Annotated in this window: 58 protein-coding genes, 3 tRNA genes and 1 pseudogene (1 of these 62 only partly in view); 47 read left to right on the forward strand and 15 right to left on the reverse strand. The window is 73.0% G+C overall.

The window, feature by feature from the left end; all coding sequences use genetic code 11:
• The 4 genes and pseudogenes from PAI11_RS27395 to PAI11_RS16615 all read left to right on the forward strand — a co-directional run.
• Nucleotides 1-252, forward strand: a pseudogene (locus PAI11_RS27395) (MFS transporter); the annotation flags it as partial.
• A 9-nt stretch (nt 253-261) separates the two neighbouring features.
• Nucleotides 262-678: an HIT family protein gene (locus PAI11_RS16605; protein ID WP_007576899.1), complete on the forward strand. Its 417-nt coding sequence runs from the start codon at nt 262-264 to the stop codon at nt 676-678.
• 65 nt (nt 679-743) lie between these two features.
• Entirely contained in the window at nt 744-1,628 is an 885-nt protein-coding gene (locus PAI11_RS16610; protein ID WP_007576901.1) for an alpha/beta fold hydrolase, read from the forward strand.
• A 36-nt stretch (nt 1,629-1,664) separates the two neighbouring features.
• Nucleotides 1,665-2,363, forward strand: a complete 699-nt coding sequence (locus PAI11_RS16615) for a hypothetical protein (protein WP_040600695.1) — start codon at nt 1,665-1,667, stop codon at nt 2,361-2,363.
• A gap of 113 nt (nt 2,364-2,476) precedes the next feature.
• On the opposite strand, the gene PAI11_RS16620 is transcribed toward PAI11_RS16615, so the two are convergent.
• The 3 genes from PAI11_RS16620 to PAI11_RS16630 form a co-directional block, all read right to left on the reverse strand.
• A complete protein-coding gene (locus PAI11_RS16620) occupies nt 2,477-2,995 on the reverse strand; it encodes a hypothetical protein (RefSeq protein WP_040600696.1) in 519 nt (172 codons plus the stop codon).
• Between the two features lie 32 nt (nt 2,996-3,027).
• Complete coding sequence (locus PAI11_RS16625) at nt 3,028-3,300, reverse strand: hypothetical protein (protein WP_007576906.1); 273 nt, start codon at nt 3,298-3,300, stop codon at nt 3,028-3,030.
• Between the two features lie 91 nt (nt 3,301-3,391).
• Nucleotides 3,392-3,790 (reverse strand): helix-turn-helix transcriptional regulator, encoded by a 399-nt coding sequence (locus PAI11_RS16630; protein ID WP_007576908.1) that lies wholly within the window; start codon nt 3,788-3,790, stop codon nt 3,392-3,394.
• Nucleotides 3,791-4,023: 233 nt separating this feature from the next.
• On the opposite strand from PAI11_RS16630, the gene PAI11_RS16635 reads away from it, so the two are divergent.
• Entirely contained in the window at nt 4,024-4,455 is a 432-nt protein-coding gene (locus PAI11_RS16635; protein WP_007576910.1) for a CBS domain-containing protein, read from the forward strand.
• A gap of 48 nt (nt 4,456-4,503) precedes the next feature.
• On the opposite strand, the gene trxB is transcribed toward PAI11_RS16635, so the two are convergent.
• Together trxB and PAI11_RS16645 are read right to left on the reverse strand one after the other, a co-directional pair.
• Nucleotides 4,504-5,493 (reverse strand): thioredoxin-disulfide reductase, encoded by a 990-nt coding sequence (trxB, locus tag PAI11_RS16640; RefSeq protein ID WP_007576911.1) that lies wholly within the window; start codon nt 5,491-5,493, stop codon nt 4,504-4,506.
• Nucleotides 5,494-5,618: 125 nt separating this feature from the next.
• The gene (locus PAI11_RS16645; RefSeq protein ID WP_244406560.1) at nt 5,619-6,554 is read right to left on the reverse strand and encodes a phosphatase PAP2 family protein; all 936 of its coding nucleotides are present in this window, start codon (nt 6,552-6,554) and stop codon (nt 5,619-5,621) included.
• A 161-nt stretch (nt 6,555-6,715) separates the two neighbouring features.
• On the opposite strand from PAI11_RS16645, the gene PAI11_RS16650 reads away from it, so the two are divergent.
• The 6 genes from PAI11_RS16650 (at nt 6,716) to PAI11_RS27400 (ending at nt 12,166) form a co-directional block, all read left to right on the forward strand.
• Nucleotides 6,716-7,537 (forward strand): enoyl-CoA hydratase/isomerase family protein, encoded by an 822-nt coding sequence (locus PAI11_RS16650; RefSeq protein WP_007576916.1) that lies wholly within the window; start codon nt 6,716-6,718, stop codon nt 7,535-7,537.
• A 182-nt stretch (nt 7,538-7,719) separates the two neighbouring features.
• Complete coding sequence (gene coxB / locus PAI11_RS16655) at nt 7,720-8,673, forward strand: cytochrome c oxidase subunit II (protein WP_170320743.1); 954 nt, start codon at nt 7,720-7,722, stop codon at nt 8,671-8,673.
• Nucleotides 8,674-8,697: 24 nt separating this feature from the next.
• Nucleotides 8,698-10,395 carry a cytochrome c oxidase subunit I gene (ctaD, locus tag PAI11_RS16660; protein ID WP_007576918.1) on the forward strand — a complete coding sequence of 566 codons (1,698 nt, stop codon included), beginning with the start codon at nt 8,698-8,700 and terminating at the stop codon, nt 10,393-10,395.
• A gap of 37 nt (nt 10,396-10,432) precedes the next feature.
• Nucleotides 10,433-11,341, forward strand: coding sequence for a heme o synthase (locus PAI11_RS16665; protein WP_138974375.1), 909 nt, complete (start codon nt 10,433-10,435; stop codon nt 11,339-11,341).
• 141 nt (nt 11,342-11,482) lie between these two features.
• Nucleotides 11,483-11,713 carry an aa3-type cytochrome oxidase subunit IV gene (gene ctaF, locus PAI11_RS16670; RefSeq protein WP_007576921.1) on the forward strand — a complete coding sequence of 77 codons (231 nt, stop codon included), beginning with the start codon at nt 11,483-11,485 and terminating at the stop codon, nt 11,711-11,713.
• A gap of 291 nt (nt 11,714-12,004) precedes the next feature.
• Nucleotides 12,005-12,166, forward strand: a complete 162-nt coding sequence (locus PAI11_RS27400; protein ID WP_007576923.1) for a hypothetical protein — start codon at nt 12,005-12,007, stop codon at nt 12,164-12,166.
• A gap of 21 nt (nt 12,167-12,187) precedes the next feature.
• On the opposite strand, the gene PAI11_RS16675 is transcribed toward PAI11_RS27400, so the two are convergent.
• On the reverse strand, nt 12,188-13,633 hold the full coding sequence (locus PAI11_RS16675) for a wax ester/triacylglycerol synthase family O-acyltransferase (protein ID WP_007576925.1): 1,446 nt from the start codon (nt 13,631-13,633) through the stop codon (nt 12,188-12,190).
• Between the two features lie 135 nt (nt 13,634-13,768).
• Here PAI11_RS16675 and PAI11_RS16680 point away from each other — a divergent pair, with 135 nt between their 5' ends.
• Together PAI11_RS16680 and PAI11_RS16685 are read left to right on the forward strand one after the other, a co-directional pair.
• Nucleotides 13,769-14,107 (forward strand): CAP domain-containing protein, encoded by a 339-nt coding sequence (locus tag PAI11_RS16680; protein ID WP_007576926.1) that lies wholly within the window; start codon nt 13,769-13,771, stop codon nt 14,105-14,107.
• Nucleotides 14,107-14,607, forward strand: a complete 501-nt coding sequence (locus PAI11_RS16685; RefSeq protein ID WP_007576928.1) for an NAD(P)H-binding protein — start codon at nt 14,107-14,109, stop codon at nt 14,605-14,607. The genes PAI11_RS16680 and PAI11_RS16685 overlap by 1 nt, the downstream gene beginning before the upstream one ends.
• Here PAI11_RS16685 and PAI11_RS16690 read toward each other — a convergent pair.
• Nucleotides 14,604-15,206: an NUDIX hydrolase gene (locus PAI11_RS16690; protein WP_007576930.1), complete on the reverse strand. Its 603-nt coding sequence runs from the start codon at nt 15,204-15,206 to the stop codon at nt 14,604-14,606. The genes PAI11_RS16685 and PAI11_RS16690 overlap by 4 nt on opposite strands.
• Complete coding sequence (locus PAI11_RS16695) at nt 15,178-15,591, reverse strand: OsmC family protein (protein ID WP_007576931.1); 414 nt, start codon at nt 15,589-15,591, stop codon at nt 15,178-15,180. Before PAI11_RS16695 ends, PAI11_RS16690 begins: the two co-directional genes overlap by 29 nt.
• A 137-nt stretch (nt 15,592-15,728) precedes the next feature.
• On the opposite strand from PAI11_RS16695, the gene PAI11_RS16700 reads away from it, so the two are divergent.
• The 6 genes from PAI11_RS16700 (at nt 15,729) to PAI11_RS16725 (ending at nt 18,778) form a co-directional block, all read left to right on the forward strand.
• Nucleotides 15,729-15,802, forward strand: a tRNA-Pro gene (locus tag PAI11_RS16700).
• 212 nt (nt 15,803-16,014) lie between these two features.
• The gene (locus PAI11_RS16705; protein WP_007576932.1) at nt 16,015-16,647 is read left to right on the forward strand and encodes a peroxiredoxin; all 633 of its coding nucleotides are present in this window, start codon (nt 16,015-16,017) and stop codon (nt 16,645-16,647) included.
• 183 nt (nt 16,648-16,830) lie between these two features.
• Nucleotides 16,831-17,511, forward strand: a complete 681-nt coding sequence (locus tag PAI11_RS16710) for a sterol desaturase family protein (RefSeq protein WP_007576933.1) — start codon at nt 16,831-16,833, stop codon at nt 17,509-17,511.
• 43 nt (nt 17,512-17,554) lie between these two features.
• Nucleotides 17,555-17,628 (forward strand) — tRNA-Arg (locus PAI11_RS16715).
• Between the two features lie 105 nt (nt 17,629-17,733).
• A tRNA-His gene (locus tag PAI11_RS16720) sits at nt 17,734-17,806 on the forward strand.
• 222 nt (nt 17,807-18,028) lie between these two features.
• Nucleotides 18,029-18,778, forward strand: coding sequence for a hypothetical protein (locus PAI11_RS16725; protein ID WP_040600699.1), 750 nt, complete (start codon nt 18,029-18,031; stop codon nt 18,776-18,778).
• A 150-nt stretch (nt 18,779-18,928) separates the two neighbouring features.
• Here the strand turns inward: PAI11_RS16725 and PAI11_RS27405 are convergent, their stop codons facing one another.
• Nucleotides 18,929-19,093: a hypothetical protein gene (locus PAI11_RS27405; RefSeq protein WP_170320744.1), complete on the reverse strand. Its 165-nt coding sequence runs from the start codon at nt 19,091-19,093 to the stop codon at nt 18,929-18,931.
• Nucleotides 19,094-19,117: 24 nt separating this feature from the next.
• On the opposite strand from PAI11_RS27405, the gene tig reads away from it, so the two are divergent.
• The 4 genes from tig (at nt 19,118) to PAI11_RS16745 (ending at nt 22,981) form a co-directional block, all read left to right on the forward strand.
• A complete protein-coding gene (tig, locus tag PAI11_RS16730; RefSeq protein WP_007576941.1) occupies nt 19,118-20,560 on the forward strand; it encodes a trigger factor in 1,443 nt (480 codons plus the stop codon).
• A 165-nt stretch (nt 20,561-20,725) separates the two neighbouring features.
• Entirely contained in the window at nt 20,726-21,310 is a 585-nt protein-coding gene (gene clpP, locus PAI11_RS16735; protein WP_081488494.1) for an ATP-dependent Clp endopeptidase proteolytic subunit ClpP, read from the forward strand.
• 61 nt (nt 21,311-21,371) lie between these two features.
• A complete protein-coding gene (gene clpX, locus PAI11_RS16740) occupies nt 21,372-22,655 on the forward strand; it encodes an ATP-dependent Clp protease ATP-binding subunit ClpX (RefSeq protein ID WP_007576945.1) in 1,284 nt (427 codons plus the stop codon).
• Nucleotides 22,656-22,684: 29 nt separating this feature from the next.
• Nucleotides 22,685-22,981, forward strand: a complete 297-nt coding sequence (locus PAI11_RS16745; protein ID WP_007576946.1) for a hypothetical protein — start codon at nt 22,685-22,687, stop codon at nt 22,979-22,981.
• A gap of 83 nt (nt 22,982-23,064) precedes the next feature.
• Here the strand turns inward: PAI11_RS16745 and PAI11_RS16750 are convergent, their stop codons facing one another.
• A complete protein-coding gene (locus PAI11_RS16750; protein WP_050897282.1) occupies nt 23,065-23,889 on the reverse strand; it encodes an alpha/beta fold hydrolase in 825 nt (274 codons plus the stop codon).
• Between the two features lie 160 nt (nt 23,890-24,049).
• Between PAI11_RS16750 and PAI11_RS16755 the strand changes: the two genes are divergently transcribed.
• The 14 genes from PAI11_RS16755 to rpmA all read left to right on the forward strand — a co-directional run bounded on the left by PAI11_RS16755 (nt 24,050) and on the right by rpmA (nt 39,190).
• Nucleotides 24,050-26,680 carry a valine--tRNA ligase gene (locus tag PAI11_RS16755; protein ID WP_040600702.1) on the forward strand — a complete coding sequence of 877 codons (2,631 nt, stop codon included), beginning with the start codon at nt 24,050-24,052 and terminating at the stop codon, nt 26,678-26,680.
• Entirely contained in the window at nt 26,677-28,056 is a 1,380-nt protein-coding gene (locus PAI11_RS16760) for a bifunctional folylpolyglutamate synthase/dihydrofolate synthase (protein ID WP_007576950.1), read from the forward strand. Before PAI11_RS16755 ends, PAI11_RS16760 begins: the two co-directional genes overlap by 4 nt.
• Nucleotides 28,057-28,069: 13 nt before the next feature.
• Complete coding sequence (locus PAI11_RS28330) at nt 28,070-28,204, forward strand: hypothetical protein (RefSeq protein ID WP_007576952.1); 135 nt, start codon at nt 28,070-28,072, stop codon at nt 28,202-28,204.
• 138 nt (nt 28,205-28,342) lie between these two features.
• Nucleotides 28,343-28,876: a zinc ribbon domain-containing protein gene (locus PAI11_RS16765; RefSeq protein ID WP_138974376.1), complete on the forward strand. Its 534-nt coding sequence runs from the start codon at nt 28,343-28,345 to the stop codon at nt 28,874-28,876.
• Between the two features lie 98 nt (nt 28,877-28,974).
• A complete protein-coding gene (ndk, locus tag PAI11_RS16770; RefSeq protein ID WP_007576955.1) occupies nt 28,975-29,382 on the forward strand; it encodes a nucleoside-diphosphate kinase in 408 nt (135 codons plus the stop codon).
• A gap of 27 nt (nt 29,383-29,409) precedes the next feature.
• Nucleotides 29,410-30,033, forward strand: a complete 624-nt coding sequence (locus tag PAI11_RS16775) for a Maf family protein (RefSeq protein WP_211656616.1) — start codon at nt 29,410-29,412, stop codon at nt 30,031-30,033.
• A gap of 183 nt (nt 30,034-30,216) precedes the next feature.
• Nucleotides 30,217-31,269 carry a rod shape-determining protein gene (locus tag PAI11_RS16780; RefSeq protein ID WP_007576961.1) on the forward strand — a complete coding sequence of 351 codons (1,053 nt, stop codon included), beginning with the start codon at nt 30,217-30,219 and terminating at the stop codon, nt 31,267-31,269.
• 48 nt (nt 31,270-31,317) lie between these two features.
• The gene (mreC, locus tag PAI11_RS16785; protein ID WP_007576962.1) at nt 31,318-32,187 is read left to right on the forward strand and encodes a rod shape-determining protein MreC; all 870 of its coding nucleotides are present in this window, start codon (nt 31,318-31,320) and stop codon (nt 32,185-32,187) included.
• Nucleotides 32,184-32,831 carry a rod shape-determining protein MreD gene (gene mreD, locus PAI11_RS24635; protein ID WP_007576964.1) on the forward strand — a complete coding sequence of 216 codons (648 nt, stop codon included), beginning with the start codon at nt 32,184-32,186 and terminating at the stop codon, nt 32,829-32,831. Before mreC ends, mreD begins: the two co-directional genes overlap by 4 nt.
• Entirely contained in the window at nt 32,828-35,074 is a 2,247-nt protein-coding gene (locus tag PAI11_RS16795) for a penicillin-binding transpeptidase domain-containing protein (RefSeq protein WP_081488495.1), read from the forward strand. Before mreD ends, PAI11_RS16795 begins: the two co-directional genes overlap by 4 nt.
• Entirely contained in the window at nt 35,074-36,294 is a 1,221-nt protein-coding gene (locus PAI11_RS16800; protein ID WP_007576968.1) for an FtsW/RodA/SpoVE family cell cycle protein, read from the forward strand. Before PAI11_RS16795 ends, PAI11_RS16800 begins: the two co-directional genes overlap by 1 nt.
• A gap of 28 nt (nt 36,295-36,322) precedes the next feature.
• Nucleotides 36,323-38,572, forward strand: a complete 2,250-nt coding sequence (locus tag PAI11_RS16805; protein ID WP_244406561.1) for an Rne/Rng family ribonuclease — start codon at nt 36,323-36,325, stop codon at nt 38,570-38,572.
• Nucleotides 38,573-38,583: 11 nt separating this feature from the next.
• Entirely contained in the window at nt 38,584-38,889 is a 306-nt protein-coding gene (rplU, locus tag PAI11_RS16810) for a 50S ribosomal protein L21 (protein ID WP_007576972.1), read from the forward strand.
• Nucleotides 38,890-38,908: 19 nt separating this feature from the next.
• Complete coding sequence (gene rpmA / locus PAI11_RS16815) at nt 38,909-39,190, forward strand: 50S ribosomal protein L27 (protein ID WP_007576975.1); 282 nt, start codon at nt 38,909-38,911, stop codon at nt 39,188-39,190.
• Between the two features lie 83 nt (nt 39,191-39,273).
• On the opposite strand, the gene PAI11_RS16820 is transcribed toward rpmA, so the two are convergent.
• Nucleotides 39,274-40,224, reverse strand: coding sequence for a hypothetical protein (locus tag PAI11_RS16820; RefSeq protein WP_050897283.1), 951 nt, complete (start codon nt 40,222-40,224; stop codon nt 39,274-39,276).
• Between the two features lie 101 nt (nt 40,225-40,325).
• On the opposite strand from PAI11_RS16820, the gene PAI11_RS16825 reads away from it, so the two are divergent.
• Nucleotides 40,326-40,709, forward strand: coding sequence for a hypothetical protein (locus PAI11_RS16825; protein WP_007576980.1), 384 nt, complete (start codon nt 40,326-40,328; stop codon nt 40,707-40,709).
• Here PAI11_RS16825 and PAI11_RS16830 read toward each other — a convergent pair.
• Nucleotides 40,706-41,398, reverse strand: coding sequence for an SDR family oxidoreductase (locus PAI11_RS16830; protein ID WP_007576982.1), 693 nt, complete (start codon nt 41,396-41,398; stop codon nt 40,706-40,708). The two genes, PAI11_RS16825 and PAI11_RS16830, sit on opposite strands and share 4 nt — an antisense overlap.
• 486 nt (nt 41,399-41,884) lie before the next feature.
• Between PAI11_RS16830 and PAI11_RS24640 the strand changes: the two genes are divergently transcribed.
• The 3 genes from PAI11_RS24640 to proB all read left to right on the forward strand — a co-directional run bounded on the left by PAI11_RS24640 (nt 41,885) and on the right by proB (nt 45,874).
• Complete coding sequence (locus tag PAI11_RS24640) at nt 41,885-42,856, forward strand: type IV toxin-antitoxin system AbiEi family antitoxin domain-containing protein (protein WP_007576984.1); 972 nt, start codon at nt 41,885-41,887, stop codon at nt 42,854-42,856.
• A 366-nt stretch (nt 42,857-43,222) separates the two neighbouring features.
• Complete coding sequence (gene obgE / locus PAI11_RS16840; protein WP_007576986.1) at nt 43,223-44,593, forward strand: GTPase ObgE; 1,371 nt, start codon at nt 43,223-43,225, stop codon at nt 44,591-44,593.
• A 186-nt stretch (nt 44,594-44,779) separates the two neighbouring features.
• Nucleotides 44,780-45,874 carry a glutamate 5-kinase gene (gene proB, locus PAI11_RS16845; protein WP_007576988.1) on the forward strand — a complete coding sequence of 365 codons (1,095 nt, stop codon included), beginning with the start codon at nt 44,780-44,782 and terminating at the stop codon, nt 45,872-45,874.
• Between the two features lie 16 nt (nt 45,875-45,890).
• Here proB and PAI11_RS16850 read toward each other — a convergent pair whose 3' ends face one another.
• On the reverse strand, nt 45,891-46,562 hold the full coding sequence (locus PAI11_RS16850) for a response regulator (RefSeq protein ID WP_007576989.1): 672 nt from the start codon (nt 46,560-46,562) through the stop codon (nt 45,891-45,893).
• Nucleotides 46,563-46,615: 53 nt separating this feature from the next.
• Complete coding sequence (locus PAI11_RS16855; RefSeq protein ID WP_138974380.1) at nt 46,616-47,806, reverse strand: sensor histidine kinase; 1,191 nt, start codon at nt 47,804-47,806, stop codon at nt 46,616-46,618.
• Between the two features lie 333 nt (nt 47,807-48,139).
• Between PAI11_RS16855 and PAI11_RS16860 the strand changes: the two genes are divergently transcribed.
• On the forward strand, nt 48,140-49,048 hold the full coding sequence (locus tag PAI11_RS16860) for an ABC transporter ATP-binding protein (RefSeq protein WP_040600730.1): 909 nt from the start codon (nt 48,140-48,142) through the stop codon (nt 49,046-49,048).
• The gene (locus PAI11_RS16865; protein WP_007576995.1) at nt 49,045-49,866 is read left to right on the forward strand and encodes an ABC transporter permease subunit; all 822 of its coding nucleotides are present in this window, start codon (nt 49,045-49,047) and stop codon (nt 49,864-49,866) included. The genes PAI11_RS16860 and PAI11_RS16865 overlap by 4 nt, the downstream gene beginning before the upstream one ends.
• A gap of 70 nt (nt 49,867-49,936) precedes the next feature.
• On the opposite strand, the gene PAI11_RS16870 is transcribed toward PAI11_RS16865, so the two are convergent.
• Nucleotides 49,937-50,482 (reverse strand): CAP domain-containing protein, encoded by a 546-nt coding sequence (locus PAI11_RS16870; RefSeq protein WP_007576997.1) that lies wholly within the window; start codon nt 50,480-50,482, stop codon nt 49,937-49,939.
• 131 nt (nt 50,483-50,613) lie between these two features.
• Here PAI11_RS16870 and PAI11_RS16875 point away from each other — a divergent pair, with 131 nt between their 5' ends.
• The 4 genes from PAI11_RS16875 to PAI11_RS16890 form a co-directional block, all read left to right on the forward strand.
• Nucleotides 50,614-51,891 carry a glutamate-5-semialdehyde dehydrogenase gene (locus PAI11_RS16875; RefSeq protein WP_007576999.1) on the forward strand — a complete coding sequence of 426 codons (1,278 nt, stop codon included), beginning with the start codon at nt 50,614-50,616 and terminating at the stop codon, nt 51,889-51,891.
• A 16-nt stretch (nt 51,892-51,907) separates the two neighbouring features.
• Nucleotides 51,908-52,525, forward strand: a complete 618-nt coding sequence (gene nadD, locus PAI11_RS16880; RefSeq protein WP_007577000.1) for a nicotinate (nicotinamide) nucleotide adenylyltransferase — start codon at nt 51,908-51,910, stop codon at nt 52,523-52,525.
• 25 nt (nt 52,526-52,550) lie between these two features.
• Complete coding sequence (rsfS, locus tag PAI11_RS16885) at nt 52,551-53,009, forward strand: ribosome silencing factor (RefSeq protein ID WP_007577003.1); 459 nt, start codon at nt 52,551-52,553, stop codon at nt 53,007-53,009.
• Between the two features lie 76 nt (nt 53,010-53,085).
• Nucleotides 53,086-54,045: the 5' portion of a hypothetical protein gene (locus PAI11_RS16890; protein ID WP_040600705.1), read on the forward strand. Its footprint extends 153 nt past the window's final position; the window shows 960 of its 1,113 coding nt (coding positions 1-960); it begins with the start codon at nt 53,086-53,088; its stop codon lies beyond the right edge, outside the window.

Consider the following 54,045-nt stretch of genomic DNA (forward strand, 5'->3'; position numbering starts at 1 on the left):
CCGGCCGCCGGCGAGCTGCCGTGGGCGGCGCTGCTGGAGCGCGCGCTGCGCTGGGCCGCCAGGCCGCCGGTGGCCCCGATCCGGGGCGACCTGCTCGCCGATCGCCTGGGGCTGCGTCACGGGCCCGTGCTCGGGGCGCTGCTGCAGGAGCTGACGATCGCCGCCGACGCCGGCCGCGTCGCCTCGCAGGAGGACGCGGTCGCGCTGGCGGGGCGCCTGCTGGCGGCGGGCCCCGGCGCGGGCGACGGATAGTCTGCGGGCATGGCCGATCGGGATCCCGACTGCATCTTCTGCAAGATCGTCGCGGGCGAGCTGCCCTCGCTGGTGGTGGAGGAGGACGAGCGCACCGTCGCGTTCCTCGACGTCAACCCGGCGACGCCGGGCCACACCGTGGTCGTGCCGCGGGTCCACACCAGGGACCTGCTGACGATCGGCGCCGAGGACCTGGCCGCCTGCGCCGCGACGGCCCAGCGGGTCGCCGCGCGCGCCACCGAGCGGCTCGAGGCGAGCGGGATCAACCTGCTCAACAACCGCGGCTCGCACGCCTGGCAGACGGTCTTCCACTTCCACCTGCACGTGATCCCGCGCTTCGCCGACGACCCGCTGCGGCTGCCGTGGACGCCGACCCCGGGCGATCGCGACGAGATCGTCGCCAACCACGCGCGCCTGACCGCCTAGATCGCGGACGCGGTCGCCGCGCCCACGGCCGACCCGACCTCGCCCCGACCGCCGACCTCACGCTCGTGCCCGTCGCCCTCAGCTCCGGCCGCTGGATCCACTACCGCGACCTCGGCGCGGGCGCCCAGGATCCCGTCCCGGTGCTGCTGCTGATGGGCCTGGGGGGCTCCGGGCGGCTGTGGTGGCGGCTGGAGCCGCACCTGACGCCGTCGTGGCGGCTGCTGGTGCCCGACCAGCGGGGGACGGGCCTGTCGGACCGGCTGCTGCGCCCGCTGACGATGCGGACGCTGGTCGACGACGCGCTGGCGGTGCTCGACGACGCCGGGGCCGCGCGGGCCCACGTCGTCGGGATCTCGCTCGGCGGCATGGTGGCGCAGCGGCTGGCGCTGGACCACCGCGACCGGGTCCGGTCGCTGCTGCTGGCCGCGACGGCGTCGCAGGGCCGACGGCTGGCGCCGCGGCTGCCGTGGCGCGAGGCCGGGATCGCCGCCGCCCGGCCGCTGCTGGGGGCGACCGAGACCGTCCGCCGGATGGCGCCGGCGCTCTACGGCCCGCGGACGGTCGCCGAGCGTCCGGAGCGGATCGACGAGGACTTGCTGGAGCGCGGACGCGATCCGACCCCGACGGTCACCGCGGCGGCCCAGCTGGCCGTCGCCGTCGGTCACGACAGCCGCGCCCGGCTGGGCGAGCTGGGAGGGCTGACGGTGACGGTGGTGCACGGCGAGGCCGACCGGCTGATCGGCGTCGAGCACGGGCGCGCGCTTGCAGCGGCGATCCCGGGCTGCGAATCGGTCATGATCCCGAGTGCCGGGCACCTGCTCGTCACCGATGCCGAACAGGCCACCGCCCGCGCCGTCGCCGCGCACCTGCGCCGGGCCAACCGGGGACCCACGGTCCCGTCCGGAGCGGCGATCGCCGACTCGGACGCTGGTCCAGCTGGCCCGCCGTGACGCAACTTCGATCCCCCCGGAGGGTTACCGACCACTATGAGCAGTCGTCGTCTCATCGCATCCCTGGGCCTGGCGGCCACCGCATCCGTGCTGCTGCCGGCGATCGCCGCGGGAGCAACGATCAGCGAGGTGGGCGAGGTCAAGGACGGCAAGGCCCCACGCTGCCCCGAGGCCTGCTCCGTCGTGACCCGCACCACCGGCCTGCCGACCTCGATCGCGGGCGATCGCAACATCTTCAAGATCCCGAGCAACGGTCGGGTCGTGGCGTGGACGGTGACCCTCGGCGCCCCGGCGACGAAGGACCGCGCCGCGCTCCAGAAGCAGCTCGGCCGCGCCAAGGCCCAGCTGGTGATCCTGCGTCGCGGCAAGAGCGTCGCGGCGACCGTCGTCGGCGCCTCGTCGGCCAAGACGCTCGACCCGTACTTCGGCGGCTCGGTGACGTTCGCGCTGCCGAAGTCGCTCGCCGTCCGCAAGGGCGACGTGATCGGCCTCAGCGTCCCGTCGTGGGCGCCGGTCCTGGTCCAGGGCTACGACGCGAACACCTCGTGGCGCGCCAGCCGTCCCCGTGGCCGCTGCGGCGGCACGACCGACGAGCGCAAGCAGGACTACTACGTCGACACCACGCTCGCCGCCGGCAAGTCGGGCACGTTCAACTGCCTCTACAAGTCGGAGCGGATGGCCTACAGCGCCACCTTCATCCCGACGCCCGTGCCGAAGAAGACCACTACCCGCTAGCCGTCGGGACGTTGCGGTCGCCCAGCGACCGCGACGTCACAAGCCCCGGCCAGTACTGCCGAGCGAACACCGGCGCGAGATGCGAAGCGTCCACGGACGCCTCGCGCCGCGGCCTAGCGGCAGACGCCGGGATTCGTCTGGCAGAACTCGTTGAACTCGCCCGGGGCGGCGCCGCCGGAGGAGCCGCTGCCGGACGAGCCACTGCCCGAGGAACCGCTGCCCGACGAGCCGCTGCCCGACGAGCCGCTGCCCGACGAGCCGGTCCCGGTCCCGCTGCCGGTCGACGCGCCGCCGGAGGTGCCGCCGGAGGTCCCCGTGCCGGTGCCCGTGCCGCCGCTGGAGGTCCCGCCGGAGGTGCCGCCCGAGGAGCCGTCGCCCGACGACGTGTCGGAGCTGCCGCTCGAGTCGGTCGACGTGGCGGGGGTGGGGCCGGTGGTCGACTGGGGCAGGTCGCTCAGCGAGCTGACCTGGTCGCCGGCGCCGGGCGAGCTGTCGCCGCTCGGGGGCCGCAGGGCCGGTGCCGACTTGGGCTCGACGTCGGAGACGGCGTCGCCGCCGCAGGCGGCCAGGCCGGTGGTCGCGACCGCGAGGGCCACGAGGGTGAGCAGCTGGGGGAGGCGTCGAGCGAGCATCGATCGGGCCGGACCGCGTCGCGGCCGCGGCGTCAGGCGGTGGTGATCGGCCCCATGCGACGGCCGCAGGTCGGGCAGTCGTTGAGGTCGCGCTGGGCCATCTGGTCGCACCAGGGGCAGTGGCGCAGGTTCTCGATCGCCCACGGGAGGTTTGACGGGCTCGGCGCCAGCGGCGTGAGCTTGGCCACGACCTCGAGCGGCTCACCGCTGTCGCTGTCGCGGTAGGTGTGGCCGGGCTCGGCCTCGATGATCACCTCGCGGCCCGTGGAGGGCGCGCGGAAGCGGTAGCGCTGACGGACGGCCATGACTGAGAATCTACCTGCTCGTGCGGCCACTCGCGCAGCCGCCGCGTCGGTCGGTGGCGAGGCGCCAGCGCCCGGAGGGCCTTCGGGGCGCTCAGGCCGCCTGGGCCTGGCCGATCGCCTCGCGCAGGTCGCGCAGGCGGCCGATCTGACGGCCGACGCGGTACTGCGAGGGCGACATGCCGTGGTGGCGCCGGAACGCCTTGGCGAACTGCGCCGGCTGGCGGTAGCCGACCTGGCGCGCCGCGTCGCGGACCGAGACCGGGCCGCTGGCGAGGATGTCCGCCGCGCGGTCCATCCGGATGCCCGTGAGGGAGGTCCGGAAGCTGGTGTCGCCGACCTCGTGGAAGGCGCGCTGCAGCTGCCGGCAGGAGCACGCGACGCGTCCCGCCAAGTCGGCCACGGTGAGGTCGGAGGCGTACTCCTGTTCGAGGATCGACACCGCCTCCTCGTAGAGCGCGGTGCGGATGCAGATGGTGTCAGGACGCTGCATGTCGTCTGGGGTACGGGCGAGCGGCCGCTGGGGATCACCGCCCGGCGAATATTGGCGCGTTGCCACTCGTGCGTGCGCCGCGCCGCAGGCCGCCGGCGGTGGGCTCCCGGTCGCCGTCGCGGACGCTCGTGCGGGGCCGGTCAGTGCGCTACGATTGTCACGATCTATGAGCTTGTGCCGAACGGCACGAGCAGAATCCGACGCCCCACCGGGGCGGGAAAGGCGCCGAATCGATGCTGGTCCGCGATGCGATGAGCCCGAAGGTCGTCGAGGTGGGGCCGTCCCACACGCTCCGCCAGGCGGCCGAGCAGATGACGGCCGCCAAGGTCGGATCGGCGGTGGTCAGCGATCCCGACGGTGCCGGGCCCGGCATCGTCACCGAGCGCGACGTCCTGATCGCGGTCGCGCGCGGGCTCGACCTCGACCGGGTCGTGGTCGGCGACCACGTCGGCTCCTCGGTCGTCTACGCCGCGCCCGACTGGTCGCTGGACGACGCGGCCGACGCGATGGCCCGCGGGCGCTTCCGCCACCTGGTCGTCCTCGACGGCGCCTCGATCGTCGGCGTCGTCTCGGTCCGCGACATCATCCACGCCTGGGCCAACGAGCGGGCCGAGCGCGGCGCCGTCGAGCACCACGCCGCCGCGGGCGTGATCGGGACCGCCTAGGGCAGCCGCTCGCCTGGCTCCACCCGCGGGCGGAGCCAGGCGCGGGGCCTAGGCCCGGGCCGCGACCGTGCCGGCGTCGGTCGCCAGCGCGGGAACGTCGCGCAGGTAGCGCTCGGCGTCCAGCGCGGCCTTGCAGCCGGAGCCGGCGGCGGTGACCGCCTGGCGGTACGAGGAGTCGATCAGGTCGCCGGCGGCGAAGACGCCGGGGCGGTTGGTCCGGGTGGTGACCCCGTCGACCAGCACGTAGCCCTCGTCGTCGACGTCGATCTGGCCGCGGACCAGCTCGCTCTGCGGGTCGTGGCCGATCGCGATGAAGGCGCCGGCGATCTCGATCGTCTCCAGCTCGCCGGTCTCGACGTGCTTGAGGACCGCGGTCTGCAGCGGCTTGAGCCCCTCGCCCGGCTCGGCCGCGAAGTGGTCGATCACGTACGGGGTCTTGAAGCGGATGTTCTCGACGGCCTTGGCACGGTCGAGCATGATCGCCGACGCGCGGAACTCGTCGCGGCGGTTGACGATCGTCACCGAGCGGCCGAACTTGGCCAGGAAGATCGCCTCCTCCATGGCGCTGTCGCCGCCGCCGACGATCAGCGTGTCGCGGTCCTTGAAGAACGCCGCGTCGCAGGTCGCGCAGTAGGAGACGCCGCGGCCCGACAGCTCGTCCTCGCCGGGCACGCCGAGCTTGCGGTGCTCGGCGCCGGTGGCGACGATCACCGCGCGGGTGCGGTACTCGGTGTCGTCGACCCAGACGCTGTGCAGGCCGCCGGGCTCGCTGGCGAAGTCGACCTTCGTCACCTGCTCGGTCTTCAGTCGCGCGCCGAACCGCTCGGCCTGGTCGCGCAGGTCCTGCATCATGTCCGGCCCCATGATGCCCTTGGGGTAGCCGGGGAAGTTCTCGACGTCGGTCGTCTGCTGCAGCAGGCCGCCCCAGTTCCAGCCCTCGATCACGAGCGGCTCGAGCTCGGCGCGCGCGGTGTAGAGCGCCGCCGTGTAGCCCGCGGGGCCGCTGCCGATGACGATGACGTTCTCGGGGTCGGGCATGGCGTTCATCCTCGTGGATTCTGGCGGACGGTGGGGTCGCGGGCTGAAAGCGCAGCTGCGCTCCTTCACTTTACAAAATGAAGTAGCCGTCGTGCGTGACCGCGGCCACGTTGGCGCGGGCCTGCTCAGCCGCGCTGGGCGCGGGCCTCGAGGCGGCTCACCAGCCGCGCCAGCCGCCCCAGCGGCCGAGCCGCGCGCGGGGCCGACCGGCGGACGCCCTCGGCGAGCGCGCCGCCGGCGATCAGGTCGGTGACGTAGTGCTCGCCCAGGTAGACGAGGGCGAAGCCGAGGGTGCTGGCGTAGGTCCAGCCGATCACGCCCTGGACGGGGCCGATGTCGCGCAGGACCTGGGCCGCGGCGACCGAGGTGCCGAAGTGCAGCGACGGCATCGCCGCCAGCGGGTTGCCGCCGAGGGTGCCGTAGAGCTGGCCCCAGCGCGCGCCGAAGACGCGCTCGCCGTACTCGCGCATCAGCCGGCGCAGCGGCGGCCCGTCGCCGTGGTCGATCCGGCCGGTCTCCGCGGCGTACCACGGGGGCGCGGTCGGGACCGCCCAGTAGACGACGGCGCCGAGGTCGAAGGTCGCGTAGATCCGGGCCGCGGCCTGGGGGAACTGGTCGCGGTGGCGCAGCAGGACGTAGGCGGCGGTCGTGTGCGGAACCGCGAACCAGACCCAGTGGCTCCAGACGAGGACCTTCTCCCAGAGCCCGTAGCGGCCCTCGCGGTGCAGGGCCTGCTGCAGGCGGACGCTCGGGATCCGGCCGAGGCCGAGCACGGTGTCGCTGCGGACGGGGTAGTCGACGCGGACGCGGGCGCGCAGGCGCTCGGGGTCGTCGGCGGGCATCTCGTAGGCGGCGAAGTAGGCCCACATCTGCAGGCAGGCGACCGCCACGTCCCGCGCGCGGGAGCGGGGGACGGCGACGCAGAGGGCGGCCGGCGCGGTCGCGGCGGCGCCGATCACCGTCGAGGGCCGCAGGCGCAGGCGCCGGCGGACGACTGGTGCGGCCGCTCCGAGCGCCACCGCCGCCCATGCGGCCGTGCGGATGGCTTTCCCGGACGACACGACCGCGGGAGCCTATCGCTCACCGGCGAGCGCTACGGCGTGGCGCGACGGCGCTCCCGTCGGCCCGGGGGGAACGGGCTCGCGGAGGCGCCCCGGGAGCCGTCGCGGGGCTCGCGGCGCGCTCGGCTGGCTGTCCAGCCAGTCTCTGGCAGACTCCCGGCATGAGCGAGTTCGAGACGGTCCAGTCCTTCGAGACGGTGAACCTCCTGCGCGACGACGCCGCGGCGATCGTCGAGATGAACCGTCCCGAGGTGCTCAACGCCTGGAACGGCCAGGTCGGGGAGGACCTGGTCGCCGCCCTCCAGGCCTGCGCCGCCGACGACGTGCGCGCGGTGATGGTGACCGGCGCCGGTCGCGCGTTCTCCGCCGGCGCCGACCTGTCCTCGTTCGGCGAGGGCGGGATCCCGCTGCTGCCGAGCGGCCGCCCGAACCTCGAGCAGGTCCTCCAGAGCCGCTACCACCCGATCATCCGCCTGGTCCGCCGGCTCGAGAAGCCGGTGCTCGCCGCCGTCGACGGCGCGGCCGCGGGGATCGGGATGTCGTTCGCGCTCGCGTGCGACCTGGTCACGGTCAGCGAGCGCGCCAGCCTCAACCACGCCTTCACCAAGATCGGGCTCGGTCCCGACGGCGGCGCGTCGGTCTTCCTCGTCAACCGGGTCGGCTGGACCCGCGCGGCCGAGATCATGTTCGAGGGCCGCAAGGTCCCGGCGGCCGAGGCGCAGGCGATCGGGCTGGTCAACCGGGTGCTGCCGGTGGAGGGCTTCCGGGCCGCGGCCGAGGAGCAGCTGCGGGCGCTGGCGGGTGGGCCGACGGCGGCCTACACGGCGATCAAGCGGACGCTCAACGCGCAGGTCGTCCGCCACCTCGAGGAGCTCTTCGCGATCGAGGCCCGCGAGCAGAGCCGGATGGCGGAGACCGAGGACTTCGTGTCCGCCGCGATGGCCTTCATGAGCAAGCAGGAACCGGTCTACAGCGGCCGATGAATCGGCGACGCTCGCCGAAGTGGCGCGTCGGCGTCCTCCGTCGAGCGGCCCGGGAACGCGTTGGCAACGGGGGTTCGGCGGGACCGAGGGGGGCGTGGTTCCCTCCCGTCGAGCCCGTCACTAGAATCGCGGGCGCTTTGCGACGCTCGAACCGGATCCCTCACATCTCCCGGGCTGCTCTCGTGACTCTGGCGCTCGCCTTCGGGCTCGCCATGGCGTTCACGCTGGCCCTGGCCGGACCAGCCCACGCATCGTTCTGGGCGCCCCAGAACGGGGGGTCCCCCAATGCCGATCGCATCCACACGCTCTACGTGATCGTGTTCATCGTCGGCGCGATCATCTTCGTCTTCACGGAGGGCGCGCTGATCTACGCGCTGTGGAAGTTCCGGGCGAGCCGCGGCCACGAGGCCAAGCAGCTGCACGGCAACACGCGCGTCGAGATCGGCTGGACCGCCGGCGCCGCGATCGTCGTCCTGATCCTCGGGATCGTGACCTTCGCCTTCCTGCCGGGCATCCGCAACCCCGACGACTCCGACTCCGACGGCTGGCAGATCCCGGCGTCGTACACGACGGCGAAGGACAAGAAGCTGCTGCCGCCCAACGGCAAGGCGCTGAACATCGACGTCAACGGCCAGCAGTACGCCTGGCGCTTCGTCTACCCGGACGGCGACGCCGACCGGCAGAACAACATCTACACGTACGAGGAGCTCGTGGTCCCGGTCGGCACGACGGTAACCCTCGACGTCCGCTCGTCCGACGTCGGCCACGCCTGGTGGATTCCGCAGCTCGGCGGCAAGGTCGACGCGCTCCCGGGCTACACCAACCACACCTGGTTCAAGGTGCCGGCCAAGGCGCTGCGCAACGACCAGGAGCGGCGCGACGGCCGGGTCTTCACCGGACAGTGCGCCGAGCTCTGCGGTCGCAACCACGCCAACATGACCGCGCGGGTCCGCGCCGTCACCCCCGAGGCGTTCGACGCCTGGCTCAAGCGCCAGAAGGCGGACATCGACGCCGCCGGCCGCGGGGCCCAGCGCTACCGCGACCAGCAGGAGCAGTTCGACCGCCAGCAGGCAGCGACCGCCGCCGCCCAGGCGGCGCCGACCGCCACCACGCCCGTCCCCGCTTCGCAGCGCTAGTCCAGAGATTCCGAGGAAGCTCCGATGGCATCCGCAACCGTCACCCCGATCCCTCAGGTCGTCGCGCACCAGGTCGAGAAGCCGAAGCGCGGCTGGGTCGACTGGGTCACCACGACCGATCACAAGAAGATCGGGATCATGTACCTGGTCCTCACCTTCGCCTTCTTCGGCGTCGGTGGCATCGAGGCGCTCCTGATCCGGCTCCAGCTGGCCGTGCCGGACAACACGCTGCTCGAGTTCCAGACGTACAACGAGCTGATCACGATGCACGGCACCACGATGGTGTTCCTGTTCGTGGTCCCGGTGATGGCCGGCTTCGGCAACTACTTCGTGCCGCTGATGATCGGCGCCAAGGACATGGCGTTCCCGAAGCTGAACGCGCTGTCGTTCTGGATGCTGGCCGCCGGCGGCCTGGTCTTCTACGCCTCGGTCTTCTTCAACCCGCCCGAGTGCGGATGGACCTGCTACGTCCCGCTGGCGTCCAAGGACTACCTGCCCAACGGCGGCGTCGACGCCTGGATCTTCCTGGTCCACCTGACCGGCATCGGCTCGCTGGTCGGCTCGGTCAACTTCTACGTGACGATCGCGAACCTGCGGGCGCCGGGGATGACCTGGAGCCGCCTGCCGCTGTTCTGCTGGTCGATCCTGACCTACTCGGTGCTGCTGATCCTGGCCCTGCCGGCGATCGCCGCCGCGGTCACGATGCTGCTGACCGATCGCCACTTCGGCACCAACTTCTACGACCCGGGCGAGGGCGGATCCCCGCTCCTCTGGCAGCACCTGTTCTGGTTCTTCGGGCACCCCGAGGTCTACATCATGGTGCTGCCCGGGTTCGGGATCATCTCCGAGGTCCTACCGGTCTTCGCCCGCAAGCCGATCTTCGGCTACAAGGCGATCGCGGCCGCGACCCTGGTGATCGCGTTCCTCGGCCTGATGGTGTGGGCGCACCACATGTTCACCACGCCGAGCCCGAGCGTCGTGCTCGTGTTCTTCATGGTCAGCTCGATGCTGATCTCGATCCCGACCGGCATCAAGATCTTCAGCTGGATCGGGACGCTATGGCAGGGCACGATCCACTTCACGACCTCGCTGCTCTACGCGGTCGGCTTCCTCGGCACGTTCCTGATCGGCGGCATCACCGGCGTCTTCCTGGCGATCTACCCGGTCGACTGGCAGCTGCACGACACCTACTTCGTCGTCGCGCACTTCCACTACGTGCTGATGGGCGGCGCGGTCTTCGCGGTCTTCTCGGGCCTCTACTACTGGTTCCCGAAGATGACCGGCCGGATGATGGACGAGAAACTCGGCAAGATCAGCTTCTGGACGATGTTGATCGGCTTCCACACCACGTTCCTGGTCCAGCACTCGATCGGCCTCGACGGCATGCCGCGACGGATCCCCGAGTACGCCGACGTCGGCAACCTGGCGACCTTCAACCTGATCTCCACGATCGGCGCCTTCATCCTCGGCGTCGGCATCCTGGTGACGGCCGTCAACGCCCTCCGCAGCCTCAAGCACGGCGCGATCGCGGGTCCCGACCCGTGGAAGGCGAACACGCTCGAGTGGTTCACCCAGTCGCCGCCGCCGCAGAACAACTTCGACACGGTGCCACGCGTCCGCTCGGTCGAGCCGATGAAGGACATTCGCGCGGAGATCGAGCGGCGGCAGGGCGAGCGCGAGCGCGTTCCGGCCGGCGCCGCCGCGGCCGAGACGCACGCGTGATCGCCGGTGCCCCCGAGCCGAGGGTGAGGTGACCGCGATGCCGATCTCGGTCACCGCCCGCCCCACCGCGGCGCCGCTGGTCGCGTCGGGTGCTCGCCAGCGCGTCTCCGACCTCGTCGCCCTGACGAAGCCGAAGGTCCAGCTGCTGCTGCTGCTGACCACGGTCACGGCGATGTACGCCGCGGGCGACCCGTCGCCGCAGCTCGTCCTCGCGACGCTGCTCGGCGGGTCGCTGTCCGCGGGCGGCGCCAGCGCGATCAACCACTGGTTCGATCGCGACATCGACGCCGACATGCCGCGGACCCAGGACCGCCCGATCCCGTCGGGACGGATGGAGCCGCACGTGGCGCTGTGGGTCGGCCTGTGGCTGACGATCGCGTCGTTCTTCCTGCTGGCGCTCGCGGCCAACATGACGGCGGCGTTGCTGTCGCTGGCCGGGTTCGGCTGGTACGTCGGCGTCTACACGATGTGGCTCAAGCGCCGCACCACCCAGAACATCGTGATCGGCGGCGTCGCCGGCGCGTTCCCGCCGATGGTCGGCTGGGCCGCGGTCACCGGCGGCTTCGCGGTCGACTCGCTCTACCCGTTCGCGATCGTGTTCGCGTGGACGGCGCCGCACTTCTGGGCGCTGTCGCTGCTGATCAAGGACGACTACGCGGCGGCGGGCGTGCCGATGCTGCCGGTCGTCAAGGGCGACCAGGCGACCTACCGGGCGATCCTGGCCTGGTCCGCGATCACGGCGATCGTGTCGATCGTGCCGGTGATCGCGGGCGCCTTCGGGACGATCTACCTGGTCGTCGCCGTGCTGCTGGCCGTCGAGCTGCTGCGCCGCTCCTGGCTGCTGCTGCGCGACGGCACGCGGGCACGGGCCGTGTCCCTCCATCTGTACGCGCTGGCGTACCTCGCGGCGCTGTTCGCCGCGATGGTCGTCGACGCCAAGCTCTGAACCGAGAAGACGAACGAAGGACCCTCCATGGACCGCAACCTCGCCAAGCGCAACCTCCGCGACGCGCTGATCAGCGGCATCGTCATCCTGGTGATGTTCCTGCTGACGTTCGTCGCCGCCGTCATCTACGTCTCCTAGACCATGACCGAGCTCGACAAGCCCGTCCCGCCCGCCGGCGAGGACATCCACCTGCCCGGCAACAGCGCCCAGCCGCTGGTGCTGACCGTCGGCGTCACGATCCTCCTGATCGGCCTGACCACCACCTGGTGGCTGATCCTGGTCGGCGCCATCATCACCATCGGCACCCTGGTCGCCTGGATCCGCGACGCGATCCACGAGATCAACGAGTTCCCGCTCCACTCCGACCACTGAGACCCGGCGCGAGGCGTCCGTGGACGCTTCGCATCTCGGGCCGCACGACGCCCTCGTGCCGCCCGCAGGATCGGGGGCGCGGGCGGTGAAGAGGTGTGGCAGACCTCGAAGCACGCTCGCTGCGCCCGTTTCCGCGGGCGGGTGATCGATCGTCCGTTTGCGCGGCGGGCTGGATCGTTCGTCCGTTCCGCGGGTCGACCGGCGCATGACGTCCGGCTGGAGGTCGATCATCGAACCATCAACAGGAGTCGCGGAACCTCAGGCCGACTCCGGTGTTCCTCGAGATAGACCATGGATCAGCACACGTACAGCTTCCCCAAGGTGACGCCGGTCGACGCGCGCGAGCTGCGCGAGGACCTGCGAGCGGCCCGTCGCTCCTCGGCGGCCGGCGATCAGCGCCAGAGCGAGCGCGACGGCGAGCGCCGCGACACGCCCGTTCGCCGCGACGACTGAGCCGCGGCGGCCCCGCGCCGCTCAGCCCGACGATCGGCTGCGACGCCGGCGCGGGCCGGGACGGCCCTCCGACGCGCACTCCAGCAGTTCCCGCAGCGCCAGCTGGACGCCATCCGCCAGGACGTCGAGGTCGGGCAGCTTGTCGAGGTCGCCCAGCAGGCCGAACTCCGCGCGACCGCCGTACGACATCACGGCGATCGCCAGCGACCGGTCCCCGGAGAGGAACGGGACCGGGACCATCGTCTCCATCTGACGGCCCATCAGGTACATCGGCACCTGCGGCCCCGGGATGTTCGTGACCAGCAGGTTGAAGCGGCTGGGGGCGAAGCTCAGGCGCGATGCCTGGGCCAGCACCGACGGGGGCGAGAACGACTCCGACGAGGCGGTCATCGCCTGGGCGGTCACCGCCCGCTTGCCCGCGAGCGCCTCCGACGTCGCCCGGCGGATCCGTTCCAGCCGGGTCAGCGCGTCCGGCTCGCCGATCGGCAGTGGCGCGTAGGCGAGCGCGATCGGTCGCGGCTCGCCCGGGCCGGCCCCGCGTGAGCGCTCGCCCTCGACCGCCACCGGGACGGCGGCGCGCAGCTCCAGGTCGTCGGTCCGCAGGCCCCGCTCGTGCATCCAGTGACGGATCGCGCCCGCGACGGTGGCCAGCACCACGTCGTTGACCGAGCCGCCGAAGGTGTCCTTGACCCGCTTGAGGTCGCTGATCGCCACCGACGTCCACGAGAGCCGCCGGTGCGGGCCGATCGGGACGTTCAACGGGGACGATGGCGCCGGGGCTCGGACGCCGACCCGCTCGCCGACGGCCTCGGCGATCCCGCGCACCCGCCCGGCGGCGTCGGCAGGTCGAGCGAGCCCCTGCAGCACCCGCAGCGGGGCCGACACGAGCTGCCGCCCGGCGTCGCCGACCGTCGCCATCAGCAGCTGCGCCGAGCTCGGCAGCGGCGGCGCCAGCCAGCCGCCGTGCGCGGCGACCGGCGGCGGATCGGGCTCGGCGTCGAGCAGCGTCGTCATCAGGTCGACCGCGACCACGCCGTCGACCAGCGCGTGGTGGGACTTGGTGACGATCGCGAAGCGGTCGGCGTCGACCCCCTCGACGACCCACAGCTCCCACAGCGGCTTGGTCCGGTCCAGCCGCTGGGAGAAGAGCCGGGCGGCGGCCGTCCGCAGCTCGTCCTCGCCGCCGGGGCAGGGGAGGGCCGTGTGGCGGACGTGGTACTCGAGGTTGAAGCTCGGGTCGACCGCCCAGCGCGGGCGCCCGAGGCCCAGCGGCGGCGTCACCAGCTTCGTGCGATAGCGGGGGACCCGCTGCAGCCGGGCGCGGACGTGCTCGCGGACGGCCTCGATCGGCGGCAGCTCACCGCGGAAGACCGCGATCCCGCCGACGTGCATGTGGGCGCCGCCGTGCTCCTCGCGCAGGAGCGCGACGTCAGCGGCGGTCAGCTCCGCGAGGTGATCGTGGGCCATCGGTCTCGTCCTCCGGCCGCGACGATACCCGACCACCGCGCGGATCGAGCGTCGGTCGGGCGCCGATCCCCGCCGGTCCGCGGGGTCGGCCGACCCTGCCGGGCCGGAGCGTCCCGCGCCGCGTAGACTCGGCCCATGGCGGCCCCCTCGGGCGTCTCGTTCATCCTCGTGAGCACCCTGATCGTGTTCGCGGTGGTGGCCGCGCTGGTGCTGCTGGGCCTGTTCTGGCCCGGCAACGGCTCGGCCCAGCTGGACTGGCGCCCGAGCCGCTCCCCCGAACAGGCCGCGATGGACGAGATCGACGACGTGCAGCAGATGCTCCAAGCCACCAACGAGCGCCGGCGCCTGCGCGGCGCGCCCGAGCTGACCGAGGAGGACCTCGAGGCTCGCGTGCAGGAGGACCGCCAGGCGATGGCCGAGTGGATCGCCCGCCGCGACGCCCTCGAGCGCCCCGACGCCGGCGGCGAGCGCTGATGCGGCTGCTCCTGATCGGCGGCGGCGAGCGCGGCCTGCGCCTGACCCGGACCCTGACCGCCGACGGCCACGCCGTCCGCGTCGTGACTCGCGACCCGGCGCGCCACGCCGCGATCCGCGACGCCGGCGGCGAGCCGTGGGACGGCGACCCGGACCGGATCGGCACGCTGCGCTATGCGCTCGACAACGTCACCGTCCTGGTCTGGGCGCTCGGCACCGCCGACGGCGACGACGCCGACAAGGTCCGCGCGCTCCACGGCACCCGCCTGGAGATGCTGCTCGAGCGGACGATCGACACCACCGTGCGCGGCGTCCTCTACGAGTGCTCGGGGACGTTGCCGGTCGAGGTCCTGAGCCAGGGCGCCCGGATCGTCGAGCGGATGTGCCGCCACAACGAGATCCCCTGGGGCCTGCTCTACCACGAGCCCGAGGACGTCGACGGCTGGGCGGCGTCGACCGCGGACGCGATCGACCGCATCCTCGCCCGCGACCGCGGCTAGGGCGGCGTGAGCATCTCGGGCGGCATCCGCTCGAAGAGGTCGCCGAGCATCCGCGCCGTGGCGCCCCAGACCAGGTGCTCGTCGACGACGTAGGCGTCGGTCTGGAAGGGGATCCCGCGGCGGATCAGGCGCCGGCGCTCGTAGCCGGCCAGCAGCGCCCCGAGGTCCAGCTCGAGGACCGCGTCGACCTCGCGCGGAGACGGCACCCAGGCCGCGGGCCGCTCGATCCAGCCGACGATCGGATAGACGACGTAGCCGGTCACGATCGTGCCGGTCGGGGGGAGCGCGCCGAGGACCTCGACGCTGGCGGCCGGCAGGCCGACCTCCTCGTGGGCCTCGCGCAGCGCGGTCGCCGTCGGCGTCGGGTCCTCGGGGTCGCAGCGGCCGCCCGGGAACGAGATCTCCCCGGCGTGCCGGCGCATGTCGCTGCGACGACGGGTGAGGACGACGTGGACGCGCCCGCCGAGGTCGAGCAGCGGGACGAGGACCGCCGCCCGGGTGGTGCCGTGCGCGGACAGCGTCGCTGCGTGGGCCGGCTCGATCAGCGCCTCGCGGAGGCGCTGACGTGACTCACTTGACGTGGGAGATCCGCTCGACACGCTCGTCGAACATGACCTCGCCGTCGAGCACCCGGTGGACCGGGCACTTGGTGGCGATCACCCGCAGGCGCTCGAGCTGCTCGTCGTCCATCGCGTCGTCGACGTGCATCACCAGCTCGAAGCGGGTCGGACAGCCGCGCTCGGGCGCCGGCTTGTAGTTGCACTCGACCTCGAGGTCGCCGATCTCCCAGCCCTTGCGCTCGGCGTACATCTGGAGCGTGATCGCGGTGCACGCCGCGAGGCTCGCGGCGAGCAGCTCCTGCGGCGTCGGACCACCGTCCTCACCCCCCAGCTCGGTGGGCTCGTCGACGGTGATGCCGTGCTGGCGCATGTGGACGCCATGGCGGAAGTGTTCCTCGCGAACGGCGCGAGCGCTGACCTTCATCGTTCATCCCGGATCGGGGCCGAACGCCCAGTATGGCACTGCGCCGATCGCGGCAGGCGCCACCGGCCGGAACGGTCCGTAGCACGTCGTTTCGCGTCGGGCGGCGTCCACCGACCTATACTCCCGGCCGCCAGTCTCGGGGCGTAGCGCAGCCTGGTAGCGCACCGGCTTTGGGTGCCGGGGGTCGCCGGTTCGAATCCGGCCGCCCCGACTGACGAACGCCGTCCGACGACGAGCGGCCGGGCCCGGTGGAGACGCCGGATCCGGCCGCTCGCGGACCGGATCGGGAAGGGAACGCCTAATCTCCACCCGGTTTTGGCAGAATCAGCATCGGCTCGCGGGGACGTCGATCGCTCGATGCTCCGGCCGGCCGCTCCAGAGGCTCAGATCGGCCCACGCTTCGCACCGAAGGACAGGACACCTATGACGCTGCACCTCGGGGACACCGCTCCCGACTTCACCGCTGAGACCACGCAGGGCGAGGTCTCGTTCCACAGCTGGCTCGGCGACAGCTGGGGCGTGCTGTTCTCGCACCCCGCCGACTTCACGCCGGTCTGCACCACGGAGCTCGGCCGCGTCGCCCAGCTGGCCGACGAGTTCGAGAAGCGCAACACCAAGGTGATCGCGATCTCGGTCGACCCGATCGAGGATCACGAGAAGTGGGCCTCCGACATCGAGGAGACCCAGGGCGCGAAGCCGGAGTACCCGCTGATCGGCGATCCGGAGCGGAAGGTCGCGGACCTCTACGGGATGATCCCGCCGGCCGCGGAGAACACCCAGACCGTGCGCTCGGTGTTCGTGATCGGCCCGGACAAGAAGATCAAGCTGACGCTGACCTACCCGGCCAGCACCGGTCGCAACTTCGACGAGATCCTGCGCGTGATCGACTCGCTGCAGCTGACCGCGAAGCACCGCGTCGCCACGCCGGCCGACTGGAAGCACGGCGAGGACGTGATCATCACCCCCGCCGTCAGCGACGACGAGGCCAAGGACCTGTTCCCCGGCTACACGACGGTCAAGCCGTACCTGCGCACCACCAAGGCGCCGCAGGACTGATCTCGCGACGCCCGTGGGACCGAGGGGCGCGGCCGTCGGCCGCGCCCCTCGTGCTTTGCGGGCGGACGCTCCATCCCCGGCGACGGTCGTCGCGGGGCGCGGGAGCCAGCGCCCCGCCGGGTGCGATCGGGCCCGCGAGGTTCGGGATGCCGAAGCAGCGGGCCGACCTGCAAGGATTGGGGCGTGACGACGACCGAGGAACCACCGTCCCTCGTCGGCGACGGCACCCCGCCCGGCGGTGACGTCCGGCGCAGCGACGTGCTGCGTGCGTCGCCGCCGATGTTCCGGACGCCGCTGATCGACCGCTTCACCCGCGTCCATCCCGCGGTGCCGCTGGTCATCTTCATCCCGGCGATCGTGGTGCTGGCCGTCGTCGCGCACCGCCGCGGCGCCTCGACCGCCACCCTGGTCGGCCTGCTCGCGGCCGGATGGGTCCTCTGGGGCCTGGTCGAGTACTGGGTCCACCGGGTGCTGTTCCACTTCGAGCCCGAGCAGGGCCTCGGCGCGCGGCTGCACTGGATGGTCCACGGCGTCCACCACGACCACCCGAACGATCCCCTGCGGCTGGTGATGCCGCCCGCCGTCTCGGTGCCGGGCACGACGCTCTTCGTGCTGGCCTTCACCGGCGCGCTCGGGGTCACCAACGGGTTGGCGCTGGGAGCCGGGTTCATCCTCGGCTACCTCGTCTACGACACCACGCACCACCACCTGCACCACCACCGGCCGCGGACCGCCGCCGGTCGCTGGCTGCGCGAGCTGCACATGCGCCACCACTTCCAGGACGACACGCGCGGCTACGGCATCAGCGCTCCCTGGTGGGACGTCGTCTTCCAGACCTTCTCGCGTCGCCAGCGGCGCTCGTAGCGCGGCCGCTGCCGGGGGCCCGGCCCGCTACCGTGCCCACCACGCCCCCGTAGCTCAGCTGGATAGAGCAGCGGCCTTCTAATCCGCCGGTCGGTGGTTCGAATCCACCCGGGGGCATCCACCCGCGGACGTTTCGGCGAACGGCACCCGCCCGCCCCCGGCGGGTGGAGCCGCACTTGGAGGGCATCGGTGCGGGTCGGCCTGTACCCTCCACACGACGCGGCGGACGTAGCTCAGTTGGTAGAGCTCCTGGTTGTGATCCAGGCGGTCGCGGGTTCGAGTCCCGTCGTTCGCCCCTCGTCGCCGACGCCGCTGCCCCGCAGCGGCGTTCTGCGTTCAGGGACGCGGCGCGATCGTGAGGATTCCTTGCGCACCGCAACTCTTCCGGCGACGGCCGGTTTCGAGGGAGTGCAGGGTCGCGCTGGCCGCACGACGTCCGCGAGGACGAAGCGTGCCGATCGGCACCGGACGTGCGCCGGCCGCGCCCCGAGATCCCCCCGATCCAGGAGGAACACCCATGTCCCGTCTCCGGGCCATTCTTCGCGACACCCGTGGTCGCGTCCTGACCGTCCTCGCCGCCACGCTTGCGGCCGTCGCCGTCGCATCGCCGTTGGCGATCGGCGCCGGCGAGGGCTCGACCCTCAAGGGCGGCGAGCGCAACCCCTCGGGTGGGCGCGCGCTCAGCAGCGAGACCCAGGTGATCGCGTCCAACTCGAGCTTCGGCACCCGCCAGTCGAACAAGGGCAGCGGCGGCGGCGCGATCTACGGCTGCCGTGCGCCGCTCGGCAACGAGGGCTGCATCGAGGCCTCGAACCTGTCCAGCGGCAACGCGTTCAAGTTCCGCTTCCGCGGCGAGTCGGGCGGCTCGATCACGACCTCGGGCACCAACAAGGCCGAGGCCAAGCCGTTCACCACCAACGCCCTCGGCGTGGCCGACGGCCTCAACGCCGACAAGGTCGACGGCAAGGACGCCAACCAGATCGTCGAGGACACCCTCGCCCGGACCAAGATCGCGGTCGTCTCCGCCGACGGCAAGATCGCCAACCAGCGCGGCCTGACCGCCGCCGTCAAGGAGGACACCGGCAAGTACCTCGTGACCGCCGACGGCGACATCTCGAAGTGCGTGCCGAACGTCACCGCCTACGGCACCGCCCCGGGAGCCAACGCGGCCCTCGAGCCGGTCGGCACCACCCAGCTGCGGGTCTACACCCAGACCAGCGCCGGCACCGCGGCCGACCGCCAGTTCGCGATCACCGTCAACTGCTGATCCAGGGGACAGCGGCGGGCCGGCGCCCTGGGCGCCGGCCCGAGCTCCGCGGCACGGCGCCTGGGACGGGTGCCGCGCCGCACGCCTCGACGGCCCGGCGCTCGCGTCGGGCCGTCGTCGTTCCCGCCCGCGCCGCGGCCGGCGGCGGGCTCAGCGCCCGCCGAGCCGCCGCCCGACGGCCCGCGCGAGCCGTTGGCGGGCGCCGACGGCGGCGTACGCGGAGAGGTCCAGGAGGGTCCCCGCGAGCTGGCCGAGCGGCCCCGACGCGAACGCCAGCAGCGCGCGGTCCAATGGTGAGGGAGCCCGATCGCTCATCGCGAGCTATCGTTGCCGATCCTCATGTCCACCGTCACGACGACCGTCACCGAGCTTCCCGAGTCCCGCGTCAAGGTCGAGGCCGAGGTGACTCCCAAGGCGCTCGAGCAGGCTCTGCTCGAGACGGCCAAGGTCCTCTCCCGCGATCTCCGCGTTCCCGGCTTCCGCAAGGGCAAGGTCCCGCCGCCGGTCGTCCTGCGCCGCTACGGCCGCGAGGCCGTGCTCGACGAGGCGCTGCGCCGCTCGATGGGCGAGTGGCTGGCGGCGGCCGTCGAGGACGCCAAGCTCAGCACCGTCGGCGAGCCGAGCGTCAACATCGGCTCCGCGCCGAAGGCTGGCGAGGGCGTCAAGTTCGACTTCGAGATCGGCGTCCGCCCGGCCGCCAAGCTCGGCGACACGAAGAAGATCGAGGTCGGCCGCCGCGAGGCCGTCGCCTCCGACGAGCGCGTCGACGCCGACCTCGAGCAGCTGCGCGAGCGGCACGCCAAGCTCGAGCCGGTCGATCGCCCGGCGGCCGAGGGCGACACCGTCCTGGTCAGCTTCGTCGGCCGCATCGACGGCGAGGAGTTCGAGGGCGGCGCCGGCCGCGACCAGCTGATCGAGCTGGGCTCCGGCCGCCTGATCCCCGGCTTCGAGGACCAGCTCCAGGGCGCCGTCAAGGACGAGGAGCGCGACGTCCGCGTCAACTTCCCCGACGACTACGGCGCCGAGCACCTGCAGGGCGCCGAGGCCGTCTTCGCCGTCACGGTCCACGAGGTCCAGGAGCGCAAGCTCCCCGAGCTCGACGACAGCTTCGCCGAGGAGGCCGCCGGCGCCGACTCGCTCGCCGAGCTGCGCGACGAGATCGCCGAGCGGCTCAAGGAGCAGGACGAGGCCTCGATCGAGAGCCAGTTCCGCGAGGCGGTCATCGACACGCTGACCCTTGCCGCCGAGGTCGAGGTCCCGGACTCGCTGGCCGAGGCCCGCGCCGGCGAGCTGCTCGAGCGCACGCTGCACCAGCTCTCCCACCAGGGGATCTCGCGCGAGCTCTACTTCCAGATGGCCGGCAAGACCGAGGCCGAGCTGGTCGCCGAGGCGCGCCCGGAGGCCGCTCGCAGCCTTCGCCGCGAGGCCGCCGTCAACGCCTACGTCGAGGCCGAGGGCATCGACCCCGCCGAGGGCGACCTGCTCGACGCGATCACCGGCCCGGCCGCCCAGCAGGGCACCACGCCGGAGAAGCTGCTCAAGCGGCTCACCAACCAGGGCCACCTGGACGAGCTGAAGTCCGACGTCGCCGAGCAGCAGGCGATCGAGCGCCTCGTCGAGGGCGCGACCGCCGTCTCGGTCGAGGACGCCAAGGCCAAGGGCCTGCTCTGGACCCCGATCCCGGGGGACGAGGAGGACACCGGTGGCCGCCCGTGGGTCGCCGAGGAGCGCGCCGCCCGCGCCGCCGCCGAGGCATCCGAGGACGAGGGCTCGAAGGACTGACGCCGCCGCGACCGCCGCCACGGCGTCCGTGGCGGCGGGACCGCGAAGACCGGTTGGTAGGCTCCGACCGGGTCGATCCGAACCCCGGTAGCCGCTGCGTCCACCTGCCAGGCAGGCGGGGCGGGCGGGATCACCATTCAGCACAGCGAAGAGGGAATCTCCCGCATGAGTCCACTGGTCCCCATGGTCGTCGAGCAGACGTCGCGCGGTGAGCGCGCGTTCGACATCTACAGCCGCCTGCTCAACGAGCGGATCATCTTCCTGGGGACCCCGGTCGACGACCAGATCGCCAACCTGATCGTCGCCCAGCTGCTGCACCTGGCCTCGGACGACGAGGACAAGGACATCTCGCTCTACATCAACTCGCCGGGCGGGTCGGTCTACGCCGGGCTGGCGATCTACGACACGATGCAGTTCATCAAGCCGCAGGTGCGGACGATCTGCGTCGGGATCGCGATGTCGATGGGCGCCGTGATCCTCGCCGGCGGCGCGAAGGGCAAGCGGATGTCGCTGCCGAACTCGAAGATCCTGATCCACCAGGTCAGCTCCGGGTTCCAGGGCCAGGCGACCGATGTCGAGATCCACGCGAAGGAGATCATCGATCTCCGTGGAAAGCTCGACGAGATCATCGCCCACCACTCCGGCCAGCCGCTGGAGAAGGTCAAGGGCGACACCGAGCGCGACTACTTCATGGACCCGGAAGAGGCCGTGGCCTACGGGATCATCGACCGGGTGATCGACAAGGCCTGACGCCGGCGCTCGGCCGTCGTCGTCCCGACCACCAGCACCACGACCGGAGAAGGAGACTGAGATGGCACGAGCCACCGAGGGCGGCGAGCAGCTCCTCTGCTCCTTCTGCGGGAAGTCGCAGCGCCAGGTCAAGAAGCTGATCGCCGGGCCTGGCGTCTACATCTGCGACGAGTGCATCGAGCTCTGCAACGAGATCATCGACGAGGAGCTCTCGGCGCAGCCCGGCTTCGACGTCGAGCACCTGCCCAAGCCGCAGGAGATCTTCGGGGTCCTCGACGAGTACGTGGTCGGGCAGGACGCGGCCAAGCGGACGCTGGCGGTCGCGGTCTACAACCACTACAAGCGGGTCCGGCTGGCGCAGCGCGGCGACGCCGACGTCGAGCTGCAGAAGTCGAACATCCTGATGCTCGGGCCGACCGGCTGCGGCAAGACGCTGCTGGCCCAGACGCTGGCCCGGATCCTCAACGTCCCGTTCGCGATCGCCGACGCGACCGCGCTGACCGAGGCCGGCTACGTCGGCGAGGACGTCGAGAACATCCTCCTGAAGCTGATCCAGGCGGCCGACTACGACGTCAAGAAGGCCGAGACCGGGATCATCTACATCGACGAGGTCGACAAGATCGCCCGCAAGGCCGACAACCCGTCGATCACCCGCGACGTGTCGGGCGAGGGCGTCCAGCAGGCGCTGCTGAAGATCCTCGAGGGGACCCAGGCGTCGGTGCCGCCCCAGGGCGGGCGCAAGCACCCGCACCAGGAGTTCCTGACGATCGACACGACGAACATCCTGTTCATCTGCGGCGGGGCGTTCGCCGGGCTCGACGACGTGATCCAGCGGCGCAAGGGCCAGCGCGCGGTCGGCTTCGTCTCGCACGAGGACCAGATCGGCGAGGACGTCCCGTCCGACCGGTTGTTCGAGCACTGCCTGCCGGAGGACCTGGTCGAGTACGGCCTGATCCCCGAGTTCATCGGCCGCCTGCCGGTCGTGACCGCGGTCCGCCAGCTCTCGCGCGCCGACCTGATCCGGATCCTGACCGAGCCCCGCAACGCGCTCGTCAAGCAGTTCCAGACGAGCTTCGAGTTCGACGACATCGAGCTGGTCTTCGCCGACGAGTCGCTGCAGGCGGTCGCCGACAAGGCGGTCGAGCGCGACACCGGTGCCCGCGGCCTGCGCTCGATCCTCGAGGAGGCGCTGCTCGACGTCCAGTTCGAGCTGCCCTCGCGGCGCGACGTCCGCAAGTGCGTCGTGACCCGCGAGACGATCGCCGACGGCCGCCCGCCGACGCTGGTCACCGAGGCCGTCGCCGACGAGGGCGACGACCACGGCCTGACCGCCGAGTCGGCGTAGCGCGTCCGGCGACCTCGTACGCTTCGGGCATGTCCCTGATTCGTCGTGGCACCGGCCGGGTCGTCGGCCGCAAGGTGCTGCCCTGGCTGCTGTTGCTGGACCTCCTGCGCGAGACGCACGCCCACTGGCAGGACCAGCTGACGGACAAGGAGCGTCGGCGACTGACCGAGCTGCTGCGGACCAGCAAGGGCCGGCCGTCGAACCTCAGCGACCGCCAGCGGCGCGAGGTCCGCGAGCTGGCCGGCAAGCTGGACCTGCTGGCCCTCGGCAAGCGGGCGGCGCTGACGACCGCCGGCGCCAAGGTCGGCCGCAAGGGCCGGCGCTAGCCGCTTCGGCGTTCCGGTCGCTGGCGGTCCGCGACGCGGCAACCGCCTGATCCCCCTCCCGGCCCGCCCCTGGCCGGGGCTGGCTAGTCCCCGACGGCGGCCGTCAGCAGGCCATCCTCGGCCGCCCCGACGGCGGCGCGGATCCGGGCGACGACGGCCTCGGGCTCGTCGAACATCGGCAGGTGGCCGGCGTTGGGCAGGTGGTGCTGGTGGACGGTGTCGGGCAGCGGCGTCCGCGGCGGGGTGACGAGCCGGTCGCGGCCGCACCAGACCAGGTGGACGGGCAGGGACGCGGCCAGTTCGGCAAGGCGGGAGCGGTCGAAGACGTTGGCGCGCATCGCGGCGTCGACGCGGGCGAAGTCGGGAGCGCCGACGTAGCCGCGGATCAGCGCCAGGGCGTCGCGGTGCTCGATCCGGTCGAGCCCGCCGAGGATCCCTCCGAGCACCTGGACCCGCAGCGGCGGGACGCGCAGCAGCGGCGACAGCAGCGGTCCGAGCCTGCGGCCGACGCGGCGGGCGCTGCCGCTCGCCGGCGCCAGCGGCTTCGACCAGAAGCCGGCGGGCGCCAGCGCCACGACCGAACGCGCGCGGCCGAGCAGCGCCAGCTCGAGCGCCGTCCAGCCGCCGAGCGAGACGCCGACCACGTGGAGCCGCTCCAGGCCCTCGTGGTCGAGCATCGCGGCGACGGCCGCCGCCAGCGCCGGCGGGGTCGGGGCGACCGCTGCCGGCAGCGGGGGAGAGGCGCCGAACCCGGGCAGCTCGGCGACCAGGACGTCGCGGTTTCGGCGCAGCCCGTCGAGCACCGGCCGCCAGCTGTGGCGGTCGCCCCCGAGCCCGTGCAGCAGCAGGAGCGGCTCGCTCGCGCTGGTCGGGTCGCTCGCCCGATGGCGGTCCACGTGCAGGGCCATCGCCGGAATCTACGTCGTCGACCGGACCCGCGGGCGTGGCTGGACGGACGTGCCGACCGCCGGGGCGTCACCGCTGGCCGAACGGCCGGCCACCCGCCGCGACGGCGTGGGACGGCGCGGGCCGCCGTCTTCGTGGATCGCCGCCTAGACTGGATCGTTCATGTCCGAGACGCAGGATCCGACGCGCTACGAACCGGCCGAGGCCGAGCCGGCGGTGTTCGATCGCTGGGAGTCCGCGGGCATCTTCGCCGGCGACCCGGAGGGCGACCCCGCGAACAGCTTCTCGATCGCGATCCCGCCGCCGAACGTGACCGGCGCGCTGCACATGGGCCACGCGCTCAACGGCTCGATCCAGGACGTCCTGATCCGGCTCAACCGGATGCGGGGCAAGAACGTCCGCTGGACGATCGGGACCGACCACGCCGGGATCGCGACGCAGACCAAGGTCGAGCAGGCGCTGGTCGACGAGGGCACTAGCCGCGAGCAGATCGGCCGCGAGGCGTTCGTCGAGCGGACCCAGGCCTGGCGCCAGCAGTACGGCGGCACGATCATCAACCAGTTCCGCCGCCTGGGGGTCTCGGCCGACTACGCCCACGAGCGGTTCACGATGGACGAGGGCTACGTTCGCGCCGTCCAGCAGGTCTTCGTCGCGCTCTACGAGCAGGGCCTGATCTACCGCGGCACCTACCTGGTCAACTGGGATCCGGGCTCGCGCTCGGCGATCAGCGACCTCGAGGTCGAGGACCGCGAGGTCACCGACACGCTCTTCGAGATCGCCTACCCGCTCAGCGACGGATCCGGCGAGGTCGTCGTGGCGACCGTCCGCCCCGAGACGATGCTGGCCGACGTCGCCGTCGCGGTCAACCCGGCCGACGAGCGGTTCGCCGGCCTGATCGGCAAGAGCGTCGTGCTGCCGCTGGTCGGGCGCGAGCTGCCGATCATCGGCGACGACTACGTCAAGACCGACTTCGGCACCGGCTGCCTGAAGATCACGCCCGGGCACGACCCCAACGACTTCGAGATCGGCCACCGCCACGGGCTCGAGACGCTGACCTGCATCGGCGAGGACGGCCGCATCACCGGCGGCTACGCGCCGGCCTTCGAGGGCCTCTCGACCGCCGAGGCGCGGACCGCGATCGTCGAGGAGCTGCGCGCCGGGGGCAGCCTCCGCGCCGAGGAGGACTACACCCACACCGTCCCCTTCAGCCACCGCTCCGGCGAGCGGATCGAGCCGTTGCTGTCGCTGCAGTGGTTCATGAAGATGGAGGAGCTGGCGCAGCCGGCGATCGACGCGGTCCGCGACGGGCGGGTCCGGATCCACCCCGAGAGCCAGTCGCGCCGCTACCTGCAGTGGCTGGAGGAGATCCGCCCGTGGGTGCTCAGCCGCCAGCTCTGGTGGGGCCACCAGATCCCGGTCTGGTACCGCGGCGACGAGACCTACTGCGGGATCGAGCCGCCGCGGGGCGAGGGCTGGGAGCGCGACCCGGACGTCCTCGACACCTGGTTCAGCTCGGCGCTGTGGCCGTTCGCGACCCTCGGCTGGCCGGAGCAGACGCCCGAGCTGCGGACCTTCTACCCGACCTCGGTGCTCTCGACCGCCCGCGACATCCTCTTCCTGTGGGTGGCGCGGATGGTGATGATGGGCCTGCGGTTCCCGGGCGAGATCCCGTTCGGCGACGTCTACTGCCACTCGGTGATCCAGGCGCCCGACGGCCGCCGGATGAGCAAGTCGCTGGGCACCGGCATCGATCCGCTGGCCCTGATCGACGGCGGCCCGCGGCCCGCGGTGTTCGCCAAGAAGAAGGGCGCCGACGCCGGCGAGTTCCCGGCCTACGGCGCCGACGCGGTCCGCTTCGGCCTACTGGCGATGTCCTCGACCCAGGACGTCCGCTTCAGCGAGGAGAAGATCGCGCAGGGCCGGCAGCTGATCACCAAGCTCTCCAACGCGGTGCGGTTCGCCGCCGGCCGCCTGGAGGGGCTCGACGTCGAGCTGCCCGCCGACGGGAGCCCGCTGGCCCCCGGCGCGGCCAGCCGGCTCGAGGACCGCTGGATCGTCTCGCGGACCGAGCGGATCGCCCGCGAGACCGCTGCCCGGATCGACGAGTTCGACTTCGCCAAGGCCGCCCTCGGCCTCTACGACTTCGTCTACGGCGAGCTCTGCGACTGGTACCTGGAGCTGGTCAAGGCCCGCGAGGCGGCGACCGACCCGGACCTCGGCCGGGTGCTGGCCTGGGCGCTGCGGCGGACGCTCCAGATCGCCCACCCGGTGATCCCGTTCGTGACCGAGGACGCGTGGGGCAGGATCCCCGGCACGGACGGCCTGCTGGCCGGCTCGCGACTGCCGGCGCCCGACGACGCGCTGCTCGACGGCGACGCCGAGCACGACCTCGGCCGCGTGATCGAGCTGATCAGCGCCGTCCGCTCGTGGCGCAGCACCGCCAACGTGCCGCCCGGGCCGATCCTGCCGGCGCGGCTCGAGGCCGACGGCTACGACGACGAGGCGCGTGCCCACGCCGCCCGCCTGGCCCGCGTCGAGCTGGTCGACGGCGCCGGCGACGCGGTGCTGGTGGCGGTGCCCGGCGGGCAGGTCGCGATCCTCGCCGGCGAGCACGTCGATCCCGACGCGGAGCGGTCCCGGATCGCCAAGCGTCGGGCTGAGGTCGAGGCTGAGATCGAGCGCACCGCCGCGCGCCTGGGCAACGAGAAGTTCGCCTCCCGCGCCCCGGCCGAGGTCGTCGCCGCCGAGCAGGCCAAGCTCGACGGTCTGCGGGAAGAGCTGCGCACGCTGTGAGCGGCGCGGCCGGAGGCCCCGGCGAGCGATGGGACGCGGACGGCTGGCTGCTGGAGCGCGAGCTGTTCGGCATCCGGCCCGGCCTGGCGCGGATGCGGGCCCTGCTCGAGCTGCTGGGGCGACCGCAGGAGCGCTTCGCGGCGATCCACGTCGTCGGCAGCAACGGCAAGACCTCGACGGTGACGATGGCCGCCGCGCTGCTGCAGCGCCGCGGCGTGCGCTCCGGGGCCTACGCGTCGCCGCACCTCGTGCGGTTCGCCGAGCGGGTCCAGATCGCCGGCGCGCCGCTCGACGCGGGTCCGTTCGCCGCGGCGGTCGCCCGGGTCCGCGCCGCGGCCGAGGAACTGGAGGCCCAGCGGACGACCGCCAGCGACGGCCAGGACGTCGGCGACGGCGGGGCCGACGGCGGATGGGACGGCGGGGAGCGCGTCACCCAGTTCGAGGCGATCACCGCGACCGCCTACCTGGCCTTCGCCGAGGCCGGCGTCGAGTGCGCCGTGATCGAGGCCGGCCTTGGCGGGCGCTGGGACGCGACCAACGTCCTGCCGCGCGACCCGGCCGGGCCGGGGCGGCCGCCGGTCGCGGTGCTGACCAGCGTCTCACTCGAGCACACGCGCTGGCTGGGGACGACGAACGCCGCGATCGCGGCCGAGAAGGTCGAGGTCCTGCGGCCGGGCGGGACGCTGGTGCTGGGCCACGGGCTGCCGGCGGAGGCGGTCGCGGTCGCCGAGGCGTTGGCGGCCGAGCGCGGGGCGACGATCGTGCGGGCGCCGGCCGACCCCGGGAGCGACGTGCCGACGCCCGGGACCGGTCCCGACCGCGGCGGGGCGCTCTTCCAGCGCCGCAACCTGGCGACCGCGATGGCCGCCGTCGACGCGCAGCTCGGCGCGCCGGACCCGGCCGCCGCTCGTGCCCTGGCGGCCGGGATCGTCGTGCCCGGGCGCTTCCAGACGGTCGATCCGGGGGGCTCCGGCGGCCCGACGGTGATCCACGACGGCGCGCACAACGAGGCCGGCATGGTCGCCCTCGCCGACGCCCTCGACGCGGCGCCCCCTGCCCGGCCGCTGGTCGCGCTGATCGGCGTCCTCGACGACAAGGACCCGGCGGCGATGGTGCGGGCGCTGGACCGCTGGTGCGACCGGGTCGTGGCCGTCGCGCCGGGCAATCCGCGGGCGCTGCCGGCCGCGGATCTGGCGGCGATCGTCGCCCGGGCTCTGCCTGGCCGACCGGTCGACGTCGCCGCGGGCCCGCACGAGGGTCTGCGCATGGCCCGTACACTGGCCGGGGCGAGCGGTACCGTGCTCGCCACCGGATCGCTGCATCTGCTGGCCGACCTGCACCGCGGGCCGGCCGCCGGACCGGCCTCCGCGTTCTGATCAACCCACCGTCATGTCCCCGACCGACCCCCGTCACGACGAGTCCCTCCCGGTCCTGCGCCTCGTCCTCGGCGTGGCCGTGGTCGTGGCCCTGGTCATCCTCGTGTTCTTCGCCATCGGCTACGCGCTCGGCCGTGCCTTCCTCTGATCCCAGCGAGCGGCGGGGCATCCCGCCCGTCTCCGTCGCTGGATCACGGAGCACGCCCCGAACCGCCGTCGATGGGCGTCGTCCGTCACGCGGAGGAACCACCGGGTCGTCCGACGAACTACCGTTCCTGTGATCACCATGCCCGATCTCCTCGCCGTGTTCGGCATCAACAACGGCACGCTCGACACCGTCGTGAAGCTGTTGGTGCTCTTCGTCGTCCTGATCTGGCTCGCGCTCGTCTACTACACGTGGGCGGACGCGCGCCGGCGCATCAGCGACCCCGTCCTGATCGGCACCGCGACCGTCGCGGCGCTGGTCCTGCCGTTCGCCGGCACGATCATCTACATGGTCGTCCGGCCGCCGGAGTACCTCGACGACGTGCGCGAGCGCGAGCTGGAGATGCAGGCCGCCGAGGCGCGGCTGCTGCAGTCCGGCGTGCTGCTCTGCCCGCACTGCGAGTACCAGGTGCAGAAGGACTTCCTGCGCTGCCCGTCGTGCCTGCGCAAGCTGCGCGACCAGTGCACCGGCTGCGCCAAGCCGCTCGATCCGGAGTGGCGGATCTGCCCGTACTGCGAGACCGAGATCCCCGGCCGCACGCCGCGCCGCCGTCGTCGCCGGCGAGCGGACGAGGCCGAGCACGATCACGAGCGCCCCGCGGCCGACCTCTCCTAGCGCTCTCGTAGCGGCGGGACTGGGCGCGGGACTGCTTGAATCTCCGGGCCCGGCCGGCACGATCGGCCGCTGACCCCGCAAGGAGAGACTCCGAACCCATGTCCCGCACCCTGATCCTCGTCAAGCCGGACGGCGTCAAGCGCCAGCTGATCGGCGAGGTGCTCGGCCGCTTCGAGCGCAAGGGCCTGAGCATCGCCGCTCTCAAGCTCGTCCAGCTGGAGACCTCGGTCGTCGAGGAGCACTACGCGCATCTCAACGACAAGCCGTTCTTCGGCGAGCTGGTCTCGTTCATGACCGGTGGCGCCGTGGTCGCCGCGATCCTCGAGGGGCCGTCGGCCGTCGAGGTCGGCCGCCAGGTGATCGGCGCGACCAACCCGCTCGAGGCCGCCACCGGCTCGATCCGCGGCGACCTGGCGATCGAGGCCGGCGAGAACATCGTCCACGGCTCGGACTCGGACGAGAACGCCGAGATCGAGGTCGCGCGCTTCTTCCCCGAGCTGGGCTGAGGCATCGGGCGAGGCGGGGAGCCGACGGTGGACGCCACCGTGGCCGGCGGGGAGCTCGTCCTCGCCTCGCGCTCGCCCCAGCGGCGGGCGATCCTCGAGACGCTGGGCGTGCCGTTCCGCGTCCGGGTCTCGGACGCCGAGGAGCGGACCGACGGCGACCCGATCGCGGTCGCCGTCGAGAACGCCCGCCGCAAGGCGCTGGCCGTCGCCGACGGCGAGCCGCCGGGGACGCTGGTGCTCGGCGCCGACACCGTGATCGTCGACGACCTCGACGATCGCGCGGTCGCGGGCGAGCGGGCGGTCGGCAAGCCCGCCGACGCCGCCGAGGCGGCCGCGATGTTGCGCCGCTGGTCCGGGCGCGGGCACCACGTCGCGTCCTCGGTCGCGGTCGTCCGCGCGGCCGCCGCCGGCGGCCACGAGCTGGTGCTGGCCGAGGCCGACACGACCCTCGTCCGCTTCCGGGAGCTGGGGGAGGACGAGCTGGACTGGTACGTCGCCACCGGGGAGTGGCGCGATCGGGCCGGCGGCTACGCGATCCAGCTGCGCGGCACGCTGCTGGTCGACGGGATCGACGGGGACTGGTGGACCGTGGTCGGGCTGCCGGTGGCGCTGCTCGCACGCCGCCTCCCGGGGCTGCTACGGCGCCCCTGACCGCGATCGGCCCGGACCGCCGAGGCCCCATGCACGCGGCGATTCATGGACGGCGCGTCGAAGGCCCTCCGCTACACTCCGGCCTCGATCCGCGGCGGCGGAGGACGGATGGGACCTGCTCCTCGCCACTGCCGCGCCCGCCGGCCTCCCGGCGCGGCGACGGATCTGAACCCCCACGCCTCGATGAGCATCTTCAGCTACCTCACCGGGATCGGCAGCCGCGACATGGCAGTCGACCTCGGCACCGCGAACACCCTGGTCTACGTCCGGGGTCGCGGGATCGTGCTGTCGGAGCCCTCGGTCGTCGCGATCGACTCCCGATCGGGCGAGGTCCACGCCGTCGGCATCGAGGCCAAGCGGATGCTCGGCCGCACGCCCGGCACGATCCAGGCGATCCGGCCGCTGAAGGACGGCGTGATCGCCGACTTCGACGTCACCGAGGAGATGCTGCGCCACTTCATCCAGAAGGCGCACCAGAACCGCTTCGCCCACCCGCGGGTCGTCGTCTGCGTCCCCTCCGGCGTGACCGGGGTCGAGAAGCGCGCGGTCGAGGAGGCGTCGATCTCCGCCGGTGCCCGCCAGGCGTACCTGATCGAGGAGCCGATGGCCGCCGCGATCGGCTCCGGCCTGCCGGTCGCCGAGCCGACCGGCTCGATGGTCGTCGACATCGGCGGCGGCACCAGCGAGGTCGCGGTGATCTCGCTCGGCGGGATCGTCGTCTCGCAGTCGGTCCGGGTGGCCGGCGACGAGTTCGACGAGGCGATCGTCGCCTACGCCAAGCGCGAGTACAAGCTGCTGATCGGCACCCAGATGGCCGAGGACGTCAAGCTCGAGATCGGCTCCGCCTACCCGATGGCGGAGGAGGTCCAGACCGAGATCCGCGGCCGCGACATGGTCTCCGGCCTGCCGAAGACGGTCGTCATCACCAGCGAAGAGGTCCGGCAGGCGCTCGAGGAGCCGCTGTCGGCGATCATCGAGGCGGTCAAGGAGACCCTCGACCGCACGCCGCCCGAGCTGTCGTCCGACATCATGGACCGCGGGATCATGCTGGCCGGCGGGGGATCGCTGCTCCGGGGGCTCGACGAGCGCCTCCGCGAGGAGACGCAGATGCCCGCGCACCTGGCAGAGTCCCCGTTGACCTGCGTCGCGGTCGGCTCCGGTCGCTCGCTCGAGGAGTTCGACGTCATCCACCGGATGAACCGCGGACACTCCCGCAACCGGCGTCGCCGGTACTAGACCCGCCGGCCGCCCCGTGCGTCGCCCGCCCCGCCCGTATCGCGTTCCGTGAACGATCCGTCCGCACGCCGTCGCCGTCGCCTGGTGCTCGCCGCCCTGGTCGTGGTGTCGCTGATCCTGCTGACCGCCGCCTTCGGCTCCGCCGGCGGCGGGACCACCGGCGGGGTCGCCGGGCCGCTGGTCGACGGCGCCTCGACGATCGTCAAGCCGGTCCGGGACCTGGTCAACTGGGTCGGGGACACCGCGGACGCCAAGCAGGAGGTCGCCGACCGCAAGCGCGAGGCGAACCAGCTGCGGGCCGAGAACGCGCGGCTGCTCGACCGCCTGCGGCGGATCCCGAAGCTGGCACAGCTGCAGGAGCTCGACGACCGGCTGCAGCTCTCCCGCGCCGCGCCGGTGGCTGCCGACGTGATCGTCCAGTCCCCCAGCCAGTGGGCGCTGACGGTCACGATCGATCGCGGCTCCAACGACGGGATCTCGGTCGGGGACCCGGTGATCGGCGCCGACGCCGACAACGCGGGCCTGGTCGGGTTCGTCCGCAACGCGCGCGGGGGCCAGGCGGTCGTCGCGCTGCTGCCCGACCAGAGCGTCGCGATCGGCGCCCGCCTGGCGGGCAAGGACCCGATCGGGATCATCACGGGGGCGGGGGCGGGGACGACCACCGACCTCGAGCTGTCCGACATCCCGTCGACGGTCGCGATCAACCCCGGGATGCTCGTCACGACCTCGGGCAGCGCCCGCAACGCCGGCGAGCTGGCGTCGCTGGCGCCGCCCGGGATCCCGATCGGCCGCGTGACCAGCGTCGACCAGGCCAAGGAGGACGACCAGGTCGCCCACGTCCGCCCGCTCGTCGCCCTCCGCTCGCTCGAGACCGTCCGGGTCCTGACCCAGAGCGTGAACGGGAACCGGCCGCAGTGAGCCCGCAGCCGACGGTCAGCCGTTCGCGCCGCCAGCGGCGGCGACGGCGGGTCCGGCTGCCCGATCACAGCGTCATCGGGGCCGTCCCGTGGCTGCGGCTGGGCCTGCTCGGCCTGCTGGTCGGCCTGCTGCAGCTGGTGCTCTTCAGCCGGGTCTGGATCGTCGGCATGCAGATCGACCTGGCGGTCCTGACGCTGCTGATGGTCGGGCTGCTCGCCGGACCGATCTCGGGGGCGGCCTTCGGCTTCGGGCTCGGCCTGCTGCTCGACGGGGTCTCGGGGCAGACGCTCGGCCTCTCGTCGCTCTCGTTCGTGCTGACCGGCTACGCCGTCGGTCGCCTCGGGCAGCTGCGCGATCCCGAGTCGAGCGCGGTCCCGGTGGTGGTCGGCGTCTTCGGCACGTTCGCCGCGCTGGTGCTCTACGGCCTGCTCGAGCTGATGCTCAACCAGAGCACCCGGGTCAGCCCTGGGATGATCTGGGTGATCGTCGGCACGACCCTGATCAACGCCCTCCTGGCGCTGCCCGTGCATAATCGGGTGAAGCGCTGGTTGTTGCCGATGCTTCCCGAGGAAGCTCGCCGGCGCCGCCGACGGCGGGCCTATGGCAGCCGCTCCACGTCCGATCTGGACGTCCGCATCCGATGAGCACGCGAGATCGCAGGAACTCGACTCCCCAGCTCGCTCTCCGCGTGGCCGCGTTCGGGATCGTCGCCTTCGGCGTCTTCGCGGTGCTGTTCCTGCGGCTCTGGTTCATGCAGATCCTGCAGGGCGACGACTACCTGGCGAAGGCGACCGAGAACCCGGCCCGGGTCGTGCGGGTCGCGGCCGGTCGCGGCGGGATCATCGATCGCAACGGCAACGTCCTGGTCAAGAACGAGGTCGCCAACGTCGTCTCGCTGAAGTCCGACGCGGTGCCCGAGGCGGACCGCGCGCGGGTCAGCAACTGGGGCCACGACATCGGCGTCCACGAGGTCAAGGTCGAGCGCCGCGCGACCCAGCTGCTGGACCAGTCGGTCTCGCGGGCCGTGGCCCGGGCCGCCGGCCGATCGCGCAAGGCGCGGCGGAAGGCGCGGATCCCGACGGTCCGCCAGAAGAAGGACGCCGACCGTCAGGCCGCGCGCGAGCTGGCCGCCGACAAGCCCGACGACCTGACGCTGAAGGACGCCTCGCCGTTGCTGGTGGCCAAGCTCGAGCGGGTCTCGCCGATCCTCAAGACGTCGCCCCAGCGCCTGTACCAGCGGGTGGTCGCCGGGATCGTCAAGGTGCCGGCGGGCAACGTGCCGCTGAAGCGCAAGGTCAGCCTGCCGGTCAAGAACTACCTGCTGGAGCGCCAGGCCGACTTCCCCGGGCTGACGGTCACCAAGGAGTACATCCGCGAGTACCCGGGCAAGCAGCTGGCCGCCCAGATCTTCGGCGCCGTCGGCCAGATCAGCGAGAGCCAACTGAAGCAGGAGCGCTATCGCGGGCTGGTGGCCGGCCAGCAGATCGGCCAGGGCGGGCTGGAGCAGGAGTACGACAGCGTCCTGCGCGGCAAGGACGGCGAGCAGCGGGTCCAGGTCGACGCTCAGAACCGGCCGACCGGCAAGGTCACCGACGTCAAGCCGAAGCAGGGCCGGCGGCTGCGCCTGACCCTCGACCTGGGGCTGGAGCGGGTCGGCCAGTTCGGGATGCAGCAGGCGATCGGCCGGAAGATCGACGACAAGACGAAGAAGCGCGCCGGCGGCGCCTACGTCGCGCTCGATCCGCGTGACGGCTCGGTGCTGGCGATGGGCTCGTACCCCTCGATCGACCCCAACGTCTTCAACCGCGACATCACCGCGCAGCAGTTCAAGCAGCTGACGTCGGCCCGCAACGGGGCGCCGCTGATCAACCGCGCGATCCAGGGCCTCTACCCGACCGGCTCGACCTTCAAGCCGATCACGGCCGCGGCCGGCCTGACGAGCGGCGTGATCGGCCTCCAGACGCGCCAGGGGACCGGCTCCTGCATCAAGCTCGGCGACCAGGACCAGGAGTTCTGCAACGCCGGCAGCGCCGACCACGGCGACACCAACCTGGTCCAGGCGCTGACGGTCTCGTCGGACACCTACTTCTACCTGGTCGGCTGGAACCTCTTCCCGCTCCCGAACCAGCCGCTGCAGACCTGGGCCCACCTGTTCGGGTTCGGTCGCACCAGCCACATCGACCTGCCCGGCGAGGACGCCGGCACGGTCCCCTCGAGCGAATGGCGCAAGCAGCGCGACAAGGACGAGAGGGCCTGCCGCAGGCAGCGCAAGGTCGCCAGCTGCGGGCTGGTCTTCAAGATCGGCGACACCTACAAGCGCGGCGACAACGTCAACCTCTCGGTCGGGCAGGGCGACCTGCTGGCGACCCCGCTGCAGCTGGCCGTCGCCTACTCCGGGCTCTACGACCCGACCGACCGCGTCACCGGTGAGCTGCGGTTCCCGGTCCCGCGGCTCGGCGACCAGGTCGAGAGCTCACAGGGGGTGCTCGAGCAGAAGCTGCCGCGGCCCAAGCCGCGGGTGGTCAAGTTCCCCGTCGAGTACAAGACGGCGATCCTGACCGGCCTCTGGAACGTCACCCGCGAGGGCGACGGCACCGCCGCCGGCGTCTTCGCGGGCTGGAACCAGAGCCAGTACCCGGTGATGGGCAAGACCGGCACCGCCGAGCGCTGCCCGAAGACCAAGCCCTGCTCCGACCAGTCGTGGTTCGCGGCGATGGTGCCCGACCCGACCCGCCCGATCGTCGTCGTGGCGACGGTCGAGAACGGCGGCTTCGGCACCGAGACCGCCGCCCCGATCGTCTGCCGGATGCTCCGGAGCTTCTACCAGCAGTCGCCGTCGCAGGCCGCCTGCGACGCCAAGCAGACCGGGTCGAACCCGAACGAGTGATGGCCAGCGAACCGACCACCACGCCGATCGGGATGCGCCGTCCGCGCCGCCGTCGCGGACGCGAGCTGAGCGGCCTGCTCGAGGCGCAGCTGCCGTTCGACCCGGTGCTGGCGATCGCGGCGATCGGCCTGACGATCTGCTCGGTCGTGGCGATCTCCGGGGCGACCAACGGCGACTCCGCCTACGTCAGCCGCCAGATCGCCTACGGCGTGGTCGGGATCGGCGTCGCGACGGTCGTCTCGCGCTTCGACTACGCCCGCCTGCAGCGCTATCGCTGGGGGCTCTACGGCTTCATGCTGGCGTCGATCGTGGCCGTCGCGCTGTTCGGCTCCGCGGTCAACGGCTCGACGCTGTCGATCGACCTGAAGGTCTTCAGCTTCCAGGCCTCGGAGCTGGGCAAGGTGCTGGTCGCCGTCAGCGGGGCCGCGGTCCTGGTCGAGCGCTCGCGGGCGGTCGACGAGTGGGGCACGACCCTGCGGATGCTGGCCTTCCTGGGGCTGCCGGCGGCGATGGTCGTCACGTCGGACCTCGGCTCCGGCCTGGTCTACGCGGCGGTCGGCGCCGGGCTGCTGCTGATCGGCGGAGCGCCCGGGCGGCACCTGGCGATCATCGGCACGACCGCCCTCTGCGGGGTGATCGCCGTCCTCGGGGTGCTCCCGGCGGCCGGCGTCGACGTCCTCAAGCCCTACCAGGTGGCCCGCCTGACGGCCTTCCTGCACCCGAACAAGCACGAGCACCAGGTGGCGGGCGGGATCGACCCGACCTACCAGCTGGCGCAGGCCAAGACGGCGATCGGCTCGGGGCAGAAGACGGGCCGGGGCGACGAGGCCACGCAGCAGAAACTTGGTTACCTGCCGGAGAACCAGACCGACTTCATCTTCGCGTCGGTCGGGGAGCGCTTCGGCTTCATGGGAGCGGCAACGATCCTCTCCCTCTATGCACTGATCATGTGGCGCGGGTTGCGCATCCTCTCGACCGCGAGGGACTTCTTCGGCGCCGTACTGGCGGCCGGCATCCTGGCGATGCTCCTGTTCGAAGTCCTGGTCAACGCGGGGATGAACGTGGGCATCATGCCCATCACCGGCATCCCGCTCCCGCTTGTGAGCTACGGCGGTTCCTCGGTGCTCTCCACCTACCTCGCGATCGGCCTGCTGCAGGCGATCTACGCGCAGGGACGGGCGGCGGCACGACGAGGCCCGACCGTGGCCAGACCCGATTGAGGTAGCACTCGTGAAGAAACAGGTCCTGGTGAGCGTGGACCGCGGAGAGACCCGCGTCGCGCTGCTGGAGTCCACCGAAGGAGCAGGCAACGCCGGTCAAGGCGGCAACCGCCGTCGTGGCGGGCGTGGCAAGAAGCCGGATTCCGGCTATCGCGTCGCCGAGCTCTACTTCGAGCGCCGGTCCAACCGGTCGATCGTCGGCAACGTCTACAAGGGCCGGGTCGACAACGTCCTCCCCGGGCTCGAGGCGGCGTTCGTCGACATCGGCCTGGAGAAGAACGGCTTCCTGCACGTCGACGAGATCCGGCTGCCGGGCGTCAAGGTCGCCCGTCGCGGTCACGGCGGCGACAACCACCCGAAGATCAGCGACCTGATCAAGCCCGGCGACGAGCTGGTCGTGCAGGTCACGAAGGACCCGCTGAAGACCAAGGGCGCCCGCCTGACGATGGACCTGACCATCGCCGGGCGCTACCTGGTCTACGCGCCCAAGGGCGAGGGCGTCGGCGTCTCGAAGAAGGTCGACGACGCCGAGCGCAACCGCCTGCGCAAGGAGGTCAAGGGCCTCGAGCTGAACGGCGGCGGCGCGATCGTGCGCACGGCCGCCCGCGGCGCCGTCCGCGAGGACTTCGAGCGCGAGCTGCCCTACCTCTTCAAGCTCCACGAGGTGCTGGAGCAGCGCGCGGTCGACCTGCCCGGCCCGTGCATGGTCTTCCAGGAGGCCGACCTCTCGGTCCGCGTCGTCCGCGACATCTTCAGCGCCGAGTTCGAGCGCGCGATCGTCGACGATCCCGGTCAGGTCCAGCGGCTGAAGTCGTTCTTCACCCGCACCGCCCCCGAGCTGGTCGACAAGGTCGAGCTGTGGGAGGAGTCGGACCCGCTGTTCGAGGCCTTCGACGTCGAGCCGGTGATCGACGGGCTGATCAGCCGCCGCGTCGACCTGCCGTCCGGCGGCTACCTGATGATCGACTACGCCGAGGCGCTGACGGTCATCGACGTCAACTCCGGCAGCTTCACCGGCAAGGGCAAGCAGGCCCGGCTGGAGGACACGATCACCCGCACCAACCTCGAGTCCGCCGAGGAGGTCGTCAACCAGCTGCGGCTGCGCGACATCGGCGGCATCATCGTCATCGACTTCATCGACATGGCGAAGGCGCGCAACCAGCGCGAGGTGCTGAAGGTCCTGCGGGCCAAGCTGGCCGAGGACCGGACCAAGACCTTCACGGCCGAGATCTCGAAGCTCGGCCTGGTCGAGATGACGCGCCAGAACGTCACCGAGGGCGCGCGCGAGGTCATCACCCGCGCCTGCCCGACCTGCGACGGCGACGGCGTGATCAAGAGCGAGGAGACGCTCGCGATCGAGTTCGAGCGCGAGCTGCGCGAGCACGCCTCGCGGGCGCCGAAGCGCTCGAAGGCGTTCCTCGTCCGGATGCACCCCGACGTGGTGACCGAGTTCACCGGCCAGGGCGCGCGCGTGCTGCACGCGCTGGAGGAGGCGACCGGCCGCTACTTCGTGTTCGAGGGCTCCGACCGGCTGCCGCTGGACGAGTTCGAGATCGTGATGGAGGGCTCGATCGAGGACGTCCAGGAGCGGGCGATCCCGTTCCAGGAGGGCGAGGAGGTCCTCGTCCAGATCGTCGAGCCGCACATGTACAACGTCGACGACGCGGTCGCCAAGGTCGGCGGCTACGTCGTCTCGGTGATGGGCGGCGGGCGCTTCGTCGGCGAGAAGAAGCTGGTCCGGATCGAGCGCGCCGGCCGCACGTCGGCCAACGCCGTGCTGGTCGGGCCGATCGAGGACCCGAAGGCCGACGCGCCGGCCGGCGGCGAGCGCACGAGCCGTCGCCGTCGCCGCGGCGGTCGCGGTCGCGGTCGCGGCGGCGCGGGGGAGGCCGGCGGCGACGTCGCCACCGACGCGACCGAGGGCGAGATGGTCTCGGCCGAGGACGCGGCATCGGCCGAGGACGTCGTGGCGGACCGCGACGACGCGGTCGTCGCGGCCGACGAGGTCGCACCGGACGCCGAGAGCGAGGCGGTCGAGGAGGCCTCCCCGGTCGAGGACGAGGCAGCCGACGCGCCGGTGGCGGACGACGACGCGCCGAGCGCGGACGGAGCGGCCGACGCCGGCGGCGAGGGCCGGGACGCCAAGGAGGGCGCCGATGGCGTATCCTCCGCTGTCCGGCGCCGCACCCGAGGTGGGCGCCGCTCTGCTGCGTCCCGAGCGAAGCGCGCTTCTGCGCCCGACGCCGACGAGACCGCAGAGACCATCTCGTCCGAGTGAGTCGCATCCGTATGTACGCAATCGTCAAGACCGGTGGCAAGCAGTACCGCGTCGAGCAGGGCCAGGAGCTCCTGGTCGAGAAGCTCGACGTCGAGGCTGGTGCCTCTGTCGCCCTCGAGCCCGTGCTGGTCAAGGGCGACGCCGTGGCGATCGGTGCCGACGCGCTGAAGTCGGCCAAGGTCGGCGCGACCGTCGTCGAGCACATCAAGGGCCCGAAGATCCGCATCTTCAAGTTCAAGCCGAAGCGCGGGTACAAGCGGACGACGGGTCACCGTCAGCCGCTGACGCGGATCCGCATCGACTCGATCTCGGCCTGACCGTCCGGAGAACTGACTCATGGCACACAAGAAGGGCCTCGGCTCCTCCCGCAACGGCCGCGACTCCAACGCCCAGCGCCTCGGCGTGAAGGTGTTCGCCGGCCAGGTCGTCACCGGTGGCGAGATCATCGTCCGCCAGCGCGGCACCGTCTTCAAGCCCGGCAAGGGCGTCGGCATCGGCAAGGACGACACGCTGTTCGCGAAGGACGCGGGCGTCGTGGCGTTCACCCGCGGCTGGCGCGGCCGGGTCGTGACGGTCGAGCAGCCGGCGGAGCAGCCGGTCGCCGTCGCCGCCGACTGACCCCGACGCACCACGCTTCCTCGACGGCCCGCCGGGCCCGGGTCCACGGATCCGGGCCCGGCGGGCCGTCGTCGTTCCCGGGGTCAGTCCCGCTCACGGGCGGGGCCGCCGTCGCCGTCGGCCACGGCGGCCCGGTGCTCGTCGAGCGCCGCGCGGTAGTGCTCCTCGGCGAGGGCCCGGGCGTGGACCTCCTCGGCGGCGCGGGCCGAGGCGTCCGCCTCGCGGACCCGCGCGCGGGCCAGGTCCGCCTCGCGCTGCTGGAGGCTGTCGGGCTCGTGCCCGGGATGGGCGACGCCGCCGACCGCCTGGCGCAGCCACTCGACGATCCGGGCGGTCCGGCGGTGGGGCCCGAACCGCTCGACGGCCCGCTCCTGGCGTTGCGGGTCGCGCTTGGAGTAGCGCCAGCGGGCCCACGGCGACGTCGGCTTGCCCAGCCGGATCACCGCCCACAGCCCGACCGGCGGCAGCACGAACGACGCGAACCCGTGCAGGAACCGCGACTTGGCGAAGCAGACGCCGCTGACCGCGAGCACCATCAGGCTGTAGCCGACCGAGTAGAGCGTGCTGGTGGTGTCGTCGCCGCTGAACTGCAGCGGGTTGACGCCCAGGAAGACCAGCCCCATGAATGCGGCGGTGACCGCGACCGCGTCGATCGAGGTCCGGCCCTCGCGGGCCCAGTAGACGTCCCGCAGGTAGACCCAGAGCGCGAACTCGTCGAAGGTCAGGCCGACGCCGACCCCGAAGATCACCGCGCAGATCTCGAACCACGGCGGCTGGCTGTGGAGCGCGAAGCCGAGCGTCCCGCCGGCCATCATCAGCACGATCCCCCAGACCAGGTGGTGCAGGTGGACGCCGCTGTCGGTCACCACGCTGCCGGGCCACCACGGGAAGCGGTCGCTGCGCGACATCCGGGCGCTGGTGCGGATGAACACGAACGACGTCAGGAACGCGGCGAGGACGAGGAAGATGCCCTGCCGTCCGGGGTCCTGGACGTAGTCTTGCCACAGGTCGGGGAGGAACCACGTCGCGGTCATCGTCAGGTCCGACGGTAGCGGGACGGGCACGGACGACGGCGACCGGCGTGTCGCCGCGGCCGTGCTCTCGCCGCCGGCGGACGCCACGTAGGGTGCCGGGCATGCCTCGTCTGAACCCCGCCAACGTCTCGCGCCTGATCGGCGTCGGCCGGATCGCCGTCGGCGCCGCTCTGCTGGCGGTCCCCGGCCGCGTCGGGCGCCCGTGGCTCGGCGAGGCCGGAGCGACGCCGGCGGCGCAGGTCGCGCTGCGCGGCCTGGGGATCCGCGACGCGCTGATCGGGATGGCCCAGATCCACACCGCCGGAGACCCCGACCGCGGCTACCGCTGGGCGCGGACGAGCGCCGTCGCCGACGTCGTCGACCTGGTCGCGACGCTGGCGGCGGCGCGGTCGCTGCCCGCGACCGGCGTCGCGGCGACGAGCACCGTGGCGGGCGCCGCGGCCGTGGTCGGCCTGGCCACGAGCCGGGCGATGCAGGCCGCCTAGCCGTCCTGGGCGGTCGGCCGCAGCAGGATCTCGTTGACGTCGACCCGGGGCGGCTGGCCGAGCGCCCACAGGACCGCGCCGGCGACGTCCTCGGGGTGCAGGGCCTCGATCGACGGCGCGCTGTCGAAGAACGGGGTGTCGACCATCCCGGGCGCGATCAGCGTGACCCGGGCGCCGGTCCCGTTGAGCTCCTGGCGCAGCGACTCGGCCATCGCGCCGACCGCGAACTTGGTCGACGAGTAGAGGCTGCCGGGAAGCGCCCGCCGGCCGGCGACCGAGCCGGTCAGCAGGACGTGGCCGCGGGAGGCCGTGATCGCCGGCAGGGTCGCCCGGATCGTCAGCGCGGCACCGTAGACGTTGGTCAGCACCATCGAGCGCCACTGCTCCGGGCTCTCCTCGAGGAATCCGCGGCGGGCCCCGAAGCCGGCGTTGGCGAAGACCGCGTCGAGCCGCCCGAACCGCTCCCGCGTCCGCTCGACCGCCGCCTCGAGCTGATCCCACTCGGTGACGTCGGCCGGCACCACCAGCACCCGCTCGCCGCCGTCGAGCTGCGCCGCCAGCTCGTCGAGCTTGGCCGCCGAGCGGGCGCTGAGCGCCACGCTCCAGCCCGCCCCGAGCGCCGCCCGGGCCGTGGCCGCGCCGATCCCGGAGGAGGCGCCGGTGATGAACAGGACCCGCTCGTCGGCCATGTGGCGAGTGTCGCACGGCGATCGGGCCACGTCGGCCGGCCGAGCGCGGGCCTCTGCAGCCTGGTCACCAGGACGTGTCGCGCCGCGGTCGGGCGGCGCGGAGCTGGTGGCGGGTGGCGTTGGGTGGTCGGGGGCGTCGGCGGTAGGCCGTCGGCGAGACCCGGTGGCGGGCGGCGTTGGGCGGCGTTGGGTGGCGCGGTGGCCGGTGGCGGTTGAGGCGGAGCAGGTCGGGCGGCGGGTGGACGGGTCGTTCTTTGTGCCGAGAACGTGCAGGCCCGCGGCGGGCGCGTGCCGATCGCGTGTCGATCGGGGCGGTCGCGGCGAGACGGCGGGGTGAGCGGGAGATCCTTCGCGGATGCGCTGCGAAAGCCGTCTGCGGAACGAGCACCAGACGCCAGGGGTCCGCCGCGGGGGGACCTGTGGCGCCTCGTGCCCGTTGGACGCGGACGACGCGCCACAGCTTGGCGAGATCGGGGGCTCTGGCGGATGATGCCGGTCGTCCAGGCCGGTCCCCGCGCCGGGGCGCCGCCCGCCGGTCTCGAGGGCGACCACGCGGTGGCGTGGTTCGCCGAGCGGCAGCACGGCGTCGTCGCCCGCCCGCAGCTGCTTGCCTGCGGCATCACCCGGGCTGGGATCGACCACCGGTCGCGGGCCGGGCGCCTTCACCGGGTGCACCGGGGCGTCTACGCGGTCGGCCACGGGCTCCTGACCTTCGAAAGATCTGCCATGGCCGGGGTGCTCGCGATGTCGCCGGACGCGCTGATCAGCCACCTCACCGCGGCGCGCTTGTGGGCGATCCTGCCAGCGGGGACCCACGTGCCCGACTCCGGCGAGCCGATCGACGTGACCGTCGTCGGTCGCAATCCCGGTTGCCACCCGGGCATCCGCCGGCACCGCAGCGCCGTCCTGGGGCCACGCGACCTCCGCTGGATCGGCCCGATTCCGGTCACCTCGCCGGTCCGGACCGTGCTCGACGTCGCCGCCGCCGGACAGATCTCGTTCGTCGAACGGATGCTGGCCGAGGCGCTGCGGGCTCGGTTGACCTCCGAAGCCGAGGTCCGCAGGACCCTCGCAGGCTCGCCGGGCCACGCGGGCCTGCGAACGCTCGGCCGGGTGCTCCGGATCGGGCCCGCCTTCGATCGCTCGGTCGCCGAGCGGCTGCTGGTCGAGTTGCTCCGTCGCGCCGGGATCCCACGTCCGCGGACCAATGCTCGCGCCGCCGACTTCGAGGTCGACGCGCTCTGGCCCGACCTGCGGGTCGTCGTGGAGTTCGACAGCTTCACGTTCCACGGCGACCGGATCGCCTTCCGCCGGGACCGCCGCAAGCTCGCGCGGCTCCAAGCCGCTGGCTATCGGGTGGTGCCGGTCCTCTGGGAGGACCTGCGCGATGCGCCTGCGGCCGTGGTCGCCAACATCGCCACGGTGCTCGCGGTCGCGCGCGAAGGGCTCCGCCGGTGACGCGACGGGCATGCCGGCACGGCGCATGAGCGGTTGGGCACCGCGACGCTGCGGGTCCGTCGGCGCGCGCTTCGCGCGGGCACCAGCCTGCACGACACGCCAGGGCCCGCAGCGGGCGCCGACTATGGCGTCCAATGCCCGCTGACCGTGCATGACGCGCCAGGGCCACCGTTCGACGCAGGCCCTGGCGTCTCGTGCTCGCCACCCGCCGCCGCGTGCCCGCTGTCCGCCGCGCGCCCACTGCCCGCCGCGCGCCCACTGCCCGCCGCTGCGCCACGCCCGCCGGCCCGCCGCACGCGCCGCCCAACCCGCCGCACCGGACTGCACCGGGCCGCCCCGTGCCCGGCGGCCTGCGACCATCAGCGGGTGCTCTCCGACAGCGCGCACATCTTCGTCCAGGGCGGTCACGGCGGTGACGGGTGCATGTCGTTCCGTCGCGAGGCGCACGTGCCCAAGGGTGGTCCCGACGGGGGCGACGGGGGCCGCGGGGGCAACGTCGACGTGATCTGCGACGACTCGCTGCGGGACCTGCAGTCGTTCTCGCGGCGGGTCCACTTCAAGGCGCCGCGCGGCCGCCACGGCGAGGGCGCGCTGAAGAAGGGCCACGACGGCGAGGACCTGGTGATCAAGGTGCCGCCCGGCACGCAGGTCACCGCGCTCGACGGCGCCGTCCACGACCTGATCGTCCCCGGCCAGCACGTGCGGGTCGCCCGCGGCGGCTCCGGCGGACGCGGCAACGCGCGCTTCGCGTCGCCGATCCGGCAGAGCCCGCGCTTCCGCGAGCACGGGCTCGAGGGCGAGGAGGGCTGGATCGACCTGCGGCTGAAGCTGCTGGCCGACGTCGGCCTGATCGGCCTGCCCAACGCGGGCAAGTCGTCGCTGCTGTCGCGGATCACCCGCGCCACGCCGAAGGTCGCCGACTACCCCTTCACCACGCTGGAGCCGGTCCTCGGCACGATCCAGGGCGAGCAGCGGCAGCTGATCCTGGCCGACATCCCGGGCCTGATCGAGGGCGCCAGCGAGGGCAAGGGCCTGGGCCACGAGTTCCTGGCCCACGTCGAGCGCTGCCGGCTGCTCGTCCACGTGCTCGACCTGCAGCCGCTCGACGGCAGCGACCCGGCCGTCAACCACGCCGCGATCGAGGCCGAGATCGCCGCCTACGACGAGCGCCTGGCCGCGCTGCCGCGGATCCTGGTGCTGAGCAAGTCCGACCTGGTCTCCCCGGAGGCCGCCGAGGCCGCCGTCGCCGCCTGGGACGAGCGCCTGAATGGGCCCCGCGGGCCGCAGGGCCAGCGCCTGGGCGCCGACGGCCAGCCGCTCGAGCCGTGGGAGGCCGCCGAGGCCGCCGAGGTCCCGGTCCTGGTCACCTCCAGCGCCACCGGCGGCGGCCTCGACGAGCTGCGGGCGCTGCTGCTGCGAACCGTCCCGGTGCGACCGGCCGACGACGCCCTCGCCCTCGACGCGACGATCGAGTCGATGGCCGAGCACCGGGTCTACCGGCCCAGCGCCGAGCGCGACTGGCGGATCGCCAGGGCCCCCGCCGGCTTCGCGGTCACCGGCCCCGGCGTCGAGCGGCTGCTCAAGCGCCACGACCTCGAGAACGAGGAGGCGCTGGAGTACCTGGAGTCGCGGCTGCGCAAGATGGGCGTGATCGAGGCGCTGCGCGAGGCGGGCTTCGAGGCCGGCGACGAGGTCGACATCGCCGGCGTCGCGTTCGAGCTCGACCCGGAGCTGTAGCGCCCGGGCCCCGGGCTGGCGATCTCGCTGGCCGTCGACTGAGCGGGCGGGCAGGGTCGTGACGTTCCGGTCGCCGGCCGACCGGTTCGCCACGGCGACTCGCCCGGCTCGAACCCCGAGCAGCCCGGCGCGCCGGGGTGAGCGGGCCGCTCGTCCCGGCGTCCGGCGCACTACCCTGGACCGCCGATGTCCCTGACGGTCGTCAAGCTCGGATCGAGCATCATCGCCGACGACGGCGGCGCGCTGCGACGCGACGGCCTCGCCGCGCACTGCGCCACGCTCGCCGCCCGCCACGCCCGCGGCGAGCGGTTCGTGCTCGTCTCCAGCGGCGCGATCGCGCGCGGCGTCGAGGCGCTGAAGCTGCCGGCCCGCCCGACGGCGATCGACGCGCTGCAGGCGGCCAGCGCGGTCGGCCAGGGGCGGCTGTTCCGGGCCTGGGACGACCTGCTCGACGGCGAGGGCCTGGTCGCGGCCCAGGTGCTGCTGACGCTCCACGACCTCGGCGAGCGCGAGGCGTTCGTCAACGCCCGCCGGACGCTGCTGCGGCTGGTCGAGTACGGCGCCGTGCCGGTGATCAACGAGAACGACACCACCACCACCGACGAGATCAGCTTCGGCGACAACGACCTGCTGGCCGCGCAGGTGGCGATGCTGCTGAACGCCGACCGGCTGGTGCTGCTGACGTCGACCGACGGGCTCTTCACCGCCGACCCGCGGCGCGACCCGGCCGCCGAGCTGGTGACCGAGGTCGTCGACGTCGAGGAGGCGCTGGCCACCCACGACATCGGCTCGACCACCTCGTCGCTGGGGACCGGCGGGATGCGCAGCAAGGCGCTGGCGGCCGAGATGGCGGCCGCGGCCGGGATCCCGACGGTGGTCGCCAACGGGCTCCGGCCCGAGGCGCTGCGGCGGCTGCTCGACGGCGAGGCCGAGGGGACCGCGTTCGCCGCCGGCGAGGCCCGCTGGTCGAGCTTCAAGCTGTGGCTGCGCTACGCCAAGCCGGCCCGCGGCACGATCGAGGTCGATCGCGGCGCGCTGCGGGCCCTGACCGCCGGCGGCACGTCGCTGCTGCCGGTCGGCGTGACCGGGGTCGGCGGCGACTTCCGGGCCGGCGACGCCGTCGACATCCGCTGCGGGGACGAGCTGATCGGCAAGGGGATCAGCGGCTACCCCGCCGGCGCCCTGCGGCGGGTGATGGGCCAGCGGACCGAGCGCGTCCGCGAGACGCTGCCGGGCGCGCCGGAGGAGGCGGTCCACCGCGACCGCCTGGTGCTCGTCTGAGGCCGGGACGTTCGCCCTAGGTCAGCCCGGCGTCGTGCGCCAGCAGCGCGACCTGGACGCGGTTGTTGAGGTCGAGCTTCTGCAGGACCTTCGAGACGTGGGCCTTGACCGTCGCCACGCTCATGTACAGCTCGGCTCCGATCTCGGCGTTCGACTTGCCCTGCCCGAGGGCGACGGCGACCTCGAGCTCGCGCTCCGTCAGCTCGGCCAGCAGCGTCTTGGCCCGGCCGCGGCGATCCTCGACCTCGGGATCGGCGACGTGCTCGATCAGCTTGCGGGTGACGGTCGGGGAGAGCATCGCCTCGCCGGCCGCGACCAGCTCGATCGCACGCACGATCTCGGCCGGCGGCGTGTCCTTGAGCAGGAAGCCGCCGGCGCCGACCCGCAGCGCGCGGACGACCTGGTCGTCGGCGTCGAAGGTGGTCAGCACGATCACCTCGGGCGCGCCGGCGGGAGTGTCCTTGCGCGACCGCAGCCGCTCGGTCGCCGTCAGGCCGTCGACCCGCGGCATCCGGATGTCCATCAGCACCACGTCGGGGCGGTGGGCGTCGACGGCGGCGGGGACCTCGGCGCCGTCGCTGGCCTCGCCGACGACGCGCACGGTGGTGGTGCCCTCGAGCATCATCGCCAGCGCCGAGCGCACCAAGGGGTCGTCGTCGACGAGCAGGACGCGGATCGGGGTGCTCAAGGCTGCCTCGGGTCGGATCGGTCGGAGGTCGGAGGTCGGAGTCGGGCGCGGCGTCAGCGCGGCCACGGCAGCCAGGCTCGCAGACGGAAGCCCCCGTCGGCGGTCGGCCCGTGGTCCAGTCGCCCGCCGGCCAGCGCGGTCCGCTCGCCGAGCCCGATGATGCCGGTGCCGGACCCGGGGATCTCGCCCGCGACGGCGGGCCGCGACGCCCCGTCGAGGACGCCGACCGGCGTCGGGTTGCGGATCTCGATCGTGACCCCGACGGCCGGCGCGCCGGAGACGACGACGTCGACGACCGCCCCGGGCGCGTGCTTGCGGGCGTTCGTCAGCCCCTCCTGGACGACGCGGTAGGCGTTGCGGCCGACGCTGGTCGGCAGCGCGTCCGGCTGCTCGATCGCCAGCTGCTCGCGGATCCGCATGCCCGCGGCCCGCGACTCCTCCAGCAGCGCCGGGACGTCGTCGAGCGTCGGCTGCGGGCGGGTCGTCGACGTCGCCTCGCTGGCGCCGGCCTCGTCGCTGCCGCGCAGCACCCCGATCACCTCGCGCAGGTCCTCGAGCGCCTGGTGGGCGCTGGAGCGGATCACGCCGGCGGCGCGGGCGACCTCCTCCGGCGGCGCGTCGGGCCGGAACTCGAGCGCGCCGGCGTGCATGCTCAGCAGCGAGATCCGGTGGGCGAGCACGTCGTGCATCTCGCGGGCGATCCGCGCCCGCTCGTGATCGCGCGCCTGGGAGACCTGCAGCTGCTGCTCGTTCTCGGCCCGGCGAGCGCGGTCGCGCAGCGACAGGATCAGGTGCCGGCGGCCGCGGACCGCGGTCCCCCAGCCGACGATCGCCGCGACGATCACGGCCACCAGCAGGAGCTGCCAGATCAGGGCCATGTCGTCGTCCGGATGGACCGCGGTGTAGACGGAGGCGCTCACCACGTTGAGCGCGATCACCGGCAGCACGACCCTCGCCGGCCGGTGGACGGCGACCGTGAACAGCGCGACCGCCGCGGCACCGGCCGAGAACGCGATCGCGCTGCTGAGGACGCCGAGGACGATCGCGATCTGGACGGGCCAGCGGCGGCGCCACCAGAGGGCGATGCAGGTCAGCGCCCCGACGACCAGGTCGATCACCGCCAGCGTCTCCTGCCCCGGCCCGTCGGGGAAGGCGTCGGCGTAGGTCAGGACGCCGACGAGGATCGCGAGCAGGAACGCGACGCCGTCGACGATCCAGTCGCGGGTCAGGCGCTTGACCGGCATGCCGGGCGGCAGCAGCTCGCGCTCCGCGATCGCGACCGCGAGCGGCACCTGGCCGTCCTCCCGGTCCCCGGCCGGCGACGGCGAGGCTGCGGGATCGCTGGTGGCAGGGGCGGCCATCGTCCCCCAGGGTACGGCGGCGCCGCGGGGCCGGCCAGCGACCAAGGTCGAGCGCCGTGCGACGGAAGTCGGGGGGCGGGCTCGCCAGGAGACGCCCTTCCGCCGCGTGGCGGCCCGGCCCCGGCCCATCCGGCGGTCGGCGGGAGACCAAGGGCGGGGGTCGCGATCGACCGCCGGCCGATGTCGCCGGGCTCCGGCGCCGTCACCTTGGATGGCGTGATCAACGTCGAGAACCTCAGCAAGCGCTACGGCGTGCACGCTGCCGTCAGCGACGTCTCGTTCCGCTGCGAGCCCGGCACCGTGACCGGATTCCTCGGGCCGAACGGGGCGGGCAAGTCCACCACCATGCGGATGATCTGCGGCCTCACGCCGCCGTCGTCGGGCACGTCGACCGTCGTCGGCGTGCCGTACCGCGACCTTCCCAACCCCGGTCGCGAGATCGGCGTCCTGCTGGACGCCTCGGCGCAGCACGCCGGACGCACCGGCCGCGAGGTCCTCGGGCTCGCCGCCCAGGTCCTCGGCGTCCCGCCGGTCCGCGTCCAGGAGATGCTCGAGCACGTCGGGCTCTCGGGCGCCGCCGCCCGCCGGCGGGTCGGCGACTACTCGCTCGGCATGCGCCAGCGGCTGGGCCTGGCCCACGCGCTGATCGGCGACCCGCGGGTCCTGATCCTCGACGAGCCGGCCAACGGGCTCGACCCCGAGGGGATCTTCTGGATGCGCGGCGTCCTGCGCGACTTCGCCGATCGCGGCGGCACGGTCCTGCTCTCCTCGCACCTGCTGCGCGAGGTCGAGGCGGTCGCCGACCGGCTGGTCGTGATCTCCGGCGGCAAGATCGTCGCCGACGGGACCAAGGACGAGCTGCTGTCCAACGCGGGGATCCTCGTCCGCGCCACCGACCGGACCGCCCTGCTGCGGGCCCTGGCCGAGGCCGGCCTGCCCTCGACGACGACCACCGACGGCGCCCAGCTGGTCGAGGGCGACGCCGAGGAGATCGGTCGCGCCGCCCTCACGGCCGGCGTGGTCCTGACCGAGCTGCGGCCGGCCGAGACCGCCGGCCTCGAGGAGATGTTCCTCTCGCTGACCGCCGGCGAGCACGGCGCCAACGCCCAGGAGGTGGCTGCATGAGCACCACGGCCCACACCGAGCTGATCCGCGGCGCCGCCGAGGGCGGCCCGGCCGACTCCGCCGGACCCCGCGAGCGCTTCACCGCCCCGTCGCTCGCCCGCCTGACCAAGGTCGAGCTGCGCAAGGCCGCCGACACCCGCGCCGGCCGCTGGCTGCTGATCTCCGCCGTCCTGATCGCCGCGGTGGTCGCGGTCGCCCGGGCCCTGAGCGGCGACGTCGCCGACCGCACGTTCGCCGGCAGCCTCGAGCTGACGATGCTGCCGCTGGGCATCCTGCTGCCGGTGATCGGGATCCTGCTCGTCACCAGCGAGTGGTCCCAGCGGACGGCGCTGACCACGTTCTCGCTTGTGCCCCACCGCGACCGCGTGGCGGGCTCGAAGATCCTCGCCGCGCTCGTGCTCGGCCTCGCCGCCGCCGTGATCAGCGTCGCGATGGCGGCTGTCGGCAACATCGTCGGGATCGTCGCCACCGAGGCCGACGGCAGCTGGTCGATGTCGGCGAGCACGCTCGGCCAGGCCCTCCTGGGTCAGGAGCTGAACCTGCTGATGGGCGTCGGCTTCGGGTTGCTGCTGATGAGCCCGGCACTGGCGATCGTCGTCTTCTTCGCCCTGCCGACGGTCTTCACGATCCTCGGCTCGATGATCTCCTCGCTCGAGAAGACGTTCGAGTGGATCGACCCCAACAGCGCCTTCGACCCGCTGACCGACGGCAGCATGCACGGCGACGACTGGGCGAAGCTGCTGGTCTGCTCGCTGCTCTGGGTCGGGCTGCCGCTGGCCGCCGGCCTCTGGCGGCTGATGCGGCGCGAGGTCAAGTAGCGCGCCCGTCCCGCGCCCCGGAGCGCCCGCGCCCGGATCGAGATGCTCGGTCCGGGCGCGACGCGTGGGCTCAGCGGCGGACGCCGAACTGCTGCACGAAGGTCGCCCGCGGGCGACCGCTCGCGTGCCCGGGAGTCCCGGCGACGACGGCCAGGCCGGTGTCGCGGAAGCGCGGGTCGAGGATGTTCCTGCGGTGCTCGGAGGAGGCCATCCAGCCGGCGACGACGCGCCGCGGCGTCGATCGCCGACCGGTCGCCCAGGCGAGGTTCTCGGCCGCCCGCCACGATCGCCCGCGCCTGGGGTAGCCGCCGGCTCGCAGCCGCTCGACGAAGGTCGACCCGCCGGGCGTGGTGTGCGAGAAGAAGCCCTGGCGGACCATTTGGTGGGCGTAGTCGCGCGACAGCCGCTGCAGCGTCGATTGCACGTGCAGCGGTCGCAGCCCGGCCGCGGCGCGCTGCTCGCCGATCAGGCAGAGCGTGGCGGCGCGGACCTCGCGCAGCTGCGAGGCGGCCGCCGGCGTGTCGGCGCCGGGGCAGCCGGCGGCGCCGGCGGCAGGGGCCAGCAGCAGCAGCGCGGCGGTGACGGCGACAGCGCCGATCGAGGCGGTTCTGGGCATCGCGAGCGGGCCGGAGAAGGGGGAGCCGGCCGTTCCGCGGCGGATTGTCGCTGGTCGTCGCCAATCGCGCGACCCCCGATCGGCGAACGGCGGGGCGCTGGGCGCGGTCGACGGGCGGGTACCCTTGGTCGATGGCCACTCCGACCGAGGTCCGCACCGTCACCGACGTGGCCCGGCAGGCACGCGCCGCCGGCCGCCGCCTGGCCGCCGTCGACACGCGCACGAAGGACGCGGCGCTGCACGCGATCGCCGACGCGCTGCAGGCACGGGCGCCGGAGATCCTCGAGGCCAACCGCCGCGACCTCGACAACGGTCGCGAGAGCGGGCTCAGCAGCGCCCTGATGGACCGGCTGGCGCTCGACGACGCGCGCCTGGCGAAGATCGCCGACGCCGTCCGCGACGTGATCGCGCTGCGCGATCCGGTCGGCGAGACGATCGAGGGCTACCGCCTGCCCAACGGCCTCGACGTGGCCCGCCAGCGGATCCCGCTCGGGGTCGTGGCGGTCGTCTACGAGGCGCGCCCGAACGTCACGATCGACGCCGCGGCGCTGGCGATCAAGAGCGGCAACGCGATCGTGCTCCGCGGCTCCTCGAGCGCGCTGCACTCCAACGCGGTCCTCGCCCAGGTCGCCGCCGAGGCGGCCGAGAGCGCCGGCCTGCCCGAGCACAGCATCCAGATCGTCGGCGGCGGCGGCCGCGAGGAGCTGGCCGAGCTGGCGACCCAGGACCGCTACATCGACCTGATCGTGCCGCGCGGCGGCGAGGGCCTGAAGGCGGCCCTGAAGGGCGTCGCGACGGTGCCCGTGATCTTCGCCGCGGCCGGCGTCGGGCACGTCTACGTCGACGCCTCGGCCGACCTCGACCAGGCCGTCGAGATCGCCCAGAACAGCAAGGTCCAGCGGCCGAGCGCCTGCAACGCGGCCGAGACGCTGCTCGTCCACCGCGACGCGGCCGCGGCGTTCCTGCCCCGGATCGCCCGCCGGCTGGCCGACGACCAGGTCGAGCTGCGCGCCGACGAGGCCGCGCGGCCGCTGGTCGAGGGCCAGGGCACGCCGGTCGTCGCCGCCACCGAGCAGGACTGGGACACGGAGCACCTGGCGCTGATCCTGGGCGTGCGGGTCGTCGACGACGTCCACGCCGCGATCGACCACATCGAGACCCACGGCTCCGGCCACAGCGACGCGATCGTCGCCCGCGACGCCGGCGCCATCCGGGCCTTCGAGCGCGGCGTCGGCTCGGCCGCGGTCTACGTCAACGCGTCGACCCGCTTCACCGACGGCGGCGAGTTCGGGATGGGGGCGGAGATCGGCATCTCGACCCAGAAGCTGCACGCCCGCGGGCCGATCGGCCTGCGCGAGCTGACGACCTACCGCTACCTCGTGCGCGGCGACGGCCACGTCCGCTCCTGAGCGGCAGGAGCGCGCGGTGCGGATCGGGCTGCTCGGCGGCACCTTCAACCCGCCCCACCTCGGCCACCTGGTGCTGGCCGAGTGCGCGCGCGACGCGCTCGGCCTGGACCGGGTGCTGCTGGTGCTGGCCCCGCGGCCGCCGCACAAGGTCGTCGACGGCGACCCGGGGCCGGAGGAGCGGCTGGCGCTCTGCCACGCGGCGGTCGCCGGCGAGGAGCAGCGGCTCGAGGTCTGCGACGTCGAGCTGCACCGCGCGGGCCCGTCCTACACCGCCGACACGCTCGCCGAGCTGCGGGCGCTGCGGCCCGACGACGAGTTCGTGCTGCTGCTCGGGGGCGACGCCGCGGCCGGCCTCGGATCGTGGCACCGGCCCCACGACGTGCTGGCGTTCGCGGCGATCGGGGTCGCGGAGCGCGGCGACGACGATCACGAGCGGGCCCGCGCGGCGCTGCGGGAACTCGGCGCCGAGGAGCGGCTGCTGCCGTTCGCGATGCCCGCGATGGCCCTCTCCTCGACCCTGATCCGCGCCCGCGTGCGGGCGGGCAGGACCATCCACCACCTGGTTCCCGGCGGGGTCGAGCAGCGCATCGTCGCCCGGGGGCTCTACCGTGTGCCCCAGGGCCGCGCCGCGTAGCAGGGCGGGGCGGGCCGACTTCCTCATGAGCAAGCGCACCTACATCTCCGCCGACGCGGGTCCCGAGACGTCCGACGACGTCCTGCCGCCCGACCCCGAGCTGGAGGGGCTGGTCGGCCGGATCGCCGAGCTGGCCTCGGAGCGCAAGGCCCAGGATCCGGTCGCCGTCGACCTGCGCGGCGCGTCGGCCTACACCGACGCGTTCGTGATCCTGACCGGCAACACCGATCGCCAGGTCAAGGCGATCCACGACGCGATCCACGAGGGCCTCAAGCACGACGGCGAGCGGCGGCTGCCGCGGCGCGTCGAGGGGGTCCAGGAGGCGCGCTGGATCCTGCTCGACTACGGCGACGTGGTCGTCCACGTCTTCGTTCCCGAGACCCGCGACTTCTACCGCCTGGAGTCGCTCTGGGGCGATCGCCCGCGGTTCGACATCGCGCACCACTTCGGCCCGCCGGAGCCCGCGTCCGGCGACGAGGGCTGAGACCCCCCGAACGATCGTCCAGCGCCCGTCGCCGCGGGTGGCGTGAGCGCGGACCGCTTCCCGTACCCTTTCGCGGGTGCCTACGTCCCATCCGGTCGGGCCGCGCCAGACGGCTGCGCGCCCGCGAACGCTCACGCTGCTGCTGCTCCTGCTGACCGCCGCGACCCCCGCCCTCGCGCTTCCCGCCGGCGCCTCGGCGATGGCCAAGGGCCTCGCCGACGAGGTCACCGCGCGCGGTGACGACCCGACGCTCCGCGGCGAGTTCTTCAAGGTCGCCAAGGACGCGAACGTCACCTTCGCCCGCACCTTCATCCACTGGGACGGCAAGCACGCCTTCCCGTTCCCGCACGAGGTCGCCTCGATCCGCCGGATGGCGACCGAGGGCGCCGCGGCCGGGATCGACACCCTCTTCGTCAGCTTCAACGGCGAGCTGGGGACGCTCTACAAGACCGACGCCCGCAAGGTCAGCCTGAAGCGCTACCGGACCCTGGTGCGCAAGTCGGTGACGGCGCTGAAGGGCCTGCCGGTCAAGCTCGTCTGGTCGCCGTGGAACGAGTCGAACTACCAGACCCAGCTGCCGAAGAAGCACGGCCCCGAGATCTGGCGCAAGATGCAGAACATCGCCTACGACGAGGTCAAGAAGCAGACCCCGAAGGCGCTGGTCGTCGCCGGCGAGCTGGCCCCCTACGCCCGCAGCACCAAGAAGTCGTCGAACCCCGGACCGTTCCTGCGCGAGGCCCTGGGCCTGGACAAGAGCTGGAAGCCGCGCAAGGGCACCCGGACCAAGGACTACGCCGTCAAGGCCGACGCCTTCACGATCCACTCCTACGACTACAAGAACAACCCGGCCAAGCGCCTGCGCAGCAACGACATGTGGACGATCCGCAACCTGTCGACGCAGCGCACGCTGCTGCGGCGGGCGGCGAAGACGAAGCGGATCCCCGGCTCGGCGGTCAAGCGGCTCTACATCACCGAGTTCGCCTACATCTTCAAGACCAGCAGCCAGACGATCCCGGACACCACCGCCGCCAGCTGG

Source organism: Patulibacter medicamentivorans, from assembly GCF_000240225.1.
Classification (GTDB): Bacteria; Actinomycetota; Thermoleophilia; order Solirubrobacterales; family Solirubrobacteraceae; genus Patulibacter; species Patulibacter medicamentivorans.

Excerpts from the sequence above, each read along its gene's own strand:
- PAI11_RS16605 (WP_007576899.1), top strand. The coding sequence starts at position 262 with ATGGCCGATCGGGATCCCGACTGCATCTTCTGCAAGATCGTCGCGGGC.
- PAI11_RS16615 (WP_040600695.1), top strand. The coding sequence starts at position 1,665 with ATGAGCAGTCGTCGTCTCATCGCATCCCTGGGCCTGGCGGCCACCGCA.
- PAI11_RS16620 (WP_040600696.1), bottom strand. The coding sequence starts at position 2,995 with ATGCTCGCTCGACGCCTCCCCCAGCTGCTCACCCTCGTGGCCCTCGCG.
- PAI11_RS16625 (WP_007576906.1), bottom strand. The coding sequence starts at position 3,300 with ATGGCCGTCCGTCAGCGCTACCGCTTCCGCGCGCCCTCCACGGGCCGC.
- PAI11_RS16630 (WP_007576908.1), bottom strand. The coding sequence starts at position 3,790 with ATGCAGCGTCCTGACACCATCTGCATCCGCACCGCGCTCTACGAGGAG.
- PAI11_RS16635 (WP_007576910.1), top strand. The coding sequence starts at position 4,024 with ATGCTGGTCCGCGATGCGATGAGCCCGAAGGTCGTCGAGGTGGGGCCG.
- trxB (WP_007576911.1), bottom strand. The coding sequence starts at position 5,493 with ATGCCCGACCCCGAGAACGTCATCGTCATCGGCAGCGGCCCCGCGGGC.
- PAI11_RS16650 (WP_007576916.1), top strand. The coding sequence starts at position 6,716 with ATGAGCGAGTTCGAGACGGTCCAGTCCTTCGAGACGGTGAACCTCCTG.
- ctaD (WP_007576918.1), top strand. The coding sequence starts at position 8,698 with ATGGCATCCGCAACCGTCACCCCGATCCCTCAGGTCGTCGCGCACCAG.
- PAI11_RS16665 (WP_138974375.1), top strand. The coding sequence starts at position 10,433 with ATGCCGATCTCGGTCACCGCCCGCCCCACCGCGGCGCCGCTGGTCGCG.
- ctaF (WP_007576921.1), top strand. The coding sequence starts at position 11,483 with ATGACCGAGCTCGACAAGCCCGTCCCGCCCGCCGGCGAGGACATCCAC.
- PAI11_RS27400 (WP_007576923.1), top strand. The coding sequence starts at position 12,005 with ATGGATCAGCACACGTACAGCTTCCCCAAGGTGACGCCGGTCGACGCG.
- PAI11_RS16675 (WP_007576925.1), bottom strand. The coding sequence starts at position 13,633 with ATGGCCCACGATCACCTCGCGGAGCTGACCGCCGCTGACGTCGCGCTC.
- PAI11_RS16680 (WP_007576926.1), top strand. The coding sequence starts at position 13,769 with ATGGCGGCCCCCTCGGGCGTCTCGTTCATCCTCGTGAGCACCCTGATC.
- PAI11_RS16685 (WP_007576928.1), top strand. The coding sequence starts at position 14,107 with ATGCGGCTGCTCCTGATCGGCGGCGGCGAGCGCGGCCTGCGCCTGACC.
- PAI11_RS16695 (WP_007576931.1), bottom strand. The coding sequence starts at position 15,591 with ATGAAGGTCAGCGCTCGCGCCGTTCGCGAGGAACACTTCCGCCATGGC.
- PAI11_RS16705 (WP_007576932.1), top strand. The coding sequence starts at position 16,015 with ATGACGCTGCACCTCGGGGACACCGCTCCCGACTTCACCGCTGAGACC.
- PAI11_RS16725 (WP_040600699.1), top strand. The coding sequence starts at position 18,029 with ATGTCCCGTCTCCGGGCCATTCTTCGCGACACCCGTGGTCGCGTCCTG.
- PAI11_RS27405 (WP_170320744.1), bottom strand. The coding sequence starts at position 19,093 with ATGAGCGATCGGGCTCCCTCACCATTGGACCGCGCGCTGCTGGCGTTC.
- tig (WP_007576941.1), top strand. The coding sequence starts at position 19,118 with ATGTCCACCGTCACGACGACCGTCACCGAGCTTCCCGAGTCCCGCGTC.
- clpP (WP_081488494.1), top strand. The coding sequence starts at position 20,726 with ATGAGTCCACTGGTCCCCATGGTCGTCGAGCAGACGTCGCGCGGTGAG.
- clpX (WP_007576945.1), top strand. The coding sequence starts at position 21,372 with ATGGCACGAGCCACCGAGGGCGGCGAGCAGCTCCTCTGCTCCTTCTGC.
- PAI11_RS16745 (WP_007576946.1), top strand. The coding sequence starts at position 22,685 with ATGTCCCTGATTCGTCGTGGCACCGGCCGGGTCGTCGGCCGCAAGGTG.
- PAI11_RS16750 (WP_050897282.1), bottom strand. The coding sequence starts at position 23,889 with ATGGCCCTGCACGTGGACCGCCATCGGGCGAGCGACCCGACCAGCGCG.
- PAI11_RS16755 (WP_040600702.1), top strand. The coding sequence starts at position 24,050 with ATGTCCGAGACGCAGGATCCGACGCGCTACGAACCGGCCGAGGCCGAG.
- PAI11_RS28330 (WP_007576952.1), top strand. The coding sequence starts at position 28,070 with ATGTCCCCGACCGACCCCCGTCACGACGAGTCCCTCCCGGTCCTGCGC.
- PAI11_RS16765 (WP_138974376.1), top strand. The coding sequence starts at position 28,343 with ATGCCCGATCTCCTCGCCGTGTTCGGCATCAACAACGGCACGCTCGAC.
- ndk (WP_007576955.1), top strand. The coding sequence starts at position 28,975 with ATGTCCCGCACCCTGATCCTCGTCAAGCCGGACGGCGTCAAGCGCCAG.
- PAI11_RS16780 (WP_007576961.1), top strand. The coding sequence starts at position 30,217 with ATGAGCATCTTCAGCTACCTCACCGGGATCGGCAGCCGCGACATGGCA.
- PAI11_RS16795 (WP_081488495.1), top strand. The coding sequence starts at position 32,828 with ATGAGCACGCGAGATCGCAGGAACTCGACTCCCCAGCTCGCTCTCCGC.
- PAI11_RS16800 (WP_007576968.1), top strand. The coding sequence starts at position 35,074 with ATGGCCAGCGAACCGACCACCACGCCGATCGGGATGCGCCGTCCGCGC.
- rplU (WP_007576972.1), top strand. The coding sequence starts at position 38,584 with ATGTACGCAATCGTCAAGACCGGTGGCAAGCAGTACCGCGTCGAGCAG.
- rpmA (WP_007576975.1), top strand. The coding sequence starts at position 38,909 with ATGGCACACAAGAAGGGCCTCGGCTCCTCCCGCAACGGCCGCGACTCC.
- PAI11_RS16820 (WP_050897283.1), bottom strand. The coding sequence starts at position 40,224 with ATGACCGCGACGTGGTTCCTCCCCGACCTGTGGCAAGACTACGTCCAG.
- PAI11_RS16825 (WP_007576980.1), top strand. The coding sequence starts at position 40,326 with ATGCCTCGTCTGAACCCCGCCAACGTCTCGCGCCTGATCGGCGTCGGC.
- PAI11_RS16830 (WP_007576982.1), bottom strand. The coding sequence starts at position 41,398 with ATGGCCGACGAGCGGGTCCTGTTCATCACCGGCGCCTCCTCCGGGATC.
- PAI11_RS24640 (WP_007576984.1), top strand. The coding sequence starts at position 41,885 with ATGATGCCGGTCGTCCAGGCCGGTCCCCGCGCCGGGGCGCCGCCCGCC.
- proB (WP_007576988.1), top strand. The coding sequence starts at position 44,780 with ATGTCCCTGACGGTCGTCAAGCTCGGATCGAGCATCATCGCCGACGAC.
- PAI11_RS16855 (WP_138974380.1), bottom strand. The coding sequence starts at position 47,806 with ATGCCGGTCAAGCGCCTGACCCGCGACTGGATCGTCGACGGCGTCGCG.
- PAI11_RS16865 (WP_007576995.1), top strand. The coding sequence starts at position 49,045 with ATGAGCACCACGGCCCACACCGAGCTGATCCGCGGCGCCGCCGAGGGC.
- PAI11_RS16870 (WP_007576997.1), bottom strand. The coding sequence starts at position 50,482 with ATGCCCAGAACCGCCTCGATCGGCGCTGTCGCCGTCACCGCCGCGCTG.
- PAI11_RS16875 (WP_007576999.1), top strand. The coding sequence starts at position 50,614 with ATGGCCACTCCGACCGAGGTCCGCACCGTCACCGACGTGGCCCGGCAG.
- rsfS (WP_007577003.1), top strand. The coding sequence starts at position 52,551 with ATGAGCAAGCGCACCTACATCTCCGCCGACGCGGGTCCCGAGACGTCC.